The following is a 55464-nucleotide window of genomic DNA, read 5'->3' as shown; positions in this document are numbered from 1 at the left end:
GGCCTTGAAGGCTGGGTGACAAAGACAGGGGGCGTCTTGAACCAGACCGCGATCTTCTGGCCGATGCTGGCGCAGGTGCTGCTGGTCTATGTCGTCTATGTCGTAATGGGCCGGCGCCGCTATGGTGCGGTCAGATCGGGCGAAGCCAAGACCGGCCAGTTCAAGACGCGCTCGACGGAGCCTGGTTCCAGCGTCACCGTCGCCAACAATCTGAGCAACCAGTTCGAACTGCCGGTGCTTTTCTACGTGTTATGCTTGACGCTGCACGTGACCAATGGCGTCAATTATTTGACCTTGGCACTGATGTGGATCTTTGTCGTCTCCCGCTATCTTCACGCATCGGTCCACTTGACCAGCAATCGGCTAATCCTGCGCAGCAGGGCATTCTACCTAGGCGCGGTAGTTCTCGCACTTGGCTGGATATGGCTGGCGCTGCATCTGCTCGGCTTGGTCTGAGCAGATCAAGGCTGCACGTCGAACAGCGCGATCTTGCGCTTGTCGAACTTGATGGCGAGTTCGCCGCGCACCAGCTTGAGCGCGGCCTCGCCGAAAACGGCGCGCCGCCAGCCTTGCAATGCCGGCACGTCGGCTTCCTCGCCCTCGGCAGCGATGCGGTCGATGTCGTCACTGGAGGCGAGTACCTTCGATGCGACGCCTTCCTTTTCGGCAACGATCCGCAGCAGCACCTTCAACAACTCCGCAGCGGCGCTCGACCCCTCCGGCGGCTGGAAGCTTTTCGGCAGCTTCGGCATCTCTTCCCTGGGCAGGGCAAGGGCAGCGTTGACTGCGCCAAGCAATGCCGTCGCGGTCGAAGAGCGTTCCCAGCCCTTCGGCGTGGTGCGCAGCTTGCTCAGCGCCGCCGCGTCGCGCGGCGCCTGCTGCGCCACTTCGTAGATCGCATCGTCCTTGAGCACCCGGCCGCGCGGCACGTCGCGCTCGCGCGCTTCGCGTTCGCGCCAGGCGGCCACCGCCTGCACGATCGCCAGTTCCTGCGGCTTGCGCAGCCGCATCTTGAGCCGCTTCCAGGCATCCTCGGGATGCGGATCGTAGGTCTCGCGCGAGGTCAGCACGTCCATCTCCTCGTTCAGCCAGTGGGCGCGGTTTTCCCGCACCAGTTCGGCGCTGAGGTGGTTGTAGACCTCGATCAGGTGGGTGACGTCGGCAAGTGCGTAATCGAGCTGCTTTTCGGACAGCGGCCGGTGGCGCCAGTCGGTGAAACGCGAGGACTTGTCGAGCCGCGCTCCGGTGATGCGCTGCACCAGCTGGTCGTAGGAAACGCTGTCGCCGAAGCCGCAGACCATCGCCGCCACCTGGGTGTCGAACACCGGATGCGGCACCAGATCCCCGAGATGCACGATGATTTCGATGTCCTGGCGCGCCGCATGGAAGACTTTGACGATCGCCTCGTTGGCCATCAGCCTGAAGAACGGCTTCAGATCGATTTCGGGCGACAGCGGATCGATCAGTGCCGTCACCCCGGGCGCTGCCATCTGGATCAGGCACAGGATCGGCCAGAAGGTCGTTTCGCGAATGAATTCGGTATCGACGGTGACGAATTCCGCCTTTTCGAAAGCGGCAATAACGGTCTCGAGTTCTTTCTGGGTGGTGATGACGTGCATCAAATCGCTTTTGGCAAAGGGCAGGGTCTCTTTCAATTTCAGCCGCGCGCGCTTTCGTCAAGCGTAAGCACCTTTATCGGGGCTTTGCGGGCTCATCGGGATCAGCGTTCCTCTTCGCCAACCGAGCAAAAACCGTCGACGTGCGCAACAGGGCGGTAAAACGGCTGCGATGGCTCGCCGGCACGGCAGACCGCGCCCGCATCCGGTAAAGGATGACGGCCACGAAGACCGCATAGACGATGGCGCTGAACACGAACAGCGCGCTCGGCCCGAAATATTGCATCGCCGTCGAGGCGGCGAACGGGCCGCCAATGGCGCCGAAGGAATAAAACAGCATCAAGGCTGCGTTGATCAGCACGAACTCGCCCTTGTCGGCGCGGTCGTTGGAATGCGCCGCCGACAGCGAATAGAGCGGCATGGCGAAGCAGCCGAAGATGAAGACGAGCACGAAGTTGACGAACGGGCTGCCGCCTGCCACCAACGCCAGCGCCAGCGCCGCCACCATCGCACAACACGTCGTCATCAGCAGAACCGAGCGCCGGTCCCAGCGGTCGGAGAGATAGCCAAGCGGGTATTGGATGATGGCGCCGCCGAAAATCCCGACGCTGACGAAGGTGACGACGTCGGCGACCGACATGCCGATCTGCTCTGCATAGACCGGCGACAGGGTGCGGAAGGCGCTGTTGGTGACGCCGACGGCGATGCAGCCGAAGCAGCCAAGCGGCGAGATCCGCCAGACGCGCGCCAAATCGAGCTTGACGTCTTCCGGCGGCGTCGGGTTGGAGCGGTCGCCGAGCGAAACCGGCACCAGCGAAACGGTGATCATCATCGACATGATGGCGAAGATGGCAAAGCCGCCGGCGCCGAAGATCGGGATCAGGAATTGGGCGCCCGTCACCGAGCCGATATCGACCATGCGGTAGATGGCAAGCACCCGCGCCCGGTCGGTGTTGGTGACGCCGGAATTCAGCCAGGCTTCCATGATGGTGAACAGGCCGGCAAAGCAGAACCCGCCGGCAAAGCGCACGGCGCACCACATCACGGGATCGATGACCAGCACCAGCAGCAGCGTTCCCGCCGAGGCGATCGCCGCCAATGCGGAAAAGGCGCGCACATGGCCGACGGACTTCATGATGCGGGTGACGGCAAGGCAGCCGAGCAAAAAGCCGGCGAAATAGAACGTGCCCATCAGACCGATCGAGGAGGCGGGAAAACCTTCCTGCGCACCGCGCAGCGCGATCAAGGTGCTCTGCAGGCCGTTGCCGCCGAGCAGGATGCCGGCGGCGATCAGGAGCGGGATCAGCGGGCGGATGGAGGACATGAAGGGAAAGCCTGTCGTTGATCCTTCTTGAACCATCGCCTTTGCCAATACCAGCGGCAATTCCCGGTGGCGTTGGGGCCAGCCAGGGCCACGGGTGCCTCAGCTTCTATTTTTACCGAGCTGGGAACTTGCGCTACCGCGTGGCGCTGGATGCTCCGCGTTGGGAACCCAAGGCGTACCTTTGTAGTTCAGTGCTGGTGGGCGAATGCGCGTCTTGTGAGCTGCCGGTGTGTGGAGGACGGTGTCGGGCATCGATGTCGTTTCTGCTGCCCGGCCTGAAGCTCCAGAGGGAGGTCCGCCATCATGAAGTATCATCCCGCATTTGCTGCATTTGCCGTGGCTGCAGTTCTGGCGGCCGGCCCGGCGCGGGCCGTCGACCTCGCTATTGTTTCGGGCGATACCGGTAACGGCCAGAGAATCCTTCGCGAGATACTCGATCAATACGAGAAGAAGACCGGCAACAAGGTTACCGTCGTTCCGGTGCCGCCCTCAGGGACGGACCAGTTCGGCCAATACAGGCTCTGGCTCGCCGCCGGGAGCAGCGACGTCGACGTCTATCAGACGGACGTCATCTGGGCCCCGCAGCTCGCAAAACAGCTCGTTGACCTGACCGAGGCGACCAAGGATGTCGTTGGCGCCCATTTCCCATCGATCATCCGATCGCAGACCGTCGATGGCAAACTCGTCGCCTTGCCTATATTCACCGATGCGCCGGCGCTCTATTACCGCAAGGACCTCCTCGACAAATACGGCGCCAAGGTCCCAACCAACTGGACCGAACTTGCCGACACCGCCAAGCTGGTCATGGACAAGGAGCGCGAGGCCGGCAACAAGGACATGTGGGGCTTCGTCTTCCAGGGCAACGCTTATGAGGGGCTGACCTGCGATGCACTCGAATGGGTGAAGTCGAACGGCGGCGGCCAGATCATCGAGCCGGACGGCACGATCTCCATCAACAACCCGCAAGCAGCCGCTGCCCTCGAAATGGCGAGGGGCTGGGTGGGAACGATCTCGCCTCCCGGCGTTCTGGCCTATCAGGAAGAAGAGTCGCGCGGTGTCTGGCAGACCGGTAACGCCGTCTTCATGCGCAACTGGCCCTACGCCTACGCGCTTGGCAACAGCGAAAGCTCCCCCATCAAAGGCAAGTTCGAGGTGACGACGCTGCCGCCGGGGTCGGGTGAGGGCGCCCGCCCGGCAGCAACGCTCGGCGGCTGGAATCTCGCGGTTTCCAAATATTCGAAGAACCCGGACGCAGCAATCGAGCTGGTCAAATGGATCGCCTCGCCTCAGATGCAGAAGTACCGCGCCTTGAAGGGGGCATATCTGCCGACCATCCAGGCGCTCTACGACGATGCCGACATCGCCAGCGCGCAGCCGGTCATTCCGCGCTGGAAGGAAGTCGTCCTCAACGCGGTGCCGCGTCCCTCGGCCCAGGCCAAGAGCAGGTACAACGAGGTATCGAGCGAGTTCTGGACCGCCGTCCACAACACCATGTCCGGCGAGGGCGCGGCCGCCGACAACCTTGCCGATCTCGAGTTCTCCTTGACCAGGCTCAAGGGCGCCGCCTGGTGATCTCACCGCGCCGAGGCTCACTGCTGGCGCGTCAGCGCACGCGATCGGCATGGCTGTTGCTTGCCCCGATGCTCATCGTACTCGCCGCCGTTGCCGGCTGGCCCTTGATGCGCACGATCTATTTCGGCTTCACCGATGCCTCGCTCGCCGACCTCGAAGCCCGTCGCTGGATTGGCTTCGCCAACTATTTCTCGGTCCTGCAAATGCCGAGCGGCCGGGTCATTTATGACGGGCTGTTCGTCGACCCGGTCTGGTGGCGCGCTGTCTGGAACACGGTGCGCTTCGCGGTGATTTCGGTCACCTGCGAGACAGTGCTCGGCATGATCGTCGCGCTGGTGCTCAACACCCAATTTCGCGGCCGCGGCGTCGTGCGCGCCGCGATTCTAATCCCTTGGGCGATCCCGACGATCGTCTCAGCGAAAATGTGGCAGTGGATGCTCAACGATCAGTTCGGCATCATCAACGACGTCCTTCTCAAGCTCGGCCTGATCAGCACCAAGATCGCCTGGACGGCCAGCGCCGACACGGCGATGGTCGCCATCCTCGTTGTCGACGTCTGGAAGGCGACCCCGTTCATGGCGCTTCTCATTCTCGCCGGCCTTCAGATGCTTCCGCAAGAAATCTACGAGGTCGCCAAACTCGACGGCGTCAGCCCGTGGAAAGTGTTCTGGAAGATCACTTTGCCGCTCATCCGACCGGCGTTGATGGTAGCCATGATCTTCCGCGGTCTCGATGCGCTGCGCATCTTCGACCTGATCTACGTGCTCACGCCAAACAACATACACACCAAGTCGATGTCGGTGTTTGCCCGCGAGAGCCTGTTTGAGTTCGACAAGTTCGCCTACGGTTCCGCTGCATCGACGCTGCTCTTCCTCATCCTCGCTCTGCTGACCATGCTCGTTCTCTGGCTCGGCCGGATAAGGCTGGACAAGGATTACTGATGATATGGGGACTACTGATCATGTTGGACTACTGATCATGTGGATCGTCAAGCGCACCGCTTTCTACCTCCTCGTCGCCGTCATAGTCATCGTCGCGGTGTTCCCGTTCTACTACGCTATCATCACCAGCCTGAAATCGGGGACGGCACTCTTCCAGATCGACTACTGGCCGAAGACGATTAGCTTCAGCAATTACAGGACCGTTTTCACCGAGGGGACCTTCCTGCGCAACCTCGTGAACTCGCTGTTCATCTCGAGCGTCGTTGTCGCCATTTCGCTGTTCCTCGGCGTCACCGCCGCCTATGCGCTAGCACGCATCCGCTTCCGCGGTCGCTCGGCTCTGCTCCTCATTATCCTGTCCGTCTCGATGTTCCCGCAATTGGCGGTGCTTGCCGGGCTTTTCGAGCTGATCCGGGCCTTCGGCCTCTACAATTCGCCGTTCGCGCTGATCTTCTCCTACATGATCTTCACCTTGCCGTTCACCGTCTGGGTGCTCACCGCCTTCGTTCGCGACCTGCCGATCGAGATGGAGGAAGCGGCGATCCTCGACGGTGCTACGCCCTGGATCATCATGAGCCGCGTCTTCCTGCCGCTGATGTGGCCGGCGCTGGCGACCACCGGGCTTCTCGCCTTCATCGGTGCGTGGAACGAGTTCCTGTTCGCTCTGACGTTTACCTCCAACAACGAGCAGCGAACTGTGCCGGTCGCGATCGCGCTGCTCTCCGGCAGCTCGCAGTTCGAGATCCCGTGGGGCAACATCATGGCCGCATCGGTGATCGTCACCGTGCCGCTCGTCATCCTTGTCCTGATCTTCCAGCGCAAGATCATCTCCGGCCTCACCGCAGGCGGGGTCAAGGGATGAGGTGCATTAGTTGAACTGCCGGCACAGAGCAGCAGACTCAGATTAACGCCTCTCGCATGAATTGATGCCGGCGGGACAGGGGCGGGAAGAAACGCGAACTCGTGCCGGCGCCGCTTGCCTTGACAAATGCACCCTCTCATGTGCTTTTCGCGCAAATTTTCGGGCCGGGCCATCATGCCTCGGCCACAACCCAGCACCCGGACTTTAAGAATGACAATGCATCGTTACCGCAGCCATACCTGTGCCCAATTGAGGAAGGTCGATGTCGGCTCGACCGTTCGCCTGTCGGGTTGGGTGCATCGCGTGCGCGACCATGGCGGCCTGCTGTTCATCGATTTGCGCGACCATTACGGCCTGACCCAGATCGTCGCCGATCCGGATTCGCCTGCCTTCAAGATCGCCGAGACGCTGCGTGGCGAATGGGTCGTCCGCGTCGACGGCGAGGTCAAGGCGCGCCTCGCCGACACGGTGAACCCCAATTTGCCGACCGGCGAGATCGAGATTTTCGCGCGCGAGATCGACGTGCTGTCGGCGGCCAAGGAATTGCCGCTGCCGGTGTTCGGCGAGCCAGATTATCCGGAGGATATCCGCCTCAAATACCGCTTCCTCGACCTGCGCCGCGACACGCTGCACAAGAATATCGTGGCGCGGACGAAAATCATCGCCGAGATGCGCAAGCTGATGGGCGAGGTCGGCTTCACCGAATTCTCGACGCCGATCCTGACCGCCTCGTCGCCCGAAGGGGCGCGCGACTTCCTGGTGCCGTCGCGTATCCATCCCGGCAATTTCTACGCGCTGCCGCAGGCGCCGCAGCAGTACAAGCAGCTGATCATGGTGTCTGGCTTCGACCGCTACTTCCAGATCGCGCCGTGCTTCCGCGACGAGGATCCGCGCGCCGACCGCCTGCCGGGTGAATTCTACCAGCTCGACGTGGAGATGAGCTTCGTCGAGCAGGAGGACGTGTTCAACACCATGGAGCCGGTCATGCGAGGCGTTTTCGAGACCTTTGCCGCCGGCAAGCCGGTGACGCAGAAGTTTCCGCGCATCGCCTACGACGTCGCCATGCGCAAATACGGCACCGACAAGCCGGACCTGCGCAACCCCATCGAAATGCAGGCCGTGTCCGACCATTTCCGCGATTCCGGCTTCAAAGTGTTCGCCGACATCCTTGCCAACGATGCGAAGGCCGAGGTCTGGGCCATTCCGGCGAAAACCGGCGGTTCGCGCGCCTTTTGCGACCGCATGAACTCATGGGCGCAAGGCGAGGGCCAGCCCGGCCTCGGCTATATCTTCTGGCGCAAAGAGGGCGACAAGCTCGAAGGCGCCGGGCCGCTGGCCAAGAACATCGGCGAGGAGCGCACCGAGGCTATCCGCCTGCAACTCGGCCTTGCCGATGGCGATGCCGCCTTCTTCGTCGCCGGCGACCCGAAGAAGTTCGTCTCCTTCGCGGGAGCGGCGCGCACCCGCGCCGGCGAGGAGCTCAACCTTGTCGACCGCGACCGCTTCGAACTGTGCTGGATCGTCGATTTCCCGTTCTTCGAATGGAACGAGGAGGAGAAGAAGATCGACTTCGCGCACAATCCGTTCTCGATGCCGCAGGGTGGCATCGATGCGCTTAACGGCGAGGATCTGCTCGGCATCAAGGCGTTCCAGTACGATATGGTCTGCAACGGTTTCGAGATCGCTTCGGGCGGCATTCGCAACCATCTGCCCGAAACGATGGTCAAGGCATTCGAGACTGTTGGCTTGGACCGCGCAACCGTCGAGGAGCGCTTCGGTGGCCTCTACCGTGCCTTCCAGTATGGCGCGCCGCCGCATGGCGGCATGGCGGCCGGCATCGACCGCGTCGTCATGCTTCTGGTCGGCGCCAGGAACCTCCGCGAAGTGACGATGTTCCCGATGAACCAGCAGGCCTACGACCTGTTGATGAACGCGCCGTCGGAAGCCAGCCCGCAGCAACTTCGCGAATTGTCACTGCGCGTCGTGGCGGCGAAGAAAGAGGTTTAGGAAACGCTCTGAACCGGTTCTGTGGATTCATAAAAAAGCCCGGCATCACTGCCGGGCTTTTTGCTTGAAGGCTGTATCGATCAGTCTTCGTTCGCCGTAACCGTCACGCCCAGCGTTTTCGGCAGGTCGAGTGGGTTGGACATGGCGCCCGCCATGATCAGCGCGAACGGCACCGCTGCCGGCGGCTCGGCCGAGACCTCGATGCTTTGCGGGTCGTCGAGGAATTTGTTGACCGCGGCCGAAACCTGCGCCGTCAGTTCCGGATTGTTGAGCTGCGCCATGCCGAATGGCACGATCGCCTTGGCCTGGTTGGCGATGTCCTTGCCGGACATGCCCTGCTGCTTGCCGGCATAATCCAGCACCTTTTTGGTCAGCGAATCGTCATCGAAGCGGATCGAGGCGCTGTTGAACGAAAGCTGCTGCAGCAGCCCGAGCATGGCCATGCCTTGCGCCGAATTGTCGGCGCCTTCGGGTTGCGCTGCCATCTTCTTTTGCATCTCCTGCAGTGACTTGATGACGTCCAGCGTGTAGCCGCCGAGATTGAAAGTCATGCCGAACGTGCCGGCATTGTCGACCGAAATTTCATATTTCGACAAGTCCATCCTGCCGTCGGTAGGCTGCCAGGTACCTTCCATCTCAAGATTGCCTGAGATGTTCTGGTAGCCGAGCGCGTTGATGACTTCCTTGGACTTCGGATCTTCGACCAGCGTCAGGTCGGCAGTGAATTTTTCCGTGGTGCCGGAAAACTCCATGGCCTTGCCGTCGGCCGGCGGCGTGATTGCGATGGCAAGCCCGTCCATCGAGAACGCGGTCTTGTCGGCAACCTTGACCGTCATGTTGTCGAGCTCGGCCGATTTGTACATCATCAGCGAGCCCAGCGGACCGCTTGCACCTTCGGCCGGCACCGTCATGTCGTGGATGACGAAGGGGCTGAGATTGAGCGTGACGCCATCCTCGCTGTGTTCGAACGGCGAAGTCGATACGGTCGCGATTTGATAGCCGCCATTGGCTTCGGTCACGCCTTCGAGCTTGACGTCACCGATCTTGAGCGCCTCCTTTTCGGCCGCCGGTTTGACCGCTACGCCTTGCAGAACCATGCTCGAGGTGTCGCCGGTTACTCCGGTCCAGGAGAGGTCGACGCCCTGGGCGGCGAGGGCAGCCTTCAGTCGGTCGGCGACCGCGGTATCCTGCGCGAAGGCCGCATTCAGCGGCAGCGTCAGCAAAAAGGTCGAAAAAGCCAGTCTTTTAAGTGTCGAGTTTCTGATCGTCATCGAGAGCTCCCCTGAGAGTGTCCTGAAATTCTTTTCTTCGCGTCGTCACCATTCAGCGACGAACTGGACCGGAAAAAGGCGGGCCTCGGCACAATGGTCGAAAATAGCGGCCAAAGGCAAACCCGATCCATCAGGCTTGCGATAGAAGCAGACGGATTGATGTTGGCCGGCGTCGCGACGCTTCCAATTCCTGTTGCATAGGAGGACGTATGCTGGCGCCTCTTGCCGCGAATCACCCGCTCGGCTAGTGCCAGCCGATGGGAAAAAGGCTTTTGCCGCCTGAAACTGGCGGCGGCGACAATATCGAGCCGGTCGATCTGAAGAAGGCGCTGGAAGAGCGCTATCTCGCCTACGCGCTGTCGACCATCATGCACCGGGCGCTGCCCGACGTGCGCGACGGACTGAAGCCGGTGCATCGCCGCATCATGCATTCCATGCGCCTGTTGCGGCTCAACCCCGACCAGGGCTTTGCCAAATGCGCCCGCATCGTCGGCGAGGTGATGGGCAAATTCCATCCGCACGGCGACCAATCGATTTATGACGCACTGGTGCGGTTGGCGCAGGATTTTTCGATGCGCTATCCGCTGGTCGACGGGCAAGGCAATTTCGGCAATATCGACGGCGATAATGCCGCCGCCATGCGCTACACCGAAGCGCGCATGACGGAAGTGTCGACGCTGCTGCTGGAAGGCATCACCGAGGACGCCGTCGATTTCCGCCCGACCTACAACGAGGAAGACGAGGAGCCGGCCGTGCTGCCCGGCGCCTTCCCGAACCTGCTTGCCAACGGCTCGTCCGGTATCGCCGTCGGCATGGCGACCTCGATCCCGCCGCACAATGCCGCCGAGCTTTGCGACGCCGCGCTTCACCTGATCGATCATCCGGATGCGCCCGTCACCAAGCTGATGGACTTCGTGCAGGGGCCGGATTTTCCGACCGGCGGCATCATCGTCGACAGCCGTGCCTCGATCCTCGATGCCTATGAGACCGGCCGCGGCGGCTTTCGCGTCAGAGCGAAATGGAGCCAGGAGGACCAGGGCAGAGGCACCTGGAACATTGTCGTCACCGAAATCCCCTACGGCGTCCAGAAGGCCAGGCTGATCGAGAAGATCGCCGAGCTTTTGATGGCGCGCAAGCTGCCGCTGCTCGAGGATGTCCGCGACGAGAGCGCCGAGGACATCCGCGTCGTACTGGTGCCGAAGAGCCGCTCGGTCGATCCCGGCATCATGATGGAATCGCTGTTCAAGCTGACCGAGCTCGAAAGCCGCTTTCCGCTCAACATGAACGTGCTGTCGCGCGGCAAGGTGCCGAACGTGCTGTCGCTGAAGGGCGTGCTCAAGGAGTGGCTGGAGCACCGCCGCGACGTCTTGATCCGCCGCTCCAAGCACCGCCTCGGCGAAATCGAGAGGCGGCTGGAGATCCTCGCCGGCTACCTGATCGCCTACCTCAACATCGACGAGGTGATCAGGATCATCCGCGAGGAGGACGAGCCCAAGCAAGTGATGATGGCCCGCTGGTCGCTCACCGACACCCAGGCCGAGGCCATCCTCAATATGCGGCTGAGGGCGCTGCGCAAGCTCGAGGAATTCGAGATCCGCGAGGAATTCAACGGCCTGAGCGGCGAGAAGAAGCAAATCGAGGCGCTGCTCGCATCCGATGCCAAACAGTGGGCGACGATCAAGTGGGAAGTCGCCAACGTTCGCCAGAAATACGGGCCCGAGACCGAGATCGGCAAGCGCCGGACCGAGTTCGCAGATGCACCCGAACATGACCTGACCGATATCGCCCATGCCATGATCGAGCGCGAGCCGGTCACCGTCGTCGTTTCGGAAAAGGGCTGGCTGAGGGCCATGAAAGGTCATCTGACCGACCATTCGACTCTGACCTTCAAGGAAGGCGACAGCCTCAAGCTCGCCTTCCACGCCCAGACGACCGACAAGGTGCTGGTCTTCACCACCGGCGGCAAGTTCTACACGATCGGCGCCGACCGGCTGCCGGGTGGGCGCGGCCATGGCGAGCCGATCCGCATCATCGTCGACATGGACAATGACCAGGACATCGTCACCGCCTTCGTCCATGACCCCAAGCGCAAGCTGCTGCTGGTTTCGCATGACGGCAACGGTTTCATCGTGCCGGAAGAGGAGGTCGTGGCCAACACCCGCAAGGGCAAGCAGGTGATGAACGTCAAGGCGCCCGACGAGGCCCAGCGCTGCGTGATCGTCACCGGCGACCATCTCGCCATCATCGGCGAGAACCGGAAGATGCTGGTGTTCCCGCTGGCCGAGATACCGGAGATGGGGCGCGGCAAGGGCGTGCGCCTGCAGAAATACAAAGATGGCGGCGTCCTCGACCTCAAGACCTTCACGTTCGCAAGCGGCCTATCCTGGCAGGATTCGGCAGACCGCATCTTCACCAAATCGCGTGACGAGCTTGCCGAATGGATCGGCGCCCGCGCCTCGGCCGGCCGCATGGTGCCGAAGGGGTTCCCGAGGACTGGCAAGTTCGGGTGAGGCTGCAATCTCCCCCCTTGAGGGGGAGATGTTGCCGAAGGCGACAGAGGGGGTCGGCACGTCCTGACGCGACCCCATCGCCAACGGAGGCAGCTGGCGCTTCACGCGCGGCAACCCCCTCTGGCCTGCCGGCCATCCCCCCACGAGGGGGGAGATCAGCAGCTTCCCTGTCACCATTTGGAATGTCGTCACGATTGCTGCACTATATCAGTGCATAAGCGATGGGATGGGCCAGGGAGAGTTGGGCGCTTGAAAGAAGCCAGAATCCAGAAACCGGAGCGGCAGCAGCGCCTGTTCGGCCTGTCGACGCCGCTCAGGGCCGCCGTCATTCCGCCGCTGTCGGCGGCGCGCTGGCTCCTGGTGCTGATCGTCGCCGCCGGCGTCTATTTCTTCCACGGCTTCCTGTTCCCGGTCCTTGCCGCCCTGGTGATCGCTTTCGCCAGCTGGCCGCTCTATCGGCGGCTGCTCGCCGGCGTCGGCGGCAACCGCACGATCGCCGCGACGCTTGCGATCCTTTTCATCCTGACCTTCCTGGTAGTGCCGATCGCGCTTGCCGGCACCTACGCCATCAACGAGGTGCGCGAATGGGTCGGCTGGGCGATCGAGACCAACCGCTACGGCGCGCCGACGCCGCACTGGATCGCCACGCTGCCTGTAGTGGGCGAATGGCTGAACGAGCAGTGGACGGTCAATCTCGGCCATCCCGGCGGTATCGGCGAACTGATCCAGCTGATCAGCGGTGCCAATATCGGCAGCATCTATCGCGGCGTGCTTGCCGCCGGCGGCAGCGCTTTCGGCCTTTTGCTGACGCTGCTGTTCATGATGATCGCGCTGTTCTTTGCCTATCGCGACGGCGAGCATTTCGCCGGGCAGGTCGACCGCCTCGGCGAACGCATCCTGCCGGCCAGATGGGAACGGATCTCACGCGTGGTGCCGGCGACGATCTCGTCGACGGTGACCGGCATGACCGTTATCGCCATCGGCGAAGGACTGGTGCTGGGCATCGCTTACTGGCTGGCCGGCGTGCCGTCGCCGGTGACGCTCGGCGCGCTGACCGGCATCATGGCGCTGATTCCCGGCGGCGCGCCGCTGTCCTTTACGCTGGTCTCGATCTATCTCGCCGCCAGCGGCTCGCCGATGGCCGGCCTGGCGCTGTTCATCTGGGGCGCGGTCGAACTCTTCATCGTCGACAAGACATTGCGCCCGAAGCTGGTCGGTGGCCCGATAAAGCTGCCCTTCCTGCCGACTTTTTTCGGCCTGATCGGCGGCGTCAAAACGATGGGTTTTCTCGGCCTGTTCATCGGCCCGGTGCTGATGGCCCTGCTGGTCGCGATCTGGCGCGAATGGCTGCGCGAGGTGGAACTGACCGATGAACTCGCTGCCGCCGAACCGACGGAGCAGGATGACGCACCGCCGCAGATCGAAATTGTCGCCGACCGCGCCGCCGCGAAAAAGAATCAGGCCGGGTGACTGACGGCGAGCGTGGCGCGGCGCTTGCGCCCCTCGTGCAGCTGCCAGAGCGAATGGCCGATCAAAGTGACGATGAGGATCGCGCCACCGATAAGGCTGTTGCGCGACGGCGTTTCGGCGAAGATCATCCACACCCAGACCGGCGCCAGCACGGTTTCGAGCAGATAAAACATCGCCACTTCCGGCCCGGAAATGTATTTAGGCCCGTTGGCGAGGCAGAAGAACGAGATCGGCATGATGACGGCGCCGTTGAAGACGATCCACCACGGTGCGCTGACCTGGAAACCAACCTTGGAGACCATGAGGGCGGCGACGGCAAGCGGCAGGACGACTCCGATCAGCGCGGTGAAACCCATATCCCTGCCGCTCGCGCGCGAGATGGTGATGGCCGCGGCGATCATAAAGGCCGAGCATAGCGCCATCAGGTCGCCGAAGAGATGCCCGGTTCCGACGGAATCGCCGACGATGATCACGACGCCGGCGATCATCAATGCCAGCGCTGCAAGCGTCAGTGGCCGTGGCCTCTCCTTCAGGAACAGCCACGACAAAAGGGCCGCGAACATGGTGGTGAAGGCCAGGATGAAAACGAGGTTTGCGGTCGAGGTGTTGTAGACGCCGGTAATAAAGGCGATCGAGCCGAGCCCGTAGAGGGCGGCAACGACAAGCCCCGACCAGCCCGGGATAAGCTGCGGTGCGTTTGTGCTCAGCGACCGCCAGACCGCCCAGATAATGAGGGTTGCGACGAAGGTTGTGCCGGTGCGCAACAGCAGGATCGTCCATGCCTCGCCGTCGGCGAGCCGGATCAGCGGAATGTCGACAGTCAGCGTCAACCCCCCGATGGCGGTGATCAGAAGGCCTTTCTGGTGGTCGTTGTGGGAAGACATGCCGCAATTCTCGCGATGAGCTTGGAGGCGCAAAATTTGACCCGCCCGGTCTTCCAGCCGATCGGCCGGAAGCCCAGCGGCATCCTCCTCGAAACAATCTAAGAGTGAATACCGAAAGCGGAAATCAGCGCGAAACCGCTTCGTGATTGTAGCGTTCCCAGCCTTTCGGGCCGAGATGCTCCTGCGGCTGGAAGCGCATCTTATAATTCATCTTGCGCGAGCCGTTGACCCAGTAGCCCAGGTAGACATGGGGCAGGCCCATCGCCCTGGCGCGGGCGATGTGGTCGAGGATCATGAAGGTGCCGAGCGAACGGTCCACGAAGTCCGGGTTGAAGTAGGAATAGACCATCGACAGGCCATCGGCCATCTTATCGGTGAGCGCCACGGCGATCAGTTCACCCTGGCCCTTGCCGGTGATGAAACTGTCGGGCCCGCGGCGGCGGTATTCGATGACCTTGGTGTCGACATGGGTATCCTCGATCATCATGGCGTAGTCGAGCACGGTCATGTCGGACATGCCGCCACGGCGGTGGCGGGCGTCGAGATAGCTGCGGAACAGCGAATACTGCTCGGTGGAGGGTTCGGCGTCGTGCATGGCGCCGACCAGATCCGAATTATGCTGTATGACCCGTTTCATGTTGCGGCTGGCGGTGAATTCCTGCGCCAGGATACGCACCGACACGCAGGCGCGGCAGGTCTCACAAGCCGGCCTGTAGGCGATGTTCTGCGACCGCCTGAAACCGCCTTGCGTCAACAGATCGTTCATCTCGGGGGCCTTGTCGCCGACCAGGTGTGTGAACACCTTGCGCTCGAACTGGCCCTCGAGATAGGGACATGGCGAGGGCGCGGTCAGAAAGAACTGTGGCGACTGGGTCGGGTGCTGCGTCATCGAGCCTTGGAAACACTCCTGCGAATCGCTCTACCTTTGGCGCGGATGCCGAAAAATTCAACAGGATTGTGAAGGCCTGGGTGATTGGACGTCTTCACTTTTGTGCGCAAAGGCTGCGGCCGCGCTTCAAAGCCGCTCAGCGGCCGCTGCGGCTGACGACCGTGCCGAGCAACAGGTCGTGCAGCGTGCGCTTGCGGTCGGAAAACAGGCTCACCAGCAGGACCAGCGGCGAAAGGATGACATTGCCCGCCCAGAACAGCACCGAATGCACGACGGCGGTCAGCCCGTCGATGCGGCTGCCGTCGAGCCGGTCGAGCCGGATGCCCATCATCTTCATGCCGGTTGTGGCCTGGTCTCTACTGCCGAGCGTGTTCCAGATGTAGAGGATGGCGACGGTCGGCACGAGAATGGAAAACAGCATCCAGCCGAGGCCAAGCGTCAACAGCCCGAACAGGAACACCAGGATCGCGAAAGGAATGGTGAGCAGCGCCACGATGAAATAATCGATGACGAAGGCGAGAATGCGCCGCGTGCGCACGCCGTCATAGGCGCGGACATCTTCGAGCCTGCTGGTGATGATTTCGCCGTCGAGAACGCGAGCGTTCATGTCATTTCCTCGTAATCGAACCCGGGTTAATGCACGGGGCCGCCTCTCGGTGAAATGGTGAAGGTTCGCGGCGGAATCAAGATCGAGCCTTTTGCCGCCGCGTAGATAGTGACGGAGTGCCTGGTGCCGTCTGACTTGTTGAATTCATGGCGCGGATAGCGTTAGCTTGTTGCGGCGCAACAAAAGGTGCCGAGCCGAGGGGACGGGGCGACATGGACTACGACATGCTGGTCATCGGCAGCGGCCCTTCCGGGCGCCGCGCTGCGGTGCAGTCGGCCAAGCTCGGCAAGTCGGTGCTGGTGGTCGATAGGGGCCGGCGCCTCGGCGGCGTGTCGGTGCATACCGGCACCATCCCGTCGAAGACGTTGCGCGAGACGGTGCTCAACCTCTCAGGCTGGCGTGAGCGCGGCTTTTATGGACGCGGCTACCGTGTGAAGCAGGACATTTCGGTCGGCGATTTGGTCGAGCGCCTGCACAAGACGCTCGACCATGAGGTCGAGGTGCTGCAGCACCAGTTCATGCGCAACACGGTCAAGAGCGCGCGCGCCGCGGTAAAATTCCTCGGCCCCAACAAGGTCAGCCTGACCACCGACACCGGCGACTACAGCGAGGTTGGCTTTGCCCATGCGCTGATCGCGGTCGGCACCCGGCCGCACCGGCCGCGCGACGTGCCCTTCGACAAGACACGTGTCTTTGACAGCGATGAGATGCTGGAACTCGACCGCCTGCCGCGCACGCTGACGGTGATCGGCGCCGGCGTTATCGGCGTCGAATATGCGACGATTTTTTCGGCGCTCGACGTGCCGGTCACGCTGGTAGAGCCCCGCAACACCATGTTGGATTTCGTCGACCGCGAGATCGTCGATGACTTCATCCATCAGATGCGCGACCGCGGCATGACGATTCGATTGGGCAGTGCCGTCAAGGAGATCGCCTCGAAACCCGATTACGCCGAGGTGACGCTGGCCGACGGCCGCACCATACGTTCCGAGATCGTGCTTTATGCTGCAGGGCGTACCGGCAATGTCGGCAGCCTGGGGTTGGAAGCGGTCGGCATCGAAGCCGATTCCCGAGGCCGCATCAAGGTCGATCCGCAGACCTTCCAGACCAGCGCGCCGAACATCTATGCCGCCGGTGACGTCATCGGCTTTCCGAGCTTGGCCTCGACCTCGATGGAGCAGGGCAGGGTGGCTGCCTGCCACGCGTTCGGCGTGCCCTTGCCGCCGCCGCCCGAGACCTTTCCATACGGCATCTACGCCGTGCCGGAAATCTCCACCGTCGGCCAGTCCGAGGAGCAGGTGCGCGAGAGTGGTGCCGCCTATGAGGTCGGCGTGGCGCGGTTTCGCGAGACATCGCGCGGCCACATCATGGGCGTCAACACTGGCTTCCTGAAGCTTTTGTTCTCGATAGAAACACGCCGTCTGCTCGGCGCCCATATTGTCGGCGAGGGCGCGACCGAACTCATCCACATTGGCCAGGCGGTCATCAATCTCGGCGGCACTGTCGACTTTTTCGTCAACAACACCTTCAACTATCCGACGCTGGCCGAAGCCTACAAGATCGCCGGGCTGGATGCCTGGAACAGGATGGGGCGGGCGTAGACGATGATCCCGAATCGAAGGACCGCGTCAGCGAAAAGTGGGCATCGGTTTTGCTGCGCGGACCTTCGGATGGGGGCAGGACACTCAGCAGTGGCGCATTGCAACCGACATGGTAGCCGTTGCGTTTCAGCCAAACGGATTGCCGAACAGGGCAAAGCAATGACTGGGGCAGCGCCAAGGAAAACCTTCGCCTGGATTTCCCGAAACACGGTGCTTCTGGCGCTGGCGAGCCTGTTTGCCGACATTTCGACAGAGATGCTTTATCCGATCCTGCCGATCTTCCTAACACAGACTCTGCACGCAAGCGGGAGCGTCGTCGGTCTGGTCGACGGAATCGCCCAGGCGACGCAGAACATCGTGCAAGGTTTTTCGGGCTGGCTCTCGGACAGGTTTCAGAAGCGGAAACCGATAGCCCTCATTGGCTATTTTCTGGCCTCTATCGCCAAACCGCTGATCGGCATGGCCACGGTGTGGCCGATGGTCCTGGGCGCGCGGTTTGTGGATCGGCTCGGTGCAGGCTTCCGATCCGCTCCGCGCGACGCGCTCCTTGCTTCGTCCGTGGCCGAGGAGCACCGAGGCAAAGCATTCGGCCTCGAAGGCATTGGCGATAATCTGGGAGCGTTTCTGGGGCCACTGCTCGCGGTGCTGCTTCTCATCGCGCTCAAAGTCGATATCCGCTGGATCTTCTATCTCGCGCTCATTCCCGGTCTCCTCGCCTTCCTCATGGTGGTGTTGGTGCACGAGCAGCCACTGGCCGTAGCCGCAAAGGCCAAGATCGACGTCAATCTGCGGCAGTTTCCCAAAGCCTACTGGACCTATCTCTTGGTGACAGCTCTCTTCGGCATCGGCAATTCGAGCAATGCATTTCTGATTCTGCAAACACAGGATATCGGTGCCTCTTTGGAGGCAACCATTCTTATCTACGCAGGCTTCAATCTCGTTGCGGCGCTGACTTCCTACCCGGCCGGCTTTCTATCGGACCGCTTCGGCCGCAAGGGCGTGTTACTGTCGTCCTTCGTCATCTTCCTGATCGCCTATCTCGGCTTCGCCTTGACCCGGAACATCTATCTGATCGGGCTGCTTTTTGCCTTCTACGGGTTCTATCAAGGCATCTTCCGCTCAGTCGGCAAGGCATTCGCCTCGGACTTCGTGCCGCAAGAGCTGCGTGCCAGCGGCATCGGCTGGTACAGCACCACGGTCGGCCTGCTGGAACTCGCGGCAAGCGTTGTCGCCGGACAGCTCTGGGATCGTGTAAGCCATGAGGCGGTGTTCATCTACGGCGCTGTCTTCGCCGTGGTCGGCAGTGCTGGTCTGCTTGCCCTGCTTCCCTGGCGAACCAACGGTCATAGTGTGTCGGCGGCGTCGTAGTGCCGCCGGGGCGTTGCCGATGATGAGCAGCCTTTGATAAAACGTTCTACTCAAACGGAAGGTCCCTGATCATGACGCCCGTCAGTGTTCGCTATATTGTCGACGATGTCGCTGCTTCCATCGATTTCTACGTGAAGCATCTGGGCTTTGCCATTGAACGGGATGCGCGGCCGGCTTTCTGCTCGGTCACGCACGGCGATCTGCGGCTTCTGCTGAGCGGGCCGGAGAGCTCGGGCGCACGGGCGATGCCGGATGGCCGCCGGCCGGTGCCGGGAGGGTGGAACCGCATCCTGCTGGTGGTGCCGGATCTGAAGCAAGAGGTTGCGCGCCTGAAGGGCGCCGGGCTCGCCTTCTGCAACGATATCATCAACGGCGTCGGCGGCTCGCAGACCCTGCTCGAAGACCCGTCCGGCAATGTGATCGAGCTGTTCCAGCCCGCCGCACACTGACATTCGATGGTCGGGCCCGCGTTGTGCGTGCGCTCAATCCGCTCGTTCAGCAGTTGCCTGACCCGCCAGCCACTGCCTGACGATTTCAGCATCCGGATCGCCGATTTCGTGGCCTGAGGCAATGGTGTGGGCCTCCACCTTGGCGCCACGCGAACTGAGCAGCGCGACCAGCGCCGGTGCGAAGGGCGCGTAGATCAGGTCGGCGGCGCCGGCGATGATCAGAGCCCGCGCCTTCGACAGGTCGGCCGGCGGCACCTCGTCGAGCACCGGCATCGGACGCAGCAATGCAGCGCGCTCGATGAGGCCAGGATGCAGCAGCATGACGCTTGAAACCAGATTGGCGCCGTTCGAATAGCCGAGAAAGGTCGCGCGGCGGAGATCGAGGCTGTGGCGCTTCGCGACGCCGGCGACGAAGCCTGCAAACGCATCTGCCTCCGCGCGGATACTTGCCTGCTCGAATCGCGTCGGGGTGATTCGCGTGAACCAGCGGAAACCGTCCTCCTGAGGGATGCGGCCACGGACCGTAACCAGCGCCGCGTGCGGCGCGATTTGCCGACCAAACGGCAGCAAGGTCGTCTCGTCGACACCCGATCCATGCAACAGGAACAGCCAGTCACCGGGTAAATTGGCGGGTCGACGGAGCCGGTAGAAAAAGCCTGAATTCTCCTGCAAAATACCGTCTTCGAGGCTTTCCTCGGCCATAGTCACATCCTTTTGATTTCGCGTTACTTTCGTTAATTTGCCGGCTTCAAAACGGAATATTTTCAAGCTCCGCGAAAGTTGATTGAACCGGGCGCATTTCAGTCCGTTTCTTCGCCGATATAATCCCCGCGGGAGGGATCGAAGCAGTGTGCGCCGGGGTGGTCGCATTGCCGGGCATGAACAACCAGCTTTAAGGCCTTTTATCGATGACCATGCCAGTTTCGCCGGAACGCGATACGCGTATTGATGTGTTCCGGGCTCTCGCCCTCCTGACCATATTCGTCGACCACGTGCCGGGCACCGTGTTCGAAACCCTGACCTACAAGAATTTCGGGTTTTCAGATGCGGCCGAGGCCTTCGTGCTGATCTCCGGCATGTCCGTCGCTCTCGCCTACGGCACCAAATTCCAGCCGGGAAACCGGCTGATTGCAACGCTGAAAATGTGGCGCCGCGCCGGCGTGCTCTATGTCACCCACATCGTCACGACGATGGTGGTGATGGCCATTTTCTGCGCGGCGGCTGTGTTTGCGAAACGGCCGGACCTTCTGACGCTGATCAACATCGAGCCGCTCGTCAGGAACCCGCCACAAGTCCTGGTCGGCATCGTCACGCTCGGCCATCAGCTCGGTTACAACAACATACTGCCGGTCTATGCGGCGCTGCTGTTGATGGCGCCGGCCTTCCTGCTGTTCATCAGCTACAGGCCACTGGCGGCGCTTGCCGTATCCGCAGCCCTTTGGCTGATCGCCGGAATCTACCAGATCGCGCCGCCGAACTACCCGGAGCCCGGTTTCTGGTTCCTCAATCCGCTGTCATGGCAATTGCTGTTCAATATCGGCATGGCCAGCGTGTTGCATGTGCGGCGCGGCGGCACCATCCCGGTCAATCGCTGGCTGGTCGGCGCGGCCGCCGCCTATGTGCTGACGGCGCTCGTCTGGGTGCACAGCCCGTTGTGGGGGCATGTGTCGTGGCTCGACCTGCCGGTGGTGCTGACCGGTTTCGACAAGACGTTCCTGTCCTTGCCGCGGCTGCTGCACATCCTGGCGATGAGCTACCTGGTCGTCGCCTTGCCTTTCGTCTCGAACCTGTTTCGCACCGGCCGCGACAATCCGCTCGCCATATTGGGCAAACGCTCGCTGCCCGTTTTCATTGCCGGCACGGTGATTGCCATGGCGGCACAGGTGATGAAGCTGATCAACCCGGGCGGCTTTGCCTATGACAGTCTGCTGCTCGCCGCCGGCATCGCCATGCAGTTCGCGCTCGCCTTCTATCTGGAATGGCTGTCCGCTATCGGCTGGTCCGGCAAGGGCAAGCCGGTCCGCAACGAGGCGTCGCCTGTCCGTCCATCCTTTGGCATCGGTCCCATGGCGGCCAATCGATAAGATTTGGAGCCGATCTGCCCAGTCAACCTGTGCCTGGCGGCGGCCCGGACGACGCCCTGACGACAAGTTCGACGCCGAGCGTTTCTCGCCGCACCGTGCCGTCGAAGTCGAGGATCCTTCGCGCCGCCCGGCGACCGATCTCGGCGATCGGCTGGGCGACGGTGGTAAGTGGAGGATCGCAAATTGCGGCTTCAGGCACGCCGTCGAAGCCGACGACGGAAACATCGCGAGGGACCGCAATGCCCCGCGCGTTGAGCCATTCCAACGCTTCCATCGCGACCCGGTCCGACATCGCCAGGATGGCGGTCGGCGGTTCTGCCGAGGCGAAGATGGTTTCGAGGCCGGCCTTTGTGCTGGCCTCGTCGTTTTCAGTCTCGTAGACCGGCACTTTGGCGGTATCGACACCGAACCGGGAAAGCTCTTCGAGATAGCCGAGGAGGCGGTCACGGGTTCCCGTATAGACCGCCGTCCGGACCCGCTCGGGCGAGACAAGACCGGTGCTGTCGTCGGCGAAGGCCAGCGACAGCACGGCGAAGCGGCGATGTCCAAGTTCCGCCAGATGGCGCGCCGCGAGCCGGCCGCCGGCAACATTGTCGACGCCGATCGCGGAGACCGTGTCGTCCTGCGAGCCGAGCTCGAGCGCGACGAAGGGGAGCTTGCGTTCGCGCGTCAGCTCGACGAGGCGCGGACCGCCCTCGATGCAAAACAGGATGAAGCCGTCAACCAGGGCGCTCTGGATGTTCCAGGCAAGTTTTTCCTCGTTGCCGGCCGACACGAGGGCTATTCCAGCGCCGGTGGCGTCGCATGCCTCCGAAATGCCGGCCATCATCACGCGGGCAAAAGGGTCGTCGAAGAAATAGGACAGCGGCTCGGTGGTGGCGACGCCGATCGCGTTGACCTTGCCGGCACGCAGCAGGCGGCCCTTGGGATCGGGGCCGGCATAGCCCAGCGCCTCGGCCGCCGCCTTGACGCGCGCGCGGACTTCCTCACGCACGATTTCGGGACGGCTGAAGACATTGGAGGCGGTGCCGTGTGATACGCCCGCGGCTTTGGCGATGTCCGCCAGCCGGATGGGCCTCCTGCTGCCTTCGGTGAGTGATGCCATTTGTTTGTCTCCGGGACTCCGGTCCAACAGTATCGCCGATTACCTACCACTTTCGTTGGATCGATTCAAATTTTTGCTTGACATTTATGGTGCGACGCGTATTCTTTGAATCGATCCAAGAGCGTTTTTCGTCCCCAGATTGGATCGATACAAGAGGAGAGTGCCATGCACCCCGTCAATTATCTGTTCGAGGACATTTACCGGAACGACTGGAGCATCCGTTCGAGCGCGGAGGCCCGGAAGCGGCGAGACAGGACCGGTCCGTGGATTCGCGACCTGCGTTTCCTGGTGGGACGCAAGCGGAGCTGATCTGCAAAGTATTTTTGTGCCTGCTGATTGGATCGATTCAAATAAGCAAGAGGAGATGAAGTCATGCACCCGATCAACCATCTGTTCGAAGACATCTATCGCAATTATTGGGGCATTTCGCCGGCCACTGAGCGGCCGGAACGGCGGCGTGTAGTCAAGGCGACCAAGCGCGATGGTCAACTCCGGCCCGAACGTCGGCAAGACTGAGTTGGCAAGACAGAGCCCGCAAGACTGAGCCAGTGGATCGAGGGCCGCTGGCGAAGAGCAGCAGCCGCCATTGGCTGCCGCGTCAAGGGCGCGGGCGTACGAGCGCCGAGGCTGCCATCACCAGCCAGCCGCCGATGAGCACGGTGCCGCCGATCGGCGCCGACATCGGGAACAGCCGCGAGCCAAGGAAGTCCCGGGCGAGGAGATCTCCCGAGAACAGCAGAAGCCCGATGAGAAGGATGAGGCTTCCGGTTCGCAGGATGCTATTTCCACCGAGCAGCCCGACGGCAAGGAAGACTGGTGCATGCATGAGCAGGAAGGACGCGGCCGTACCGACGAAAGCGCCGCCGAGATGCGCCGCCGCCGCCGAAAGCGCCACGCCGGTTGCGCCGCACAGTCCGCCGGCAAAAACAAGAATGCTGCTGCCTGCCGTGTGTTCGGCCATGCTCATTTCCACGCCTCCGTGATTCCTGGCGACCGCCTGAGATAGTGCTTGCGAACCGTGTCAGGATTTGCCGGCTTCCGCCAGCATGTCGCGTTCGCGGCGTGACTGCACCAGCCAATTATAGGCCGCTCCGCCCGCCATCAGCACGGACGTGCCGAGAAACACCGCGCGCATGCCGAAATGGCCGCCGACGAAGCCGCCGAGCAGCGGCCCGGCGACCTGCCCGACATATTGCGCCGAGATCGATAAGCCCAGCACATTGCCGCCGACGCCGTCCGGCACATTGTGGCGGATGACGCTGGTGATGCAGGGCAAAAGACCGCCAAGCGCCAGGCCCATCAGGAAACGCAGGCCGACGAGCTGCCAGCCCTGCGTGACGAAGGCCTGCGGGATCAACAGTAGCCCCGAGACTGCGAGTGCGGCAACGATGACGTTCCAGTGGCCGATACGGTCGGCGAGCTTGCCGAGCCGCGAAGCCGACAGGATGGCGCCAAGCGCTGCCGCCGACATGACGATGCCGGAGACCAGCGTGACGCGACTCTGATCTTCGATGAGCTGCTGGACGTAAACCGTGATGATCGGCTCGATCGACATGGTGGCGAAACTCAACAGCATGCCGGTCGCCAGCATGGCGACGACGGGGCGCTTGTCGGGAATCTGCGACCAGCCGCCTTTCGCTTTTTCTTCTGACGCGGCCTTGGCGGCAACCAGGCGAGGGGCCTCCTTGATCAGCAAGGTGGTTGCCAGAAACGCCAGGAAAATGACGCCGCCGGCGAGCAGGAATGTGGCGCGGATCCCAATCAGCGGCGGCAGCGCGCCGCCGAGCAACGGGCCGACCAGGGCACCGGCCGTGATGCCGGCCGACAGCACGCCCAGCGCCCAGCCGGAGCGATCCTTCGGCGTCTGCATGGCAACCAGGATGGTCGAGCCTGAAGAATAGCCGCCAGCAAAGCCGATCAGTAGGCGCAAGAACACCAATTGCCAGACGGTCTGCACCATGCCGGTCAGCGACATGCACAGCGCCATGCCGAAACTGGCACGCACCAGCATCAACTTGCGGCCGTAGCGGTCGCCTAGCCGCCCCCACAGGGGTGCGACCAGCGCGGCAGCAAAGAAGGTGGCGCCGTAGGCGATGCCCGACCACTGCACGATCGCCGCATGGCCCTCGGCGCCCAGCTGCTCGACGTAGAGCGGCAGGAAGGGCAACAGCAGCGTCATCGCCACGAGCGTGCTGAACGAGCCGGCAAAGCAAACGGCGAGATTGCGGCGCCAGTGGATGTTGTGGGTGTCTTGCACGGCGAGGGTGGCGTCTTGGGGCATATCAGATACTGCTATCGTTAGCTTGCTGCGGATACCACTTTGGTATACCAAACTGGTATCCGTCATGAACGCAAGGCTGGCCGCTGTCAATGCGGTCCCTGCAATGTGATCGCCAACAGTGGCCGGTGAACAAGAGGGCCGACGAACCGGCTCCAGCAAACGGAACGCCAATGTCGCAGATGCAGAACGTCGAAAAGCAGCTTCGCGAGATGATCCTCGGGCTCGAGATCGGTCCCGGCGAGCGGCTGACGGAGCGCTGGATCGAAAGCCGCTTCGGCGCCTCGCGCACGCCGGTCAGGGCGGCATTGCTGCGATTAGAGACCGAAGGCCTGGTCTGCCGCGACGGCCGCGGCTGGACGGTCTCGCCCATCAATCTTGCTGAGCTGGAGCAGATCGCGGTCTACCGCGAGGCGGTCGAGGTCGCGGCACTCAGGCTGACTTGTGCCTTGCAGGATAGGAGTGCCGTCGAAATCATCGAGGCGATGCTCGATTCTTGCGACGACAAGACGCCGCGCGAGGAATGGCATCGCGTCGGCATGGATTTTCATATCGAGCTGGCACGCCTGTCTGGCAACGAGTTCCTGTTCAGGGCGGTTCGCGACGCGATGACGCGGCTGTCGCGCGCCCGATGGCTCGAGGTTCGCGACGAGGCGGCACTTGGCCGTGCCTGGGCAGAACACCATGCCATCCTATCGGCGGTGCGGGCAGGCGATGCCGATGGGGCTGCCCGCCTGCTTTCAGCCCATATCGTCGGCAGCCGCGACCGGCTGGTAACGTCGCTGCGCAACGACCGGCGCGGCCTGCGCGCCAGGGGATTTGCCGTCGTCGCCTGAGTCCGGATCCGCGGCCATTGATCACGAAAAAGGCAGATGAGCGAAGAAAGCTACTTTCGGTCTCGCTTCGCAAATGCTGATGGCGTAAGAGCGGCGATGGAAAACAATCGATTTGACACACCCGTGACCGTCAAGGGCGCGGCGGGAAGCAACCAGCTCTTGCGTACGGCTCGCGAGGCTTCCGACTACCTCCTCAACAATTGGCCCGGCAAGCGCAGCCCCAAGCATCGCGAAGCGCTGCAGGCCTGTCACGATGCGCTGGCCGGCGACAAGCCGGCCATGAACGCAAGACGGGCCTTCATTGCCGCCGCCCGCGAAGTGAACGTCTTCGTCAGCGACAAGGCGCCCGCCTAAGGCATAGCGGGACTTGACCGAGATCCGGCCCGCCTGGCGGGCCGGATCTCATCACTCTGCCGTTTCGGTTTTGGTTTGGGACTCGCTTTCGTCCTCGGGCGTCGACCGTTCCTTGGCCGCGACTTTGGCAGCCTGCTTTTCCGCCTTCTTGGCAGCCTTCTGCCGGTCGCGTTCCTTGCGTTCCTGACCGTAGTTCGGTGCTCGCGCCATATCGTTTCCTTTCATTGTGCTTGGCCCTTGCCTAGGAGCATTGAGCCACAAATACAACACCGCAGGGCACGATCGGCTCCATATCTCAGCGCAGTTCCGGGAGTCCGGCTTCAGCCCGTTTTTCAGGCGCCGTCCCGGTCGAGAACCAGATCGGCCGGACCGAACCGGTCCTTCGCCGTGAACTGCTGGTGCCAGTAGGGATAGAGCACGGGTGGCCTGCTGACCGCGTCGAGGCGTGTGCGCTCCTCATCGGCAAGCACCAGGCTTGCAGCAGCGATATTGTCCTTGAAATGCGCTTCGGTTCGTCCGCCGATCACCAGCGAGCTGACAGCGGGCCGGCCGAGCAGCCAGGCAAGCGCCACCTGCGCCGCCGACACGCCATGGTTGTTGCCGACGTCGATCAGCACATCGACGATCCGCCACAGCCGGTCCTCGTCGCGGATCGGCGGTTCCGACCAGCCGCTGAGCTGGCGGGCGGTCGGCTGGTCGCGGCGGTATTTGCCGGACAGCAATCCGCCGGCGAGCGGGCTCCAGACCAGCACACCGAGCCCCTGGTCGACCGAGATCGGCAACAATTCATACTCGGCTTCGCGCGCTTCCAGCGTGTAATGGATTTGCTGGGTAACGAAGCGCGGCTGGTGCTGACGGTCGGCGATGCCGAGTCCCTTCATTACTTGCCAGCCCGAATAATTGGAACAGCCGACGTAGCGAACCTTGCCCTGCGTGACCAGAGTGTCTAGCGCGGCAATGGTTTCCTCGAGTGGTGTCAGGCCATCCCACTCGTGCAGGAAATAGATGTCGATGACATCGGTTCTGAGCCGCTTCAGGCTCCTCTCGCATTCGCGGATCAGATGGTAGCGCGACAGGCCTTCATCATTAGGGCCTTTGCCGATCCGCATGCGCGCCTTGGAGGCGATCAGCACGTCGCCTTTGCGCTTGCCGCCGAGCGCCTCGCCGATGATCTCTTCCGACAGCCCGTTCGAATAGACGTTGGCGGTGTCGATGACATTGATGCCGGTGTCGATGCAAAGGTCGATCATCCGGCGCGCCTCGTCGAGATCGGTCTTGCCGACCGCCGAAAACGCGCCGCCGCCGCCGAAGGTCATGGTGCCCATGGTCAGCGTCGAGACCTTCAGCCCGGAATGGCCGAGAGTGCGGTATTCCATGTCGTATCCTCACGATTTATTGGAAAAGGCCGCGCTTCAAGCGTCAGCCCTGAATGAACCGGGCATTTGTAGGACAATTCGTGCCGCTTGTCTCCCATGCTGCAGGGGCAAGATCGATCACATCTTGCGGATTGGACGCGCAGCCGGCGCAGGGTGGGCTGCAATAAAACCGTCATTGCCGGCCTATAGTAATTTCGGTTCGGCGCTTTGTTTTCCGGCCGCCCGGCCGGGCGGCAGAGCGTCTGGCGGCTGTAAGCGGAGCGGCGCAAATGACCGAGACAAAACAGAATTCCCCGGCCAGGGACTGGCTCGAAGCGGAACTCGCCGACACGCTCGACGAAGACTATGAGCTGGAAATCTCGGAGCCGGCGCTGTCGATGGAGATCGCCAAGATCTACAAGGATGCACATCCGCCATCGATCGACCGCCTGCAATATTTTCGCGATCTCATCACGCTGCAATCCGAATTGATCAAGCTGCAGTCCTGGGTCGCCTATCACAAGAAGAAGCTCGTCGTGGTCTTCGAGGGCCGCGACTCGGCGGGCAAGGGTGGCGTCATCAAGCGCATCACCCAGCGGCTCAATCCGCGTATCTGCCGCGTCGTAGCACTTCCGGCGCCGACCGAGCGGGAGAAGTCGCAATGGTATTTCCAGCGCTACGTTCCGCATCTGCCGGCCGGCGGCGAGATCGTGCTGTTCGACCGCTCCTGGTATAACCGCTCCGGCGTCGAGCGGGTGATGGGCTTTGCCCAGCCGGATCAGGCCGAGCAGTTCTTCCGCGACGTGCCGGATTTCGAACGCATGCTGGTCCGTTCCGGTGTCACGCTGGTCAAATACTGGTTCTCCATCACCGACGAGGAGCAGCAGATGCGCTTCCTAATGCGCATCCACGACCCGATGAAGCAGTGGAAACTGTCGCCGATGGACCTGCAGTCGCGCGTGCGCTGGGAACAGTACACCAAGGCCAAGGAAGAGACATTCGCCCGCACCAACATTCCCGAAGCCCCGTGGTTCATCGTCGAGGGCAACGACAAGAAGCGGGCACGGCTGAACTGTATCGACCATCTCCTCAAGCAAATGCCCTATGAAGAGGTGCCGCACGAGGAGATCACGCTACCGGAGCGCGTCTTCAATCCCGAATACGAGCGCCAGGTGCTGCCGCGCGAGCTGTATGTGCCGGAGAAATACTGAGTAAACGAGCGAGGAAGGCGCTGCCTCAGTGGCGGCGCCCTGCAACAAGCTAGGCGCGCTTGATGATGACGTGCGTTGCATTCGACGTCGCAACCTGGTCGCTGCACCGGTAGCCGAGCTTGAGCATGTCAATGCCGGCAAAAAGGTTCTCGCCTGAGCCGAGCAGCATTGGCGATATCGCCAGATGCATGTCGTCGATGAGCTTTTCCTGGAGATATTGCCGGATCGTGGCGACGCCACCGCCCAGCCGTACATCCTTGCCGTCAGCCGCTGCTTTCGCCTTTTCCAGCGCTGAGTGGATACCGTCGGTCACGAAATAGAAGGTCGTGCCGCCCTCCATGACGATAGGGTCCCGCGGATGATGCGTGAGCACGAAGACCGGCACATGATAGGGCGGATTGTCCCCCCACCAGCCTTTCCAGCTTTCATCCTTCCAGGGTCCGCGGATCGGCCCGAACATGTTGCGGCCCAGGATCCACGCCCCGATATTTTCGAAACTGCGCGCCGCGAACGCGTCGTCCGTGTCCGTGGTCCCGCCATCTTTGCCAAACATGTCGCGGAAGGTTCGGGTGCCGATCATCCATTTGTGCAGGGCTTCCCCGCCGACACCCAGCGGGTTCTTCAGATCCTGATCGGGACCGGCGCCGAAGCCGTCGATCGACAGGGTGAAAGCTTTGACAGTCAGCTTGGGCATGATTTCCTCCTAACCAGTTGTGATTTGCAATCGGTAATTTTCTAGCTTGACTGATTGCGTTTCGCAAGCGGTATTTTCGGGCGGCGAGCAGCGGCGGCGCAGCTGCGCAATCGCTTCAGACAATAGGGGCCGCGACCTCGCCGCACTTTCTGCAACGCTGGCAATTGGCGAAACTTTTGTGAAGGCGTCTTTCTCCCGTCACTATACGGCGAGAAATGCCCGGCAGGGCAATGAGGGGCAAACCTGACATGATCTCCCTGCGGCGAGGACGAAAACGAAGGAGCGTTACTCGACGTTGGCGCTACGGAGGCGCATCACCCCTTCAGCATCTCAGCCACTTCCGGCGCGAAGTAGGTCAGGATGCCGTCGCAGCCGGCGCGCTTGAAGGCCAGCAGCGATTCCAGCATCGCCCTGTCGCCGTCGATCCAGCCATTGGCGGCGGCCGCCTTGATCATCGAATATTCGCCCGAGACCTGATAGGCGAAGGTCGGCATCTGCAACTCGTCCTTCAGTCTGCGGATGATGTCGAGATAGGGCAGGCCGGGCTTGACCATCAGCATGTCGGCGCCCTCGGCGAGATCCTGCTCGGCCTCGCGCACCGCCTCGTCGGAATTGGCGTGATCGATATAATAGGTCTTCTTGTCACCCTTGAGCAGGCCGGCAGTGCCGACCGCCTCGCGATAGGGCCCGTAAAAGGCGGACGCGAACTTCGTCGCGTAGGACATGATCGCCACGTCCTGAAACCCATTGGCGTCGAGCGCATCGCGGATGGCACCGATACGGCCATCCATCATGTCGGAGGGCGCGATGATGTCGGCCCCCGCCGCTGCCTGGATGACGGCCGCCGCCGTCACCTGCTCCACCGTTTCATCATTGACGATGATGCCGTCGCGCAAGATGCCGTCATGGCCGTGCGAGGTGAACGGGTCGAGCGCGGCGTCAGTGATGATGCCGATCTCCGGGACGGCATGTTTGATGGCGCGTGTGGCGCGGTTGATGATGTTTTCCGGATCGAGGATGTGCGAACCGGTCTGGTCGCGCAGGCTGAGCTCGACGTTGGGAAAGGTGGCGATCGCCGGAATGCCGAGCTTTGCCGCCCGCTCGGCCTCCTTGACGGCGAGATCGAGCGACAGGCGGAAGACGCCCGGCATGGCGGCGATCGGTTCGCGCACATTCTTGCCGTCGACGACGAAGATCGGCCAGATAAGATCGTCGACCGAGAGCCGGTTCTCCTGGACAAGGCGGCGCGACCAGTCGGCCTTGCGCATGCGCCGCAAACGGCGGCTGCCGGTGATCTCGTCGACGCTGCGCGCGCCGGCAGGCCTTGCGGGGGTGAATTTGTTCATCGCCAAAACTCCGGATCGGCGGCTTTTACCACGAGCCTCCACCGCTGACCAATGCGACACGATTGTGCCAGGGCTTGTTCGAATCCTACTCCGGTTGGCCGTTGCCGGACAGCACCTGCGCCGCGCCGCGGATGGCGACGCGAAATGCCTCGTCGAAGCTGACGCCGCGCACTTGCCATCTATAGGCTTTGGCATTCATGGCAAGCCGCCAATCGGCTATCCAGCCCAGTTCCTTGTCGCTCCAGATGATGCTGCCGGCAAGCGCCTGGTCGGCACCGGCTTTTCTGGCAAGCTGATCCAGTGTCGCCATATCGGCATGGCTGAGGCTCCGGTCGTCCAGCTTTGAGGCGGAGAGCAGCGACGCTTCGGGAAATACAATCCGCATGATCAGCGGACCGGTGGCGTTGGCGAAGGATTCGCGCATCGGCGCCCCACGCTGATCGTCGGCGGTCAGCGCGAAGTGCCTCGCGCCTTGCTCCGCCACCAGAAAAATTGCCAGGCGTGGCCGCTCGGCAAGCCGTGGCTTGCTGCCCAGCGCTGCAAGCACCGGATCGATAACGTCAGGCTTGTACAGGCAGGTGAGATCGTGCGGCCGGTCATGAGTGCCTTGTTCGTCATGGACCGGAATGCCTTCCAGGCGGTCGTGATAGCGGAATCCGGCAACGAAACTGCCGGCCTTGTCGCGCAGCGCCGCCATATCTGGTCTTTTCGGCAGCCGCTGGTCGCCGGAGACACGGACCAGCACCGCATCGAGGCAGGCCTTGAAACCGATCTGGCGGTTCTCTTCGCCCTGGCCGGTGACGATGGTCTGCGATTGGTAGAGCTCGTCGACGGTTGCGGCCGATACGGGAGAAGCGGTCGCACCGATCAGGCCGACCACCACAACAGCAAGGCACGGCAACCAAGGCAAGGGCTCAAACTCCGGTTCAAAGAACCAGCTTTAGCACCGGCTGCTGCCAACGGCCAAGCAGCGGGATTGGCCGCCGCCATTGACGCGGCCATGCAGCACGCTTTAGCACTTCATTCCCGCGGGGCGCGGGGAGGGAGTCTCTGGCGATGGATTTTGGCGGAGGCGACGAGATTCGCTTCGAAAGATTGGGCAGGGCCGGCGTCGTCACGCTGACGCGGCCGCAGGCGCTCAATGCCGTAACCCATCGCATGGTCCAGGCGCTGGACAAGGCGCTGCGCAGCTGGGAACGCGACGACCGTGTCGACGTCGTCATCGTCAAGGCCGAGGGCAGGGCGTTTTCGGCAGGCGGCGATATCCTCCACATCTACGAGGCCGGCCGGGCAGGAAAGCCTCCGGTCGATTTCTTCGCAGACGAATACCGGTTGAACGCCCGCATCGCCCGTTTCAAAAAACCCTATGTCGCGCTGATCGACGGCATCGTCATGGGCGGCGGCGTCGGCATCTCCTTCCATGGCTCGCAGCGGGTGCTGACCGAGAACGCACAGTTCGCCATGCCCGAAGTCGGCATCGGCTTTTTTCCGGATGTCGGCGCCAGCCATCTGTTGCCGGATCTCGGCGGCAGCTTCGGCATGTATCTTGCGCTGACCGGCAACCGCATCCGCTGTGGCGATGCCTTGTGGTCGGGCCTCGCCACGCATACGATCAAGGCGGAGGATCAGGCCGGCTTTCTCGACCGGCTGGCTGCCTCAGGCGATCCGGAATCGGTGCTGCGCGGCTGCTTCGTCCCGGCCAAACGCGAGACCGACAGGCCGACGCTGGAAGCCATCGCCCGGCACTTCGCGCAGCCGTCGCTGGCCGATATCATCGCCAGCCTGGAGCGGGCAGCCATCGCCGACGAATTCGCGGCAAAGACGCTGGCCACCATCCGCACCCGCTCGCCGACCAGCCTGCATGTCGCCTGGCGCCAGATCAGTGCCGGGCTGACATTGTCGATGGACGAGTGCATGAAGATGGAGTTCCGTATCCTCAACCGCATGCTTGCCGGGCACGACTTCTATGAAGGCATCCGCGCCGCCATCATCGACAAAGGCTCGACGCCGCAATGGCGGCCGGCAGGCATCGATAAGGTCAGCGCCGCCGATATCGACGCCTATTTCGCATCGCTCGGCGAACGGGAACTGAAGCTGTGAGCGAGGTCGCCTCGAGACGCGTGGTGCTGCAGCCCTCGACGGTCGAGGTCATCTTCGCCTGGTTCCAGCGCGTCATCGCCGGCTACTGCCTGCTGTTCGGCGTCTTGTACTGGATCCGGCTGATCGGCTTTTATCCCGGCTCGCTGTGGCGCTTCGACCTTATGCCGGTGCACTGGCAGGTGGCGGCGGTGGTGCTGGCGGTGTTTTTTCCATTCGCCGCCGCCGGCCTGTGGATGCTGGCGTCCTGGGGGCCGGTGATCTGGTTCATCTGCGCGGTGACCGAGAGCGTCATGTATGCCGGCTTCCCCGAGCTGTTCGGCCACCGGCTGCTGATCGTAGCCTCGCACCTTGCGGTGGCGCTGCTCTACATAGTGTTCCGCGTGGTGATCTGGATCCAGAAGCGGCAAGCCCGGCGATAGCAATTCCGGCCAGAATCATTGGCTAAATCTTTAGGTTAATTATCCTTGCTCGGGTGACTGTCCGTTAAGCCTCTTTCGAAACCCCTTACCGGTAAGCTCTTGTTAGCCTTGGCGTTTAAGTCGAATTTTATGAGTATTCGATAGTGTCGCGATCAAGGTGAAGAACAAAAAATCACCGGGCGACAAACGAGAGGCAAAGACAATGATCAATTCGCGTCCGGCGGCGAAGACCGCCAACGTATCCGATGACCGCCGCGAGGCGATCCGTTCGCTGTACATGGAATCGCTGCAGCTGGTCGAGCGGCTGCATCGCCGTCTGCTTGATGTGATCAAGGACGAATTCGACCGCAACGGCCGCTCCGACATCAACGCCATCCAGGCGCTGCTCCTGTTCAACATCGGCAACTCGGAGCTGACCGCCGGCGAACTGCGCTCGCGCGGCTATTATCTCGGCTCGAATGTCTCCTACAATCTGAAGAAGCTGGTCGATCTCGGCTTCATCAATCACCAGCGCTCGCGCATCGACCGCCGTTCGGTGCGGGTCTCGCTGACGCCGAAGGGCAATGAGGTGGCGGAAGTCGTCGCCGGCCTTTACGAACGCCATGTCGGCTCGATCGAGCAGGTCGGCGGCATCAATACCGAAGAGTTCAAGCAGATGAACCGCGCCCTGCAGCGGCTCGACCGCTTCTGGAACGATACGATCGCGTATCGGATGTAATCGCATCCGCTGCATCAAGATCTGAAGCCATGCCACGGAAGCGCTGCCGCGGAGCAGATCAAAGGCCGGTGCCGAAAAGCACCGGTCTTTCCGTTTCGTCAGGCCGGCCGATTCAAATTCGAGCAACAGCCACGTTGCCGCCATATTCCAGTGGAACCGAAGATGCGGGTGATGCTGGGGCCAAAGCCGCGCATTTGTCCTGTGCTCAAGTCACTTCCCATGTGTTTTTACACCGAAGTGATGCGGGCCATGGTTGGCTAATTGTTAAGAAAGCCAACTCTAGAGTGCGGGCGAGACCGCCCGGTGAGTTGAATTGTAGCAAGAATGTCTGGAACGTCCATGAGAACCAGCCGCCGTTTCTTCCTTTCAGGGGCCTCCGCGCTCGCAGCCGCTATCGTCGCCGGCCGCGCCAGTGCGCAGGATGTGATCGGCGACATCCTGAAATCCTCGGCACGCGGCAATTGGGACGACCAGTTCGACGCCCGCCCCAGCCAGGGCGGCAAAGTGGCCTCTACGCTGCCAATCTTCAGCCTGCAGACCGTTTCGTTTACCGAGCAGGCCGTCGCGCAATACCAGAACATCGTCGCCCAGGGCGGTTGGGAGCCGGTTCCCGACACCAAAAAATTGCAGCTCGGCGTCGATGATCCCGACGTGGTCCCGCTGCGCAAGCGTCTGATGATTGCGGGCGATCTGGCGCAGAGCGCCGGCATTTCGACAGCTTTCGATTCCTATGTCGACTCCGCGGTCAAGCGCTTCCAGGCGCGCCATGGCCTGCCTGCCGACGGGACGCTGGGCCAATATTCTTATGCCGCGATGAATGTTTCGGCGCCAATTCGGCTCGGCCAGTTGCAGACCAATTTGCAGCGGCTGCGCGAGCGCGCCGGCACGCTGGGCAACCGTTACGTCCTGGTCGACATCCCGGGCGCTCAGATCGAGGCGGTCGAGAACGATCGCGTCGTGCTGCGCCATACCGCGATCGTCGGCAAGATCGACCGCCAGACGCCGATCGTTAATTCCAAGATCAACGAGATCATCGTCAATCCCTACTGGAACGCGCCGGTCTCGATCGTGCGCAAGGACATCATTCCGCTGATGCGGAAGGACCCCAACTATCTCAAGGACAGCCACATCCGTCTGTTCGCGCCGGATGGCAGCGAGGTTGATCCGTTGACCGTTGACTGGTCGACCGACGACGCCGAGAAGTACCGCTTCCGGCAAGATCCGGGTGCTGGCAATGCAATGGCCTCGGTCAAGATCAATTTCCCCAGCCCGGACGGCGTCTACATGCACGACACGCCGCAGCAGAGCCTGTTCGGCAAGATGATGCGCTTCGATTCCTCGGGCTGCGTGCGCGTCCAGAACGTGCGCGATCTCGTCACCTGGATTCTGCGCGACACGCCGGGCTGGAATCGCCAGCACTTCGAGGCGGCGATCAAGAGCGGCGAGAACGTCCCGGTGCAGGTCACCAATCCGGTGCCGGTCTATTTTCTCTACATCTCGGCCTGGTCGACGGGACCGGGCGTGGTGCAGTTCCGCGATGACATTTACGGCCTCGACGGAGCCAACGAGCTGCAGATCACATCGGCGCTCTAAAGATCTGATTTCTTTCTGAAAAGGCCGCCGGCGAGGGCGGCCTTTTTCGTTGCTGGGTCTCTCGGGGCAATCTTTGCTGGACCGATCGCCGGGCAAAAGGACGCGCGGCGCCGTAGTCGGAATCGCATCATGCATGTCGCTATGTTCATTCTGGTCGTGCTCATCTTTGTCGCGGTTTCCGGCGCGCTGGTCCGGATGGTGCGGGTGCCGCTGCCGGTGCTGCAGATCGCTATCGGTGCAGCACTCGCCTGGCCGGTGCGCGGCATGCATGTCGAGATCGATCCTGAGCTGTTCCTGCTGGTGTTCATCCCGCCGCTGCTGTTCGGTGATGCCTATGGAGCGCCCAAGCGCGAACTGATCGCACTGCGCGGGCCGATCCTCGACCTAGCCATCGGGCTGGTCTTCTTCACCATTGTCGGCTTCGGCTACGCCTTGCACTGGCTGGTGCCGAGCATCCCGCTCGTCGTCGCTTTCGCGCTTGCTGCGGTGCTGTCGCCCACCGATGCGGTGGCCGTCTCCTCGATCGTCGACAAGAGCGTGATTCCGGCCCGGCTGATGCATATTCTGGAGGGCGAGTCGCTGCTCAACGACGCGTCGGGCCTCGTTATGTTTCGCTTCGCCGTGGCAGCTGCATTGACCGGCAGCTTCTCCTTCGCAGCCGCGTCAGTAACCTTCCTCTACGCCGTCGGAGCCGGCATCCTGGCCGGCGTGGCGGCGTTGTTCGTCGCCGCCAAGGTGCTGCAATTGCTGAACCGTATCGGCGGCGTTCCGGCCGAGGCGCAGGTGCTGGTCATGGTCCTGCTGCCGTTCATCGCCTATCTCGGCGCCGAGCATGTCGGCGCCTCGGGCATTCTGGCGGCGGTCACCGCCGGGTTGCTCACCGGCGGCTCCGGGATTTTCCGCTTTCTCGGCGTCTCGGCGCGCATGCAAACGATATCGCTGTGGACGACGCTTTCCTTCGTTTTCAACGGTGCCCTGTTCATCCTGCTTGGGCTGCAGCTTCCCGAAATCATTGGCAACGTGCCGCCTGAACTCGGCAGCCGCTATCCGGTCATCCAGCCGATCGCCACCGTGGTCGCGCTGACGCTATGCCTGATCGGGCTGCGTTTCCTGTGGATCTGGATCGGCGATATCGCGACGCGCCTCTCGGCGCGATTGCGCAAGCGCAAGGCCGAGCCGTTCGGGCTGCGCGTTCGGATCGCCGGCTCTGTCGCCGGCGTGCGCGGCGCCATCACGCTGGCCGGCATCCTGTCGCTGCCGCTCGCCATGCCGGACGGTTCGCCCTTTCCGGCGCGCGACGTGGTGGTCTTCCTCGCCGCCGGCGTCATCATCTGCTCGTTGCTCATTGCCAGCCTTGCCTTGCCCAAGGTGGCACGTGGGCTGGTCGAGCCGGGCGAGGATCCTGGCGCTGCCGAGGAGCGTCTTGCGCGTGTCGGTGCGGCCAGGGCCGCCATTGCCCGCATCGAGAGCATGGCCGGCGCGACCGACGGCGACGAACGGGAAATACCCGGCGCCCGGCTTGCCGCCGCCGACAGCATCGTCGCCGGCTACCGGCGCCGCATCGCTGCCTCCGACGAGGCGGACGAGGCGCGCGCCGAGGCCCGCGAAGCCGGACGGCTGGAGCTCGAATTGAGGCTGGCCGGCATCGAGGCTGAACGCGCGGCCGTGCGCGCAATGTTTCGCAGCGGTCAGATCAACGACCATACGATGCAGGCGCTGTTCACCGAAATCACGCTCACTGAGGCGTTGCTGAAGGGCCGGCAGGCAAGGAAATAGAGACCTGCCAACCCCGCTGCCGCAATCCGGCCAGCAAATTTCGCGCTGCAAACGTGGCGGGCCGAAAGCAACTGTGTTAATGGCGCGACAGACCCCGAACTTGAGGATTTCAACCCATGGCAACAGCAGCGGCAGTGTCGAACAAATTCGAATCCTTCTTCGAAACCACGCTTGCCGATGCCGACCCCGAGATTTTCGGCGCGATCCGCAACGAACTCGGCCGCCAGCGCCACGAGATCGAACTGATTGCCTCCGAGAACATCGTCTCGCGTGCCGTGCTCGAGGCGCAAGGGTCTATCATGACCAACAAATATGCCGAGGGCTATCCGGGCAAGCGCTACTATGGCGGCTGCCAGTTTGTCGATGTCGCTGAGGGCCTGGCCATCGAGCGCGCGAAAAAGCTGTTCGGCTGCAACTTCGCCAACGTCCAGCCGAATTCCGGCAGCCAAATGAACCAGGCGGTGTTCCTGGCGCTGCTGCAGCCCGGCGACACCTTCATGGGCCTCGACCTCAATTCCGGCGGGCACCTGACGCATGGCTCGCCGGTCAATATGAGCGGCAAGTGGTTCAAGGTCGTATCCTATGGCGTGCGCAGGGACGATCATCTGCTTGACATGGACGCGATCGAGAAGACCGCCCATGAGACCAAGCCGAAGCTGATCCTGGCCGGCGGCACGGCCTATTCTCGCGTCTGGGACTGGAAGCGTTTTCGCGAGATCGCCGATTCGATCGGTGCCTATCTGATGGTCGACATGGCCCACATCGCCGGTCTGGTCGCCGGCGGCATGCATCCGTCACCGCTGCCGCATGCCCATGTGGTGACCACCACGACGCACAAGTCGCTGCGCGGCCCGCGCGGCGGCATGATCCTGTGCAATGACGAGGACATCGCCAAGAAGATGAATTCGGCCGTCTTCCCCGGCCTGCAGGGCGGTCCGCTGATGCACGTCATCGCCGCCAAGGCGGTGGCCCTTGGCGAGGCGCTGAAGCCGAGCTTCAAGGCCTATGCGGAGAGCGTCGTCGCCAATGCCAAGACGCTGGCCTCCAGCCTGCAGGAAACCGGTCTCGACATCGTGTCCGGCGGCACCGACAACCATCTGATGCTGGTCGATCTACGTCCCAAGAACGCCACCGGCAAGCGCGCCGAGGCTGCCCTTGGCCGCGCCAACATCACCTGCAACAAGAACGGCATCCCCTTCGATCCGGAAAAGCCCTTCGTCACCTCGGGCGTTCGGCTCGGCACGCCGGCCGGCACCACGCGCGGCTTCGGGCAGGCCGAGTTCCGCGAGATCGGCAAGCTGATCGCCGAAGTGCTGGATGGGCTGAAAGTTGCTAATTCCGACGAAGGCAATGCTGCAGTCGAGGCGGCGGTCAAGGCCAAGGTAGCGGCATTGACCGATCGTTTTCCACTCTATCCATATCTTGGTTGACCGACGCCGGGTGTCATCTGTGTCCGTGACAACCCCGGTGCGGCAGCACGGCAACTGCGGAGACGCTTTATGATGCAAACTCTCCGTTTCGCCGGCTTTGGCGTCGTGCTCACACTCGCCACCTTGCAGGGGGCCGCCTTGGCGCAGACCGAGCCGACCCCGGCAGCACCCAAGACAGAGACCTTCGGCAGGTGGTCCATCACGGTGGACGAGGTCAACACCGGTGAGGATGTGCGCAAGACCTGCGCCGCCTCGACGGTCTTTTTCGACGCAAACGGCACCAGCGGCACCCTTACGCTGGCCATCTCGAATGGCGACGTACTGCCGCCCGAGGGCTATCCGAGCCTCATCATCGCCGTGAAAAACAGTGATTTGCCAAAGGCGAGAACATCCCAGTGGTGTTCCGCGACGTCAACGACAAGATCAAGACCAGTTTTCATCTCAGCGCCGATGGACAGTGGATGATGAACAACAAGACCGAGACCACGCTCGCGGTCCTGCGTGCCATGCGCCGTACCAGCGCCCTCGATGTCAGCTTCGCCGACAAGCCGGTCGCGACCATATCGATGGACGGCTTCACCAAGGCCTATCGCTATCTCGGCACATCCTGCGGCTTCCCGACCGGCGACGTCGCGCCCTGATCGGCGTATCGCCGGCCAACTGACTGCCGCTCTCGCAATTTTCCTCGTGCTTCGCTATCTCTGAGGCGCGAGAGGCCGTCTCCGACGCTTTGCCACCGTCACAAAAACCTCTACGCCTTTCGCTCCACGAGAATCGCGAACCGAAGGCTCTCCATGCGCTGCCCCTATTGCCAGTCCGAAGATACGCAGGTGAAGGATTCGCGCCCCGCCGAAGACGGCGCGGCGATCCGCAGGCGGCGCGTCTGCCCAGATTGCGGTGGCCGCTTCACTACTTTCGAGCGCGTGCAATTGCGCGACCTCGTCGTGGTGAAGAAGTCTGGACGCAAGGTGCCGTTCGACCGCGACAAGCTGCTGCGTTCGGTCGAGATTGCCGTCCGCAAGCGCAATGTCGACCCGGAGCGCATCGACCGCGCGGTGACCGGCATCGTGCGCCAGCTCGAAAGCTCGGGCGAGACCGAAGTGGCCTCGGGGGAAGTCGGCCGGCTGGTCATGGAGGCGCTTAAGTCGCTCGACGATGTCGCCTATGTGCGCTTTGCCTCCGTCTACCGCAATTTCCGCGAGGCCAAGGATTTCCACGACGTGCTGGGCGAGCTCAAAGGCGACGAGCTCAAGGGCGAAGAGGTGAAGAGCGAAGAGGACGCCGGCTGAGCATGGCACGGTCCCAGCGCAGCACCGCCGAGCAAGAGCTTCTCGATCGCCGCTATATGGCGGCAGCCCTCAGGCTGTCGCGCAAAAATGCCGGCCGGACCTCGACCAATCCTTCCGTCGGCACGCTGATCGTACGCGACGATGGCGACGGGCCGATGATCGTAGGCAGCGGTGTCACTGCCGTCGGTGGCCGGCCGCATGCCGAAACCGAGGCGCTGGCCGAGGCCGGCGAATTGGCGCGCGGCGCCACCGCCTATGTGACGCTGGAGCCTTGCGCGCATCACGGCCGCACGCCGCCTTGCGCCAATGCGCTGGTCAGTGCCGGCGTCGCGCGGGTGGTTGGCGCCGTCAGCGATCCGGACCCGCGTGTTTCCAGCAAGGGCTACGCCATCTTGCGTGCCGCTGGTGTCGAGGTGGTCGAAAAGGTGCTGGCCGCCGAGGCCGCAGAGCAGATGGCCGGCTATTTGATTCGATCTATTAAAAAACGTCCGGAAGTGATCCTGAAGCTTGCGCTTTCGAGCGACAATAAGATCGGCGTGAAAGGTGAGGGGCAGGTCTCCATCACCGGCGATATTGCCCGGCGCGAAGTCTATCTGATGCGCGCCGAAGCCGATGGCATATTGATCGGCATCGGCACGGCGCTGGAGGACGATCCGGCACTGACGGTGCGGCTGCCGGGACTTGAGAACCGTTCGCCGGCGCGCATCGTGCTTGACCGCCAGATCAGGCTGCCGGAGACCTCGAAACTGGTTGCCGGCGTCGACCGTGTTCCGCTCTATGTCGCGGCCTGCGCCGAGGCCGATCCGCACCGGCGGGCCGCGCTCGAACGCGCCGGCGTGCGCTTCATCGGCACTGAGACGTATGAAGGCGATATTGCGCTGCCGGAACTGCTCGAGGATCTGGCGGCACTCGGCATGGCCAGCGTCCTGATCGAGGGCGGCGCCAAGGTCGCCAAGGCCTTCCTCGCCGAACAAGTAGTCGACCGCATCGTGCTGTTTCAGGGGCTGGACGCGATCGGCGAGGGCGGCATTGCATCGCCGATCGATGCCAACCATATCCCGCCAGGGTTTCGTAAATTGCGCGACATGCGTTTCGGCGAAGACACGTATGCCGAATGGATAAGGGACATCTAGGGCCAAGCCGATGTTTACTGGGATCGTCACCGACGTCGGCACTGTCGCTGCCGTGAAGCCGCTCAGGGAAGGCGTCGGTTTGCGCATCGACACCGCCTACGATCCGCAGACCATTGCTATCGGCGCCTCGATTTCCTGCGGCGGCGTCTGCCTGACGGTCACCGCATTGCCGGAAGATGGCGCCAACGCACGCTGGTTCGAGGTCGAGGCCTGGGAAGAGGCCCTCAGGCTGACCACCGCGATGGGCTGGAAATCCGGCACGCGTATCAACCTGGAACGTGCGCTGAAGATCGGCGACGAGCTTGGCGGCCATATCGTGTCCGGCCATGTCGACGGCATGGCCGAGATCGTGGCGCGCAAGGAAGAGGGCGACGCCGTTCGCTTCACCCTGGAAGCACCGCGCGACCTCGCCAAATTCATCGCCCCCAAGGGTTCCGTCGCGCTCGACGGCACTTCGCTCACTGTCAACAAGGTCGAAGGCACCCGCTTCGACGTGCTGTTGATCCACCATTCGCTGACCGTCACCACCTGGGGCGAGCGACAGGTCGGCGACCGCGTCAACCTCGAGATCGACACCATGGCCCGCTACGCGGCGCGACTGGTGGAGGCGGCGAAGGAGGGGCTTTGATGGACAAGAGCGGACGGACTTCCAACCTGGAGGAGCAACTGACGCGCGGGGCAATGGCCGATGTGGACGTCGGCCGTGTGATTGATCACCGGTTGGTACAGGCTTGGGCTTCGAGCCTCGGTACCAGTCATCCGCTTCAGGTGCCGCGCTGGGAACAAGACAGTTCCGCAGACCTTTCCACCTTCGGCAATCTTCCGCTTGCGATCAAACCGGCTTCGGCCTAAGTCACCGGCGATCCCCGGAGACATCTATGGCTGGCACCTCCCAACACGGCAAAGCGTTCATCCGTCCGAAGAAGAAAGCGCACCTTCTTGTCATCGAGGCGCGATTTCACGACGATCTTGCCGACGCGCTGCTCGAAGGTGCGACCAGCGCGCTCGACGAAGCGGGCGCGACATACGATGTCGTCACCGTTCCTGGCTCGCTCGAAATCCCGGCGGTGATTTCCTTCGCGCTCGACGGCGCCTCCGAAGGCGGGACGAGCTATGACGGTTTCGTCGCCCTCGGCACGGTGATCCGCGGCGACACCTATCATTTCGATATCGTCGCCAATGAATCCAGCCGTGCGCTGATGGACCTGTCCGTGCAGGACTCGATCTGCATCGGCAACGGCATCCTGACCACCGAAAACGACGAACAGGCCTGGACGCGGGCCAGGCGTTCGGAAGGCGACAAGGGCGGCTTTGCAGCGCGTGCGGCGCTGACCATGATTGCGCTCAAGCAGCAGTTGGGAGAGCGATCGTGAGCGAACCCGCTTCGCCCGGCCAGCCTGCGGTTCGCCACGCCAACAAGCGCGGTGCTGCCCGACTGGCCGCCGTACAGGCGCTCTACCAGATGGATGTCGCCGGCAGCGGCGTGTTTGAGACTACCGCCGAATACGAGGCGTTCAGGCTCGGCAAGGAAGTCGATGGCGCGCTCTATCGCGAAGCCGATGCGCAATGGTTTCGCGCCATTCTTGCCGGCGTCGTCGAGCACCAGAAGACCATCGATCCGATCATCCGCCAGGCGCTGACCGAGGACTGGCCGCTGTCGAGGCTCGATTCGACGTTGCGCGCCATATTGCGCGCCGGCGTCTACGAGCTGATGAAGCGCGAGGACGTGCCGGTGGCGGTCATCGTCTCCGAATATGTCGACATCGCCAAGGCATTTTACGAGGAAGACGAGCCGAAACTGGTCAATGCGGTGCTTGATCGCGTGTCGCGCCGGGTGCGTGGCGAGGGCCGCGGCAAGGACGCCTCATGACTGCTGTCGTCGCCGTTGAGGCGGGCAAGGAAGCGCGTCGCACCGCCTTCATCCTCGCAGCCTCGCAGGCGATCATCGGCTCGGCCGCACCCATCGCCATTTCCATGGGCGGATTGGCCGGGCAGTACCTGCTCGATGCTGACAAGTCGCTGGCAACCGCGCCGATCACCGGTTTCAATGTCGGCGTGGCGCTCGGTTCCCTGCCGGCCGCGGCGATCATCCGCCGGCTCGGCCAGCGCGACGGCTTCATGACCGGCACAGCGGTCACGGCGCTTGGCGGGCTGGTCGCCACGCTGGCGCTGTTTCATGCCAGCTTCTGGCTATTCGCTTTCGGCTTGGCCGTGATCGGCATCGGGGGCGCCTTCGTCCAGCAGTTCCGCTTTGCCGCCGCCGACAATGCGCCGCCTGAATTCAAGGCGCGCGCCATCTCCTTCGTGCTGGCCGGCGGCATCGTCACCGCCATCCTTGGGCCGCAGATCGTCATCTTCACCGGCGACCTGTTCTCGCCGGTGAAGTTTGCCGGCTCGTTTGCGTCCATCCTGGTGCTGGCGGCGGTTGGCGCCGCCATTCTCTCTTTGTTGCGCATCCCGGCCAAGGCAACCGACAAGGTGGAAATCGCCGACAGCGACGCCCGGCCGCTCTCGGAAATCGTCACCAGGCCGCGCTTCGTCGCGGCGCTGTTTTGCGCCGTCGGCAGCTACGCGCTGATGAGCTTCGTCATGACCGGCGCGCCGCTGGCCATGGTCGGCTGCGGCCTGTCGACGGACGACGCCACGCTCGGCATTTCCTGGCATGTGATGGCGATGTTCGCGCCGAGCTTCTTCACGGGGTCGCTGATCTATCGCTTCGGCGCTGAGCGGATCGTGGCCATCGGCCTGGTGCTGCTGATTGGCTGCGCCATAGTGGCGCTGTCAGGGTTGGCACTGTGGCAGTTCTGGACGGCGCTGATCCTGCTCGGCCTTGGCTGGAACTTCAGCTTCATCGGTGCCACCGCCATGGTGGCCGACAGCTACCAGTCATCCGAAAAAGGCAAGGTCCAGGGGTTCCACGATTTCGTCCTGTTCGGCTCCGTTGCCTTCGCCTCGCTGATGTCGGGGGCGGTCTACAATGCCTGGGGCTGGGAGATGTTGAACTGGATGATTTTCCCGGTCGTCGTGCTGTGCTTCGTGGCACTGGGCGTGTTGAAGATGACGGGTTTGCGCGCGGCCAACTGACGTCACGCTGTCGGGACGAGGCAACAGCGGAGTCACTCGCATCCGAACAAAATTATTGCGCCCATCCCCCTTCTTATGAAACCGTGTACCCCGACGGGGCATCGAAGCCATGCTCATATGCGGCAGCCGTATTCCGGTTCACAGCAAGGGATTTGTGAGATGTTTTCAATCAGGGTTCTGGCCGGCGCTGTACTAGCGCTCGGAATTGCGTTGGCCTCGGCGAGTGCCCAGGTGGTGGTGTCGTCGAAGATCGACACCGAGGGCGGCGTACTCGGCAATATCATCCAACTGGTGCTGAACGCCAACAATATCCAGACCACCGACCGCATCCAGCTCGGCGGCACACCTGTGGTGCGCAAGGCGATTACAGCCGGCGAGATAGACATCTATCCGGAATACACCGGCAACGCCGCCTTCTTCTTCGAGAAGGCCGACGATCCGGTGTGGAAAGATGCCGCCAAGGCCTACGAGACTGCCAAGAAGCTCGACTACGACGCTAACAAGATCGTCTGGCTGTCACCGTCACCGGCCAACAACACCTGGGCGATCGCCCTGCGCAAGGAAGTCGCCGATACCAACAAGCTCGTCACCCTCTCCGACTTCGGCAAATACGTCTCGGGCGGCGGCAAGGTGGTGCTGGCGGCCTCTGCCGAGTTCGTCAATTCGGCGGCCGCGCTGCCCGCTTTCCAGAAGACCTATGGCTTCACGCTGAAGCCGGACCAGTTGATCACGCTGTCGGGCGGCGATACGGCGGCGACCATTGCCGCTGCGGCCAACCAGACCAACGGCGCCAACGCCGCCATGGTCTACGGCACCGACGGCGGCATCGCGCCCTCCGGCCTCGTCGTGCTTGAAGACGACAAGGGTGTGCAGCCGGTCTACCAGCCGGCGCCGATCATCCGCGAGGCGGTGCTGAAGGAGCATCCCGAAATCGAGACGTTGCTGAAGCCGGTCTTCGCCAAGCTCGATCTCGTCACGCTGCAGGAGTTGAATGGCCGCGTGCAGGTTGGCGGCGAGCCGGTCAAGGGCGTCGCTGAGGACTTTTTGAAAAAGAACGGCTTCCTGAAGTAAGGCGATTCCGGCGCTCCGCTTTCGAGGTGCGCCGGATCGGCCGATGGGGGAGGGCGTGCGCATCCGGTTCGACAAGCTCGGCGTGGTCATCGCGGCGATATCGGCCTATGCGGCTTTTGCGGCGCCATTCGCCACCTTCCGCGCCAATCGCATCGTACCCGGTGAGGCGCGCTCGATCCTCGAATCTTTGCCCGCGACGGTCGGTCCGCTGTTGATGGCGATTGTTGTCGCAGCGGCGCTCATTGCGCTGCTGAAAACGCCGCTTGCTTTGCGCCTCGCCGCCAGTGTGGTTGCACTTGCGGCGCTGGCGCTGCTGATCGGCTTTGCCGGCAGCTTCCTGACGCCCGCCGGCAACACCTTCGCCCGTATCTCGCCGGCTTCGGGCTTCTGGCTGCTTATCTTCGCCTTCACCCTTCTGCTCGCCGACGTGCTTACAAGGCTGAACCTGTCGCCGCAGGCACGGGTCGGCGTGCTTGTTGTCGCCGCAGCGGCGATCGGCCTGCTGCTCGTCTCGGGAAGCTGGAACAGCCTGTCGATCCTCAAGGAATATTTCAATCGCTCCGATAGTTTTTGGGCGGAAGGCTCCAAGCACGTGACGTTGGCGCTGGGTTCGCTGGCGGCTGCGGTGATTATCGGCCTGCCGCTCGGCATCCTCTGCCATCGCGTCGAGAAATTGCGGGCCGGCGTGCTCAACGTGCTGAACATCATCCAGACCATTCCTTCGATCGCGCTGTTCGGCCTCTTGATCGCACCGCTCGGCTGGGTCGCTTCGCATGTGCCGGGTGCTGCCGCGCTCGGCATTCGCGGCATCGGCACAGCGCCGGCTTTCGTCGCCCTGTTCCTCTATTCGCTGCTGCCGGTGGTGGCCAACACCGTGGTCGGCCTTGCCGGTGTGCCGCGTGCCGCCAACGACGCAGCGCGCGGCATGGGCATGACCGACCGCCAGCGGCTGTTCGACGTCGAGTTTCCGCTGGCCTTCCCGGTGATCCTCACCGGCATCCGCATCGTGCTGGTGCAGAATATCGGCCTCGCCACGATTGCCGCGTTGATCGGCGGCGGCGGCTTTGGCGTGTTCGTGTTCCAGGGCGTCGGTCAGACGGCGATGGACCTGGTGCTGCTGGGGGCCGTGCCCACGGTGGCGCTGGCCTTCGCCGCCGCCATCATCCTCGATGCAGTGATCGAAATGACCGCCAGCAAGCGCAGGGTTGAAACGGCATGATCGAGATCGAAGGCATCACCAAGCGCTACGGCGAGACGACAGTCGTCGACGACGTGTCGATAGTAGTCGAGCCGCGCAGCATCGCCGTCATCGTCGGCACCTCCGGCTCCGGCAAGACGACGCTGCTTCGCATGATCAACCGGCTGGTCGAGCCGACATCGGGCGTGATCAAGCTCGACGGCGCCGACAACCGCTCGGTGCCGGATTATGAGCTGCGTCGCAGCATCGGCTACGCCATCCAGGGCCACGGCCTGTTTCCGCATCGCACGGTGGCGCAGAATATCGCCACGGTACCGGTGTTGCTCGGCTGGGATGCCAAACGCATCAAGCTCCGTGTCGACGAGCTGATGACGCTTTACCAGCTCGACCCGGAAGCCTACGGGCCACGCTATCCGCATGAGCTTTCCGGCGGCCAGCAGCAGCGCGTCGGCGTCGCCCGCGCGCTTGCCGCGGAACCCAACGTGCTGTTGATGGATGAGCCGTTCGGCGCGCTCGATCCGATCATCCGCAACAAGGCGCAGGAGGATCTGCTGGCGATCCAGAAGCGCTTCGGCACCACCATCATCCTTGTCACCCATGACATGGAAGAGGCCGTGCATATGGGCGACAAGATCGCGGTAATGGATGGCGGCAAAGTGGTGCAATATGCCGGGCCGGCCGAGATACTGGCGAAACCGGCCAGCGCGTTTGTCGAGACCCTGGTAGGCGCCAGCGAAAAACCGTTCCGGCTGTTGTCGCTTGGCCGGGTTCGCGACGCGGTGGAAAAAGGCACGGCCGCAGGTGAGGCAATCCCCGGTGACGCCAGCCAGCGCGACGCACTGGCCGAACTCCTGTGGTCGGGCCGCCCGGCGCTGCCGGTGAAAGATACCGACGGCAAGCCGCTTGGCCGCGTCACGGTGGACGGGCTGGTTAAGCGCGCGGCGAGGCCGGCATGAAAGCCTGGCTTCCGTCGCTGCTCAGGCTTGCCCTGGTGGTGCTACTTATTGCCTTCGTCACCAATCCCGGATGGTTCGAACCGCTGCTGAAGCCGCTGACCGAGAACAACGCGCCGGTAATCTACAATCAGGGCAGCCTGTTGACGCTGACGCTGCTGCATCTGCGGACCGTGCTGATCGCGACACTGGCCGCGACCTTCGTCGCGGTCGCGCTCGCCATCCTGGTCACCAGGCCGGCCGGCGTCGAATTCCTGCCGCTGTCGCGCAGCCTGGTCAATATCGGCCAGACGTTTCCGCCGGTGGCGGTGCTGGCATTGGCGGTGCCGGCTGTCGGCTTCGGCGAGAAGCCGACGCTGATCGCACTGTTTCTCTACGGCCTGCTGCCGATCTTCGAGAATGCGCTGACCGGTCTGACCACGCTGCCGGAGAATGTAGTCGAGGCGGCGCGCGGCGCCGGCATGACCGGCTGGCAAAGGCTGGTCAAGGTCGAACTGCCGCTCAGTGCGCCGATCATCCTCGGCGGCATCCGGCTGTCGGTGGTGATCAGCCTCGCCACGGCGACCATCGGCTCGACGGTGGCGGCGAGGACACTGGGCGAGGTGATCATCGCCGGCCTGCTGTCGAACAACCTCGCCTTCATCCTGCAGGGCGGCCTGATCGTCGCCGCCCTTGCCGTGCTGATCTATGACGGGCTGTCGGCGATCGAGCGCTACACCGCGCGGCGCATGGGACGCGAGGTGGAGTAGCCTCTCGGGCAAAGTTCGTTCTTTTCAGTGGCCGCTCGAACGCGCCGGATGATCGAGCGTCAGTTCGAGCCTTGTGCCCGTCTCGCTGGTGATCCAGCGACGGCGGATGATGGCGAAATCGTGCTGTGTACCGGCTCCCACCACGGCGACAAGGTCGCCCACCAATGTCTGTCGAGATCAAGGGCTTCGACAGTCTCGGCAATGTCTTGCTTGCCGGCATAATGTCTCGCGACAGCCGTGAGCACTATGATCACTGGACTCCCCGTTGCGCGATCTTCGGGACTCGGCGATTGATGAGTGCGATGCTCCGATCTTTCAGCAGGAGTTCTTGCCATGACCGCGCGTTTCTCCAAGATCGTCATGTGTTTGTGTCTGGGGGCTTTCGCCTTCCTCGTCGCCTTTGGCAACATCACCGATTACGGCTCAAACTTCGCCTTTGTCCAGCATGTGCTGAGCATGGATACGACCTTTCCCGGCAATGCGCTGATGTACCGCTCTATCACCAGCCCAGCCTTGTGGACGACAGGCTACTGGCTGATCATCCTTGGCGAGGCGCTGACCTGCCTGCTCTATCTGATCGCCGCCTGGCAACTCTGGCAGGCGCGCAACGCCAGCGGACAGGCTTTCAATGATGCCAAGACGTTCGCCATCATAGCCGCCACCATGGGTTTCCTCGTTTGGTATTTCGGCTTCATGGTCGTTGGCGGCGAGTGGTTCGCCATGTGGCAGTCTTCGACATGGAACGGTCAGGAAGCTGCGTTCAAATTCTACATGACAATGGTGGCGGTGCTGATCTTCGTCATCCAGCCGGACCGCGACCTGCGCAAAGCCTGACCGGTCGTTCGCCGATTTCAATCGATCTAATCGGACGGCAGTGTCGAGAGGCGCGCTGCCGTCCAGCCTTTTGGGCGAAACCCGGGGTCTTTTGGGGGAAAGCCGGGCAAAAACCGAACAATATCTTGACGTTCCGAGCCCTGTTTCGCATAAGCCGCTGCGAAGGGACGGATTCCGGTTGCGGAAAATTCGTCCCCTGTCTCAACGGCCCGGGGAGGGGTTCTTTTGGGCCACCAATCGAGGAAAATTCGGCAATGACCATAATTTCAGCTGTCATCGCCTGCGGTCTGCTTTCAGTCCTTTACGCCATCTGGGCGACACGTTCGGTCCTCGCGGCCGATCAGGGCAATGCACGCATGCAGGAAATTTCCGCGGCCATCCGCGAAGGCGCGCAGGCCTATCTGGCGCGCCAGTACACCACCATCGCCATCGTCGGCGTCGTGGTCCTGCTGCTCGCCTGGTGGCTGCTTTCGATCACCGCCGCCATCGGCTTCCTGATCGGCGCCGTTCTATCGGGCGCCGCTGGCTTCATCGGCATGCACGTCTCGGTGCGCGCCAATGTGCGCACCGCGCAGGCCGCCTCCAACAGCCTTGCTGCCGGCCTTGAGATCGCCTTCAAGTCGGGCGCCATCACCGGCATGCTGGTTGCTGGCCTGGCCCTGCTTGGCGTTTCGATCTACTATTTGATCCTCACCCAATTCATGGGCCTTCAGCCCGATGACCGTGTCGTCATCGACTCGCTGGTTTCGCTCGGCTTCGGCGCCTCGCTGATCTCGATCTTTGCCCGTCTCGGCGGCGGCATCTTCACCAAGGGCGCCGACGTCGGCGGCGATCTCGTCGGCAAGGTCGAAGCCGGCATTCCCGAAGACGATCCGCGCAACCCGGCCACCATCGCCGACAATGTCGGCGATAATGTCGGCGATTGCGCCGGCATGGCCGCCGACCTGTTCGAGACCTATGCGGTAACCGTCGTCGCCACCATGGTGCTCGCCGCCATCTTCTTCGGCGGCACCGCCGTTCTCGGTGCAGCTATGCTCTATCCGCTGGCCATCTGCGGCGCCTGCATCCTGACCTCGATCGTCGGCACCTTCTTCGTCAAGCTCGGTTCCAGCGGCTCGATCATGGGCGCGCTCTACAAGGGCCTGATCGTCACCGGCCTGCTGTCGATCGTCGGCCTTGCCGTCGCCACTTCGGCATGCATCGGCTGGGGCGAGATCGGCACTGTCGCCGGCATGGCCATCACCGGCACGAACCTGTTCATCTGCGGCCTGGTCGGCCTTTTGGTAACCGGCCTGATCGTGGTGATCACCGAATATTATACCGGCACCAACAAGCGCCCGGTGAACTCGATCGCCCAGGCCTCGGTCACCGGTCACGGCACCAACGTCATCCAGGGCCTCGCGGTCTCGCTGGAATCGACGGCGTTGCCGGCGATTGTCATCGTCGGCGGCATTATCTCGACATACCAGCTTGCCGGCCTCTACGGCACGGCGATCGCGGTGACGACGATGCTTGGCCTCGCCGGCATGATCGTCGCGCTCGACGCCTTCGGCCCGGTTACCGACAATGCCGGCGGCATTGCCGAAATGGCCGGCCTGCCCAAGGAAGTGCGCCAGTCCACCGACGCGCTCGACGCGGTCGGCAACACCACCAAAGCGGTAACCAAGGGCTACGCCATCGGTTCGGCCGGACTTGGCGCGCTGGTGCTGTTCGCGGCCTACTCTAACGACCTCAAGTTCTTTGCCGCCAATGGCGACAAATACCCCTACTTCCAGGGCATGGGCGAGGTCTCCTTCGACCTCTCCAATCCTTATGTCGTCGCCGGCCTGATCTTCGGCGGCCTGATCCCGTATCTGTTCGGCGGCATCGCCATGACCGCCGTCGGCCGCGCCGCGGGTGCTATCGTCCAGGAGGTGCGCAAGCAGTTCCGCGAGGATCCGGGCATCATGGCCGGCACCTCGAAGCCGAACTATGCGCGCGCCGTCGACCTTCTGACCAAGGCAGCGATCCGGGAGATGATCGTTCCATCATTGTTGCCGGTGCTGGCGCCGCTGGTGGTCTATTTCGGCGTCCTCCTGATCTCCGGTTCGAAGGCATCCGCCTTTGCCGCCCTCGGCGCCTCGCTGCTCGGCGTCATCGTCAACGGCCTTTTCGTTGCCATCTCGATGACCTCCGGCGGCGGTGCCTGGGACAACGCCAAGAAGTCGTTCGAAGATGGCTTCGTCGACAAGGACGGCGTCAAGCACCTCAAGGGCTCCGAAGCGCACAAGGCCTCGGTGACCGGCGACACGGTTGGCGATCCCTACAAGGATACTGCTGGCCCGGCGGTCAACCCGGCGATCAAGATCACCAACATCGTCGCGCTGCTGTTGCTGGCCGTGCTCGCGCACGGCTAAGCTCGGTCGCTACGGCTCGAAACAAAAACCCGCGGGATCGCTCCCGCGGGTTTTTCATTGCCTGAGATGTGCTGCTTCCGGGGAGGGAAGAGAAAAGAAAGAAGCCGATACCGTCGGGGTGGATCAGGTGCCGCCGAGCGTGCTGCCACCGCTGCCGCCGGGAACACCGGGCGCCAGCTTGCTGGCGCCACTGATGATCTGGCTGAGGAAGTTCTGGTCCTTGCCGCCGGTCGGCGTGGTGCGCGAGATGAAGTCGAACACTTTGCCGTCCTTCAAGCCGTAATTGGCGATCTGGGTGACGCGCCCATCATCGCCGAAATAGACCGCCAGCACATGCTGGTCGACCAGCCGCGGCTTGTCGAAGGCGACATAGCGCTTGCGCGTCTGCGAAATGTAATAAAAGGCCTCGTTGTCGAAGGTCGCCTTCGTCGAGGGAGTGCCGAGCGCCAGCAGCACCTGTTCGCGGCTCGAGCCGACAGGCACCAGGTCGATCGCCTGCTGGTCGATGACGTAGCCCTGCGTCAGCGTCTCGCTGGGATTGAGATCGCCGATCATCTTGGACGAATTGCAGGCGGAAAGCGCCGCAGCGATCACCAGCAGCGAAACCGCACCGGCGGGCCTGGGCAGGAAAGTCGACTTGAATTTCAGCGCGTGCAACTACAACTCCATAAGCTGGCCGCAACTTGCGCTGGGCCGCAAAACCGGTAAACCAGCTTGCTTGCCGATGCAACAAGGCCACTTCAACAAACGGTCCCGGGAGACCACCCTCAATGTTCCAGCGCCTCTTTGGCCGCGAACGTCATGCCAACCGCGCCATCACCGAGGCGCTTTACGCACAAATCGTGGCGGCGGCGCGGCAGACGGTGTTTTATTCCGACTGGAACGTGCCGGACACGCCGCTTGGCCGCTTCGAGATGCTGTCGTTGCATATGTTCCTGTTCCAGCACCGGCTGCGCGGCGAGGGCGGTGCTGCGGCAGAGGTTGCGCAGGTGCTGATCGACGAGTTCTTCATGGATGTCGAACATTCTCTGCGGGAACTGGGCATCGGCGACGTCGGCGTGCCGAAGCGCATGCGGAAACTGGCGAAGATGTTCTACGGCCGCACCGCCGCCTATGACGATGCGCTGAAACGAAATGACCATGATGCACTTGCCACCGCCCTTGCCCGCAATGTCAGGCCCGATGCCGGCGTCTGGCCGCAGGCATCGCAGCTGGCACTCTATGCCGCCGATGCATCAAGGCAACTCACGGAACAGCCGACTGAATCGATCGTTTCCGGCACGGTGGCATTTCCCGTGGCCAACTCTGAGCGAAGGCGGACTGAGTGAAGGCGGCGCAGTGGAGGCGAAGATGAAACATCCTGATACCCACAGCCCAGTGTCCTTCCTGGCAAATGTCGCCCGGCTGCCGCAAAAGGGGCTGCCGGTGGTGATCGACGCCGACGCCGGGCAGCGCGCCGTGCTGGCCGTCGAGCACGAGCTGCTTTCGGTCGAGAACTATCGCGCCGAACTCCTGGTCGAGCCGTGGAAGCGCAATGGGGTGAAAGTCAGCGGCCATGTCGAGGCCGATATAACGCAGGCCTGCATCATCACCCTCGACCCGGTCCAGGCGCATATCGACGAGCCGGTCGAGGCGCTGTTCCTGCCGGAACACTCCAAGCTCGGGCGGCAAGGTTTCGACAGTGGCGGTGAGATCCTGCTCGACGCCGAAGGGCCGGACAGCCCGGAAACGTTTTCCGGCGACGCGATCGACGTCGGGGCGCTTGCCGAGCAGTTCTTTGGCTTGGCGATCGATCCCTATCCGCGCAAGTCGGGTGTGTCGCTGGAGGCTGCCGGCGATGCCGAGCCTGTGGAGAATGAATTCCAGCAAAAGCTCAGATCACTGCTGGGAAAATCCTGATAGCTGACCCAATTTGAGAAAAGTTGGTTGTGCGGCAGCCCAAAACCGTTATTTTCGCCGAACCTTCGCGAGCCCCGTACCCTGGCAAGCCCGCTGGCCAAGCAACCGTGAGATGAACACCGCGTGATCAGGATTTCCATCGATGCCATGGGCGGCGATCACGGGCCAAGCGTGGTCATCCCGGCGCTCATGACCGTCGCCACCCGCCGTCCGGATATACGCTTCGTCATCTATGGGCGTGAAGAAGTGGTAAGGCCCGAACTCGCCAAATTCCCCAAGCTGGCGGAAGTGAGCGAGTTCATCCACTGCGAGATCGCGGTCAGGATGGACGACAAGCCGAGCCAGGCGCTGCGCCATGGCCGCTGGAAATCATCGATGTGGAAAGCCGTCGAGGCGGTCAAGGCAGGCACTGCCGACGCCTGCATCTCGGCCGGCAATACCGGCGCGCTGATGGCGATGTCCAGATTCTGCCTTCGCACCATGGCGACCATCGACCGCCCGGCGATCGCGGCGCTCTGGCCGACATTGCGCGGTGAAAGCGTCGTGCTTGACGTCGGCGCCACCATCGGTGCGGATGCGCATCAACTGGTTGATTTTGCCATTCTGGGCACCGGCATGGCGCGCTCGGTTTTCGGCATCGAACGGCCGAGCGTCGGCCTGCTCAATGTCGGCGTCGAGGAGATCAAGGGTCAGGAGGAGGTCAAGGAGGCGGGTCGTATGCTGCGCGAGGCCAACATGGCCTCGATGAACTACCATGGCTTTGTCGAGGGTGACGACATCGGCAAGGGCACTGTCGACGTCGTCGTTACCGAAGGATTTGCCGGCAATATCGCGCTCAAGACGGCGGAAGGCACGGTCAGGCAGATCGCCGGCTATCTGCGCGCGGCGATGAACCGGACGCTGATGGCCAGGATCGGCTATGTCTTCGCCAAGACCGCCTTCGATCGCCTGCGCGAGAAGATGGATGTCGGCCGCTCCAATGGCGGCGTCTTCCTGGGATTGAACGGCATCGTGGTGAAAAGCCATGGCGGGGCTGATTCGGATGGCTTCGCGGCGGCGATCGAGCTTGGCTACGACATGGTGCGCAACAATCTGCTTGACCGCATCGAGGCTGATCTCGACCTGTTCCACGCACGCAATCCGAATGCCCAGACAATCCGGAAATCCGACGTCGTCATCGACGCAAAGGAATAGGAAAGAGCATTGATCAGATCAGTCGTGCGCGGCACGGGCGCCGCGCTGCCCCGCCGCATCATGAAGAATGCCGACTTCGAAGGCATGGTCGAGACCTCAGACGAGTGGATCGTCCAGCGCACCGGCATTCGCCAGCGCCACATCGCGGCCGACGACGAGACGACGGCCTCGCTGGGCGAGGCGGCCGCGCGCGCAGCCCTCGACAGCGCCGGCCTGACTGCAGCCGACATCGATTTGATCGTGCTGGCGACCTCCACGCCCAACAACACCTTTCCCGCGACCGCGGTCGAGATCCAGAACCGGCTCGGCATGCACCACGGTTTTGCCTTCGACCTGCAGGCGGTCTGCTCGGGCTTCGTCTATGCGGTGACGACCGCCGACCTCTATATCCGCGGCGGCTTGGCCAGACGGGTGCTGGTGATCGGCTCGGAAACGTTTTCGCGGATTCTCGACTGGAACGACCGCTCGACCTGCGTTTTGTTCGGCGACGGCGCCGGCGCAATGGTGCTGGAAGCAGGCGCTGGGGCAGGCGGCATCGCCGACCGAGGCGTTCTGGCGGCCAGCCTGCGCTCCGACGGCATCCACAAGGACAAGCTTTTCGTCGACGGTGGGCCGTCGACCACCGGAACGGTAGGGCATCTCCGGATGGAGGGCCGCGAAGTGTTCAAGCATGCGGTCGGCATGATCACCGACGTCATCGAGGCGACGTTCGCACAGGCCGGCATCAGCGCCGCCGATCTCGACTGGTTCGTGCCGCATCAAGCCAATAAACGAATTATTGATGCTTCGGCCAAAAAGCTCGGGATAGAGGAGCGGAAGGTGGTGGTGACCGTCGATTTGCACGGTAACACCTCGGCTGCTTCCGTGCCGCTGGCACTGTCCGGGGGGGGGCCCGCCCGGCGCCGGCCCAAGGGTGGGGGGGGGGGGGGGGGGGGGGGGGGGGGGGGGGGGGGGCGGGGGGGGGGGGGGTGTGTGGCAGAGACACCCCCCCCCG

Annotated in this window: 59 protein-coding genes (1 of these 59 only partly in view); 42 read left to right on the top strand and 17 right to left on the bottom strand. The window is 62.8% G+C overall.

Annotated features, from left to right (window positions below):
• Positions 1-8 carry the end of a hypothetical protein gene (locus NKJ08_RS21890; protein ID WP_352776787.1) on the top strand. Its footprint begins 532 nt before the window's first position, so the window shows 8 of its 540 coding nt (coding positions 533-540); its start codon lies beyond the left edge, outside the window; it ends in the stop codon at positions 6-8.
• A gap of 28 nt (positions 9-36) precedes the next feature.
• Complete coding sequence (locus NKJ08_RS21885) at positions 37-456, top strand: MAPEG family protein (RefSeq protein WP_352525473.1); 420 nt, start codon at positions 37-39, stop codon at positions 454-456.
• A 5-nt stretch (positions 457-461) separates the two neighbouring features.
• On the opposite strand, the gene rnd is transcribed toward NKJ08_RS21885, so the two are convergent.
• Positions 462-1619 (bottom strand): ribonuclease D, encoded by a 1158-nt coding sequence (gene rnd / locus NKJ08_RS21880; RefSeq protein WP_352525471.1) that lies wholly within the window; start codon positions 1617-1619, stop codon positions 462-464.
• Between the two features lie 73 nt (positions 1620-1692).
• Positions 1693-2940, bottom strand: a complete 1248-nt coding sequence (locus NKJ08_RS21875; protein ID WP_352783271.1) for an MFS transporter — start codon at positions 2938-2940, stop codon at positions 1693-1695.
• Positions 2941-3243: 303 nt separating this feature from the next.
• On the opposite strand from NKJ08_RS21875, the gene NKJ08_RS21870 reads away from it, so the two are divergent.
• From NKJ08_RS21870 to aspS, 4 genes are all read left to right on the top strand, one after another.
• Entirely contained in the window at positions 3244-4512 is a 1269-nt protein-coding gene (locus tag NKJ08_RS21870; RefSeq protein WP_352525339.1) for an ABC transporter substrate-binding protein, read from the top strand.
• A 68-nt stretch (positions 4513-4580) separates the two neighbouring features.
• Complete coding sequence (locus NKJ08_RS21865) at positions 4581-5453, top strand: carbohydrate ABC transporter permease (RefSeq protein ID WP_352525470.1); 873 nt, start codon at positions 4581-4583, stop codon at positions 5451-5453.
• A 34-nt stretch (positions 5454-5487) separates the two neighbouring features.
• Positions 5488-6315 (top strand): carbohydrate ABC transporter permease, encoded by an 828-nt coding sequence (locus NKJ08_RS21860; RefSeq protein WP_352525469.1) that lies wholly within the window; start codon positions 5488-5490, stop codon positions 6313-6315.
• A gap of 216 nt (positions 6316-6531) precedes the next feature.
• Positions 6532-8322: an aspartate--tRNA ligase gene (aspS, locus tag NKJ08_RS21855; RefSeq protein WP_352525468.1), complete on the top strand. Its 1791-nt coding sequence runs from the start codon at positions 6532-6534 to the stop codon at positions 8320-8322.
• Positions 8323-8402: 80 nt separating this feature from the next.
• Here aspS and NKJ08_RS21850 read toward each other — a convergent pair whose 3' ends face one another.
• A complete protein-coding gene (locus tag NKJ08_RS21850) occupies positions 8403-9593 on the bottom strand; it encodes an aq_1923 C-terminal domain (protein ID WP_352525338.1) in 1191 nt (396 codons plus the stop codon).
• A 257-nt stretch (positions 9594-9850) separates the two neighbouring features.
• Here NKJ08_RS21850 and parC point away from each other — a divergent pair, with 257 nt between their 5' ends.
• Together parC and NKJ08_RS21840 are read left to right on the top strand one after the other, a co-directional pair.
• The gene (gene parC / locus NKJ08_RS21845) at positions 9851-12103 is read left to right on the top strand and encodes a DNA topoisomerase IV subunit A (RefSeq protein WP_352525337.1); all 2253 of its coding nucleotides are present in this window, start codon (positions 9851-9853) and stop codon (positions 12101-12103) included.
• 249 nt (positions 12104-12352) lie between these two features.
• Positions 12353-13573 carry an AI-2E family transporter gene (locus NKJ08_RS21840; protein WP_352525336.1) on the top strand — a complete coding sequence of 407 codons (1221 nt, stop codon included), beginning with the start codon at positions 12353-12355 and terminating at the stop codon, positions 13571-13573.
• Here NKJ08_RS21840 and NKJ08_RS21835 read toward each other — a convergent pair.
• The 3 genes from NKJ08_RS21835 to NKJ08_RS21825 form a co-directional block, all read right to left on the bottom strand.
• Positions 13561-14457: a DMT family transporter gene (locus tag NKJ08_RS21835; protein ID WP_352783266.1), complete on the bottom strand. Its 897-nt coding sequence runs from the start codon at positions 14455-14457 to the stop codon at positions 13561-13563. The two genes, NKJ08_RS21840 and NKJ08_RS21835, sit on opposite strands and share 13 nt — an antisense overlap.
• 124 nt (positions 14458-14581) lie before the next feature.
• Entirely contained in the window at positions 14582-15346 is a 765-nt protein-coding gene (locus tag NKJ08_RS21830) for an arginyltransferase (RefSeq protein WP_352525334.1), read from the bottom strand.
• Between the two features lie 136 nt (positions 15347-15482).
• Positions 15483-15953, bottom strand: a complete 471-nt coding sequence (locus NKJ08_RS21825; protein ID WP_352525332.1) for an RDD family protein — start codon at positions 15951-15953, stop codon at positions 15483-15485.
• 212 nt (positions 15954-16165) lie between these two features.
• Here NKJ08_RS21825 and sthA point away from each other — a divergent pair, with 212 nt between their 5' ends.
• The 3 genes from sthA to NKJ08_RS21810 all read left to right on the top strand — a co-directional run bounded on the left by sthA (position 16166) and on the right by NKJ08_RS21810 (position 19371).
• Entirely contained in the window at positions 16166-17554 is a 1389-nt protein-coding gene (sthA, locus tag NKJ08_RS21820; RefSeq protein WP_352525331.1) for a Si-specific NAD(P)(+) transhydrogenase, read from the top strand.
• A 159-nt stretch (positions 17555-17713) separates the two neighbouring features.
• Positions 17714-18922, top strand: coding sequence for an MFS transporter (locus tag NKJ08_RS21815; RefSeq protein ID WP_352525329.1), 1209 nt, complete (start codon positions 17714-17716; stop codon positions 18920-18922).
• A 65-nt stretch (positions 18923-18987) separates the two neighbouring features.
• A complete protein-coding gene (locus NKJ08_RS21810; protein ID WP_352776792.1) occupies positions 18988-19371 on the top strand; it encodes a VOC family protein in 384 nt (127 codons plus the stop codon).
• Positions 19372-19404: 33 nt separating this feature from the next.
• Here the strand turns inward: NKJ08_RS21810 and NKJ08_RS21805 are convergent, their stop codons facing one another.
• On the bottom strand, positions 19405-20073 hold the full coding sequence (locus NKJ08_RS21805) for an alpha/beta hydrolase (protein ID WP_352525327.1): 669 nt from the start codon (positions 20071-20073) through the stop codon (positions 19405-19407).
• Between the two features lie 206 nt (positions 20074-20279).
• Here NKJ08_RS21805 and NKJ08_RS21800 point away from each other — a divergent pair, with 206 nt between their 5' ends.
• Positions 20280-21455, top strand: a complete 1176-nt coding sequence (locus tag NKJ08_RS21800; protein WP_352525325.1) for an OpgC family protein — start codon at positions 20280-20282, stop codon at positions 21453-21455.
• 22 nt (positions 21456-21477) lie between these two features.
• On the opposite strand, the gene NKJ08_RS21795 is transcribed toward NKJ08_RS21800, so the two are convergent.
• A complete protein-coding gene (locus tag NKJ08_RS21795) occupies positions 21478-22560 on the bottom strand; it encodes a LacI family DNA-binding transcriptional regulator (protein ID WP_352525324.1) in 1083 nt (360 codons plus the stop codon).
• Positions 22561-22725: 165 nt separating this feature from the next.
• Here NKJ08_RS21795 and NKJ08_RS21790 point away from each other — a divergent pair, with 165 nt between their 5' ends.
• Together NKJ08_RS21790 and NKJ08_RS21785 are read left to right on the top strand one after the other, a co-directional pair.
• Positions 22726-22869 carry a hypothetical protein gene (locus NKJ08_RS21790; RefSeq protein WP_352776788.1) on the top strand — a complete coding sequence of 48 codons (144 nt, stop codon included), beginning with the start codon at positions 22726-22728 and terminating at the stop codon, positions 22867-22869.
• A 63-nt stretch (positions 22870-22932) separates the two neighbouring features.
• Positions 22933-23076, top strand: a complete 144-nt coding sequence (locus NKJ08_RS21785; RefSeq protein ID WP_352525323.1) for a hypothetical protein — start codon at positions 22933-22935, stop codon at positions 23074-23076.
• A gap of 82 nt (positions 23077-23158) precedes the next feature.
• Here the strand turns inward: NKJ08_RS21785 and NKJ08_RS21780 are convergent, their stop codons facing one another.
• Positions 23159-23527 carry a DUF423 domain-containing protein gene (locus NKJ08_RS21780; protein WP_352525322.1) on the bottom strand — a complete coding sequence of 123 codons (369 nt, stop codon included), beginning with the start codon at positions 23525-23527 and terminating at the stop codon, positions 23159-23161.
• A gap of 54 nt (positions 23528-23581) precedes the next feature.
• Positions 23582-24841 (bottom strand): multidrug efflux MFS transporter, encoded by a 1260-nt coding sequence (locus NKJ08_RS21775; protein WP_352525321.1) that lies wholly within the window; start codon positions 24839-24841, stop codon positions 23582-23584.
• A gap of 170 nt (positions 24842-25011) precedes the next feature.
• Here NKJ08_RS21775 and NKJ08_RS21770 point away from each other — a divergent pair, with 170 nt between their 5' ends.
• Together NKJ08_RS21770 and NKJ08_RS21765 are read left to right on the top strand one after the other, a co-directional pair.
• Complete coding sequence (locus NKJ08_RS21770; RefSeq protein WP_352525319.1) at positions 25012-25674, top strand: GntR family transcriptional regulator; 663 nt, start codon at positions 25012-25014, stop codon at positions 25672-25674.
• A 96-nt stretch (positions 25675-25770) separates the two neighbouring features.
• Positions 25771-26028, top strand: coding sequence for a DUF982 domain-containing protein (locus NKJ08_RS21765; protein WP_023674477.1), 258 nt, complete (start codon positions 25771-25773; stop codon positions 26026-26028).
• Between the two features lie 51 nt (positions 26029-26079).
• On the opposite strand, the gene NKJ08_RS21760 is transcribed toward NKJ08_RS21765, so the two are convergent.
• Entirely contained in the window at positions 26080-26238 is a 159-nt protein-coding gene (locus NKJ08_RS21760) for a hypothetical protein (protein ID WP_352525318.1), read from the bottom strand.
• Between the two features lie 122 nt (positions 26239-26360).
• Entirely contained in the window at positions 26361-27404 is a 1044-nt protein-coding gene (locus NKJ08_RS21755) for an aldo/keto reductase (RefSeq protein ID WP_352525317.1), read from the bottom strand.
• Between the two features lie 269 nt (positions 27405-27673).
• On the opposite strand from NKJ08_RS21755, the gene ppk2 reads away from it, so the two are divergent.
• The gene (gene ppk2 / locus NKJ08_RS21750; protein ID WP_352776789.1) at positions 27674-28594 is read left to right on the top strand and encodes a polyphosphate kinase 2; all 921 of its coding nucleotides are present in this window, start codon (positions 27674-27676) and stop codon (positions 28592-28594) included.
• Between the two features lie 49 nt (positions 28595-28643).
• On the opposite strand, the gene NKJ08_RS21745 is transcribed toward ppk2, so the two are convergent.
• The 3 genes from NKJ08_RS21745 to NKJ08_RS21735 all read right to left on the bottom strand — a co-directional run bounded on the left by NKJ08_RS21745 (position 28644) and on the right by NKJ08_RS21735 (position 31544).
• The gene (locus NKJ08_RS21745; RefSeq protein ID WP_352525315.1) at positions 28644-29288 is read right to left on the bottom strand and encodes a dihydrofolate reductase family protein; all 645 of its coding nucleotides are present in this window, start codon (positions 29286-29288) and stop codon (positions 28644-28646) included.
• Between the two features lie 314 nt (positions 29289-29602).
• On the bottom strand, positions 29603-30634 hold the full coding sequence (gene hemB / locus NKJ08_RS21740; protein ID WP_352525313.1) for a porphobilinogen synthase: 1032 nt from the start codon (positions 30632-30634) through the stop codon (positions 29603-29605).
• Positions 30635-30719: 85 nt separating this feature from the next.
• Complete coding sequence (locus tag NKJ08_RS21735) at positions 30720-31544, bottom strand: DUF8605 domain-containing protein (RefSeq protein ID WP_352783256.1); 825 nt, start codon at positions 31542-31544, stop codon at positions 30720-30722.
• 146 nt (positions 31545-31690) lie between these two features.
• On the opposite strand from NKJ08_RS21735, the gene NKJ08_RS21730 reads away from it, so the two are divergent.
• The 19 genes from NKJ08_RS21730 (at position 31691) to NKJ08_RS21640 (ending at position 48147) form a co-directional block, all read left to right on the top strand.
• Positions 31691-32734 (top strand): enoyl-CoA hydratase/isomerase family protein, encoded by a 1044-nt coding sequence (locus NKJ08_RS21730; protein WP_352525310.1) that lies wholly within the window; start codon positions 31691-31693, stop codon positions 32732-32734.
• Complete coding sequence (locus tag NKJ08_RS21725) at positions 32731-33153, top strand: DUF6163 family protein (RefSeq protein WP_352525309.1); 423 nt, start codon at positions 32731-32733, stop codon at positions 33151-33153. The genes NKJ08_RS21730 and NKJ08_RS21725 overlap by 4 nt, the downstream gene beginning before the upstream one ends.
• Before the next feature lie 202 nt (positions 33154-33355).
• Entirely contained in the window at positions 33356-33871 is a 516-nt protein-coding gene (gene ldtR, locus NKJ08_RS21720) for a transcriptional regulator LdtR (protein WP_023674486.1), read from the top strand.
• Positions 33872-34210: 339 nt separating this feature from the next.
• Positions 34211-35464: a L,D-transpeptidase family protein gene (locus NKJ08_RS21715; protein ID WP_352525307.1), complete on the top strand. Its 1254-nt coding sequence runs from the start codon at positions 34211-34213 to the stop codon at positions 35462-35464.
• A 129-nt stretch (positions 35465-35593) separates the two neighbouring features.
• Positions 35594-37240, top strand: coding sequence for a Na+/H+ antiporter (locus NKJ08_RS21710; RefSeq protein WP_352525306.1), 1647 nt, complete (start codon positions 35594-35596; stop codon positions 37238-37240).
• A 116-nt stretch (positions 37241-37356) separates the two neighbouring features.
• On the top strand, positions 37357-38670 hold the full coding sequence (gene glyA, locus NKJ08_RS21705; RefSeq protein WP_352525305.1) for a serine hydroxymethyltransferase: 1314 nt from the start codon (positions 37357-37359) through the stop codon (positions 38668-38670).
• 69 nt (positions 38671-38739) lie between these two features.
• Positions 38740-39135, top strand: coding sequence for a hypothetical protein (locus NKJ08_RS21700; RefSeq protein WP_352783250.1), 396 nt, complete (start codon positions 38740-38742; stop codon positions 39133-39135).
• Positions 39135-39311 carry a hypothetical protein gene (locus NKJ08_RS21695; protein WP_352783248.1) on the top strand — a complete coding sequence of 59 codons (177 nt, stop codon included), beginning with the start codon at positions 39135-39137 and terminating at the stop codon, positions 39309-39311. The genes NKJ08_RS21700 and NKJ08_RS21695 overlap by 1 nt, the downstream gene beginning before the upstream one ends.
• 153 nt (positions 39312-39464) lie before the next feature.
• Positions 39465-39959 (top strand): transcriptional regulator NrdR, encoded by a 495-nt coding sequence (gene nrdR, locus NKJ08_RS21690; protein ID WP_352525302.1) that lies wholly within the window; start codon positions 39465-39467, stop codon positions 39957-39959.
• A 2-nt stretch (positions 39960-39961) separates the two neighbouring features.
• Entirely contained in the window at positions 39962-41092 is a 1131-nt protein-coding gene (gene ribD / locus NKJ08_RS21685; protein ID WP_352783245.1) for a bifunctional diaminohydroxyphosphoribosylaminopyrimidine deaminase/5-amino-6-(5-phosphoribosylamino)uracil reductase RibD, read from the top strand.
• 10 nt (positions 41093-41102) lie between these two features.
• Positions 41103-41720, top strand: a complete 618-nt coding sequence (locus NKJ08_RS21680) for a riboflavin synthase (RefSeq protein WP_352525298.1) — start codon at positions 41103-41105, stop codon at positions 41718-41720.
• Entirely contained in the window at positions 41720-41944 is a 225-nt protein-coding gene (locus tag NKJ08_RS21675; protein WP_352783243.1) for a hypothetical protein, read from the top strand. The genes NKJ08_RS21680 and NKJ08_RS21675 overlap by 1 nt, the downstream gene beginning before the upstream one ends.
• Before the next feature lie 26 nt (positions 41945-41970).
• Entirely contained in the window at positions 41971-42465 is a 495-nt protein-coding gene (gene ribH / locus NKJ08_RS21670; RefSeq protein WP_352525294.1) for a 6,7-dimethyl-8-ribityllumazine synthase, read from the top strand.
• The gene (gene nusB / locus NKJ08_RS21665) at positions 42462-42962 is read left to right on the top strand and encodes a transcription antitermination factor NusB (RefSeq protein WP_352525293.1); all 501 of its coding nucleotides are present in this window, start codon (positions 42462-42464) and stop codon (positions 42960-42962) included. Before ribH ends, nusB begins: the two co-directional genes overlap by 4 nt.
• On the top strand, positions 42959-44176 hold the full coding sequence (locus NKJ08_RS21660; protein WP_352525292.1) for an MFS transporter: 1218 nt from the start codon (positions 42959-42961) through the stop codon (positions 44174-44176). The genes nusB and NKJ08_RS21660 overlap by 4 nt, the downstream gene beginning before the upstream one ends.
• Before the next feature lie 159 nt (positions 44177-44335).
• The gene (gene osmF / locus NKJ08_RS21655; protein ID WP_352525290.1) at positions 44336-45247 is read left to right on the top strand and encodes a glycine betaine ABC transporter substrate-binding protein OsmF; all 912 of its coding nucleotides are present in this window, start codon (positions 44336-44338) and stop codon (positions 45245-45247) included.
• 43 nt (positions 45248-45290) lie between these two features.
• Positions 45291-46466, top strand: coding sequence for an ABC transporter permease (locus NKJ08_RS21650; protein ID WP_352783238.1), 1176 nt, complete (start codon positions 45291-45293; stop codon positions 46464-46466).
• Positions 46463-47401 carry an ABC transporter ATP-binding protein gene (locus NKJ08_RS21645; RefSeq protein ID WP_352525286.1) on the top strand — a complete coding sequence of 313 codons (939 nt, stop codon included), beginning with the start codon at positions 46463-46465 and terminating at the stop codon, positions 47399-47401. The genes NKJ08_RS21650 and NKJ08_RS21645 overlap by 4 nt, the downstream gene beginning before the upstream one ends.
• Positions 47398-48147, top strand: coding sequence for an ABC transporter permease (locus NKJ08_RS21640; RefSeq protein WP_352525284.1), 750 nt, complete (start codon positions 47398-47400; stop codon positions 48145-48147). Before NKJ08_RS21645 ends, NKJ08_RS21640 begins: the two co-directional genes overlap by 4 nt.
• A 24-nt stretch (positions 48148-48171) precedes the next feature.
• On the opposite strand, the gene NKJ08_RS21635 is transcribed toward NKJ08_RS21640, so the two are convergent.
• A complete protein-coding gene (locus NKJ08_RS21635; protein WP_352783235.1) occupies positions 48172-48309 on the bottom strand; it encodes a hypothetical protein in 138 nt (45 codons plus the stop codon).
• Between the two features lie 171 nt (positions 48310-48480).
• Between NKJ08_RS21635 and NKJ08_RS21630 the strand changes: the two genes are divergently transcribed.
• Together NKJ08_RS21630 and NKJ08_RS21625 are read left to right on the top strand one after the other, a co-directional pair.
• Positions 48481-48981, top strand: coding sequence for a DUF2165 family protein (locus tag NKJ08_RS21630; RefSeq protein ID WP_352783233.1), 501 nt, complete (start codon positions 48481-48483; stop codon positions 48979-48981).
• Positions 48982-49235: 254 nt separating this feature from the next.
• Complete coding sequence (locus tag NKJ08_RS21625; RefSeq protein WP_352525279.1) at positions 49236-51377, top strand: sodium-translocating pyrophosphatase; 2142 nt, start codon at positions 49236-49238, stop codon at positions 51375-51377.
• Between the two features lie 123 nt (positions 51378-51500).
• Here the strand turns inward: NKJ08_RS21625 and NKJ08_RS21620 are convergent, their stop codons facing one another.
• Positions 51501-52034: an outer membrane protein assembly factor BamE gene (locus tag NKJ08_RS21620; protein ID WP_352525278.1), complete on the bottom strand. Its 534-nt coding sequence runs from the start codon at positions 52032-52034 to the stop codon at positions 51501-51503.
• Positions 52035-52147: 113 nt separating this feature from the next.
• Here NKJ08_RS21620 and NKJ08_RS21615 point away from each other — a divergent pair, with 113 nt between their 5' ends.
• From NKJ08_RS21615 to NKJ08_RS21600, 4 genes are all read left to right on the top strand, one after another.
• Positions 52148-52705 carry a ubiquinol-cytochrome C chaperone family protein gene (locus NKJ08_RS21615; protein WP_352525277.1) on the top strand — a complete coding sequence of 186 codons (558 nt, stop codon included), beginning with the start codon at positions 52148-52150 and terminating at the stop codon, positions 52703-52705.
• Between the two features lie 22 nt (positions 52706-52727).
• Positions 52728-53276 (top strand): YceD family protein, encoded by a 549-nt coding sequence (locus NKJ08_RS21610; protein ID WP_352525275.1) that lies wholly within the window; start codon positions 52728-52730, stop codon positions 53274-53276.
• 123 nt (positions 53277-53399) lie between these two features.
• The gene (plsX, locus tag NKJ08_RS21605; protein ID WP_352525273.1) at positions 53400-54470 is read left to right on the top strand and encodes a phosphate acyltransferase PlsX; all 1071 of its coding nucleotides are present in this window, start codon (positions 53400-53402) and stop codon (positions 54468-54470) included.
• A 9-nt stretch (positions 54471-54479) separates the two neighbouring features.
• Positions 54480-55464: beta-ketoacyl-ACP synthase III (locus NKJ08_RS21600; RefSeq protein ID WP_352783229.1), on the top strand; the 985-nt coding region annotated here is incomplete at its 3' end.

The sequence above is a fragment of the Mesorhizobium sp. M0244 genome (assembly GCF_040321795.1).
Lineage (GTDB): Bacteria > Pseudomonadota > Alphaproteobacteria > Rhizobiales > Rhizobiaceae > Mesorhizobium.
The sequence above is the reverse complement of the archived record's forward strand: the minus strand, read 5'-3'. Positions and strand labels throughout refer to the sequence as shown.

What these genes read in the sequence shown, in the direction of transcription:
- rnd (WP_352525471.1), bottom strand. Translation starts at nt 1,619, where the DNA reads ATGCACGTCATCACCACCCAGAAAGAACTCGAGACCGTTATTGCCGCT.
- NKJ08_RS21875 (WP_352783271.1), bottom strand. Translation starts at nt 2,940, where the DNA reads ATGTCCTCCATCCGCCCGCTGATCCCGCTCCTGATCGCCGCCGGCATC.
- NKJ08_RS21870 (WP_352525339.1), top strand. Translation starts at nt 3,244, where the DNA reads ATGAAGTATCATCCCGCATTTGCTGCATTTGCCGTGGCTGCAGTTCTG.
- NKJ08_RS21865 (WP_352525470.1), top strand. Translation starts at nt 4,581, where the DNA reads ATGCTCATCGTACTCGCCGCCGTTGCCGGCTGGCCCTTGATGCGCACG.
- aspS (WP_352525468.1), top strand. Translation starts at nt 6,532, where the DNA reads ATGCATCGTTACCGCAGCCATACCTGTGCCCAATTGAGGAAGGTCGAT.
- NKJ08_RS21850 (WP_352525338.1), bottom strand. Translation starts at nt 9,593, where the DNA reads ATGACGATCAGAAACTCGACACTTAAAAGACTGGCTTTTTCGACCTTT.
- parC (WP_352525337.1), top strand. Translation starts at nt 9,851, where the DNA reads ATGGGAAAAAGGCTTTTGCCGCCTGAAACTGGCGGCGGCGACAATATC.
- NKJ08_RS21835 (WP_352783266.1), bottom strand. Translation starts at nt 14,457, where the DNA reads ATGTCTTCCCACAACGACCACCAGAAAGGCCTTCTGATCACCGCCATC.
- NKJ08_RS21830 (WP_352525334.1), bottom strand. Translation starts at nt 15,346, where the DNA reads ATGACGCAGCACCCGACCCAGTCGCCACAGTTCTTTCTGACCGCGCCC.
- NKJ08_RS21825 (WP_352525332.1), bottom strand. Translation starts at nt 15,953, where the DNA reads ATGAACGCTCGCGTTCTCGACGGCGAAATCATCACCAGCAGGCTCGAA.
- sthA (WP_352525331.1), top strand. Translation starts at nt 16,166, where the DNA reads ATGGACTACGACATGCTGGTCATCGGCAGCGGCCCTTCCGGGCGCCGC.
- NKJ08_RS21815 (WP_352525329.1), top strand. Translation starts at nt 17,714, where the DNA reads ATGACTGGGGCAGCGCCAAGGAAAACCTTCGCCTGGATTTCCCGAAAC.
- NKJ08_RS21805 (WP_352525327.1), bottom strand. Translation starts at nt 20,073, where the DNA reads ATGGCCGAGGAAAGCCTCGAAGACGGTATTTTGCAGGAGAATTCAGGC.
- NKJ08_RS21800 (WP_352525325.1), top strand. Translation starts at nt 20,280, where the DNA reads ATGACCATGCCAGTTTCGCCGGAACGCGATACGCGTATTGATGTGTTC.
- NKJ08_RS21795 (WP_352525324.1), bottom strand. Translation starts at nt 22,560, where the DNA reads ATGGCATCACTCACCGAAGGCAGCAGGAGGCCCATCCGGCTGGCGGAC.
- NKJ08_RS21790 (WP_352776788.1), top strand. Translation starts at nt 22,726, where the DNA reads ATGCACCCCGTCAATTATCTGTTCGAGGACATTTACCGGAACGACTGG.
- NKJ08_RS21785 (WP_352525323.1), top strand. Translation starts at nt 22,933, where the DNA reads ATGCACCCGATCAACCATCTGTTCGAAGACATCTATCGCAATTATTGG.
- NKJ08_RS21780 (WP_352525322.1), bottom strand. Translation starts at nt 23,527, where the DNA reads ATGAGCATGGCCGAACACACGGCAGGCAGCAGCATTCTTGTTTTTGCC.
- NKJ08_RS21775 (WP_352525321.1), bottom strand. Translation starts at nt 24,841, where the DNA reads ATGCCCCAAGACGCCACCCTCGCCGTGCAAGACACCCACAACATCCAC.
- NKJ08_RS21770 (WP_352525319.1), top strand. Translation starts at nt 25,012, where the DNA reads ATGTCGCAGATGCAGAACGTCGAAAAGCAGCTTCGCGAGATGATCCTC.
- NKJ08_RS21765 (WP_023674477.1), top strand. Translation starts at nt 25,771, where the DNA reads ATGGAAAACAATCGATTTGACACACCCGTGACCGTCAAGGGCGCGGCG.
- NKJ08_RS21760 (WP_352525318.1), bottom strand. Translation starts at nt 26,238, where the DNA reads ATGGCGCGAGCACCGAACTACGGTCAGGAACGCAAGGAACGCGACCGG.
- NKJ08_RS21755 (WP_352525317.1), bottom strand. Translation starts at nt 27,404, where the DNA reads ATGGAATACCGCACTCTCGGCCATTCCGGGCTGAAGGTCTCGACGCTG.
- ppk2 (WP_352776789.1), top strand. Translation starts at nt 27,674, where the DNA reads ATGACCGAGACAAAACAGAATTCCCCGGCCAGGGACTGGCTCGAAGCG.
- NKJ08_RS21745 (WP_352525315.1), bottom strand. Translation starts at nt 29,288, where the DNA reads ATGCCCAAGCTGACTGTCAAAGCTTTCACCCTGTCGATCGACGGCTTC.
- hemB (WP_352525313.1), bottom strand. Translation starts at nt 30,634, where the DNA reads ATGAACAAATTCACCCCCGCAAGGCCTGCCGGCGCGCGCAGCGTCGAC.
- NKJ08_RS21730 (WP_352525310.1), top strand. Translation starts at nt 31,691, where the DNA reads ATGGATTTTGGCGGAGGCGACGAGATTCGCTTCGAAAGATTGGGCAGG.
- ldtR (WP_023674486.1), top strand. Translation starts at nt 33,356, where the DNA reads ATGATCAATTCGCGTCCGGCGGCGAAGACCGCCAACGTATCCGATGAC.
- NKJ08_RS21715 (WP_352525307.1), top strand. Translation starts at nt 34,211, where the DNA reads ATGAGAACCAGCCGCCGTTTCTTCCTTTCAGGGGCCTCCGCGCTCGCA.
- NKJ08_RS21710 (WP_352525306.1), top strand. Translation starts at nt 35,594, where the DNA reads ATGCATGTCGCTATGTTCATTCTGGTCGTGCTCATCTTTGTCGCGGTT.
- glyA (WP_352525305.1), top strand. Translation starts at nt 37,357, where the DNA reads ATGGCAACAGCAGCGGCAGTGTCGAACAAATTCGAATCCTTCTTCGAA.
- NKJ08_RS21700 (WP_352783250.1), top strand. Translation starts at nt 38,740, where the DNA reads ATGATGCAAACTCTCCGTTTCGCCGGCTTTGGCGTCGTGCTCACACTC.
- NKJ08_RS21695 (WP_352783248.1), top strand. Translation starts at nt 39,135, where the DNA reads ATGAACAACAAGACCGAGACCACGCTCGCGGTCCTGCGTGCCATGCGC.
- nrdR (WP_352525302.1), top strand. Translation starts at nt 39,465, where the DNA reads ATGCGCTGCCCCTATTGCCAGTCCGAAGATACGCAGGTGAAGGATTCG.
- ribD (WP_352783245.1), top strand. Translation starts at nt 39,962, where the DNA reads ATGGCACGGTCCCAGCGCAGCACCGCCGAGCAAGAGCTTCTCGATCGC.
- NKJ08_RS21680 (WP_352525298.1), top strand. Translation starts at nt 41,103, where the DNA reads ATGTTTACTGGGATCGTCACCGACGTCGGCACTGTCGCTGCCGTGAAG.
- NKJ08_RS21675 (WP_352783243.1), top strand. Translation starts at nt 41,720, where the DNA reads ATGGACAAGAGCGGACGGACTTCCAACCTGGAGGAGCAACTGACGCGC.
- ribH (WP_352525294.1), top strand. Translation starts at nt 41,971, where the DNA reads ATGGCTGGCACCTCCCAACACGGCAAAGCGTTCATCCGTCCGAAGAAG.
- NKJ08_RS21660 (WP_352525292.1), top strand. Translation starts at nt 42,959, where the DNA reads ATGACTGCTGTCGTCGCCGTTGAGGCGGGCAAGGAAGCGCGTCGCACC.
- osmF (WP_352525290.1), top strand. Translation starts at nt 44,336, where the DNA reads ATGTTTTCAATCAGGGTTCTGGCCGGCGCTGTACTAGCGCTCGGAATT.
- NKJ08_RS21650 (WP_352783238.1), top strand. Translation starts at nt 45,291, where the DNA reads ATGGGGGAGGGCGTGCGCATCCGGTTCGACAAGCTCGGCGTGGTCATC.
- NKJ08_RS21645 (WP_352525286.1), top strand. Translation starts at nt 46,463, where the DNA reads ATGATCGAGATCGAAGGCATCACCAAGCGCTACGGCGAGACGACAGTC.
- NKJ08_RS21640 (WP_352525284.1), top strand. Translation starts at nt 47,398, where the DNA reads ATGAAAGCCTGGCTTCCGTCGCTGCTCAGGCTTGCCCTGGTGGTGCTA.
- NKJ08_RS21630 (WP_352783233.1), top strand. Translation starts at nt 48,481, where the DNA reads ATGACCGCGCGTTTCTCCAAGATCGTCATGTGTTTGTGTCTGGGGGCT.
- NKJ08_RS21625 (WP_352525279.1), top strand. Translation starts at nt 49,236, where the DNA reads ATGACCATAATTTCAGCTGTCATCGCCTGCGGTCTGCTTTCAGTCCTT.
- NKJ08_RS21615 (WP_352525277.1), top strand. Translation starts at nt 52,148, where the DNA reads ATGTTCCAGCGCCTCTTTGGCCGCGAACGTCATGCCAACCGCGCCATC.
- NKJ08_RS21610 (WP_352525275.1), top strand. Translation starts at nt 52,728, where the DNA reads ATGAAACATCCTGATACCCACAGCCCAGTGTCCTTCCTGGCAAATGTC.